53 protein-coding genes, 1 pseudogene and 1 riboswitch (2 of these 55 running past the window's edge) are annotated in these 57,049 nt (G+C 72.1%); of the genes and pseudogenes, 48 read left to right on the top strand and 6 right to left on the bottom strand.

Annotated features, from left to right (window positions below):
• Positions 1-778: the 3' portion of a bifunctional hydroxymethylpyrimidine kinase/phosphomethylpyrimidine kinase gene (gene thiD / locus ABZX67_RS08650; RefSeq protein WP_355356304.1), read on the top strand. It extends 35 nt beyond the left edge of the window; only the last 778 of its 813 coding nucleotides appear in the window; the start codon falls outside the window, past its left edge; the stop codon is at positions 776-778.
• 95 nt (positions 779-873) lie between these two features.
• On the opposite strand, the gene rpmB is transcribed toward thiD, so the two are convergent.
• Positions 874-1,059: a 50S ribosomal protein L28 gene (gene rpmB / locus ABZX67_RS08645; protein ID WP_064070327.1), complete on the bottom strand. Its 186-nt coding sequence runs from the start codon at positions 1,057-1,059 to the stop codon at positions 874-876.
• A gap of 246 nt (positions 1,060-1,305) precedes the next feature.
• Between rpmB and ABZX67_RS08640 the strand changes: the two genes are divergently transcribed.
• The 9 genes from ABZX67_RS08640 to mutM all read left to right on the top strand — a co-directional run bounded on the left by ABZX67_RS08640 (position 1,306) and on the right by mutM (position 10,466).
• Positions 1,306-2,958, top strand: a complete 1,653-nt coding sequence (locus ABZX67_RS08640) for a DAK2 domain-containing protein (protein WP_355356301.1) — start codon at positions 1,306-1,308, stop codon at positions 2,956-2,958.
• 46 nt (positions 2,959-3,004) lie between these two features.
• Positions 3,005-5,248 (top strand): ATP-dependent DNA helicase RecG, encoded by a 2,244-nt coding sequence (recG, locus tag ABZX67_RS08635; protein ID WP_355356299.1) that lies wholly within the window; start codon positions 3,005-3,007, stop codon positions 5,246-5,248.
• Between the two features lie 69 nt (positions 5,249-5,317).
• Positions 5,318-5,902 (top strand): 16S rRNA (guanine(966)-N(2))-methyltransferase RsmD, encoded by a 585-nt coding sequence (gene rsmD, locus ABZX67_RS08630; RefSeq protein ID WP_355356297.1) that lies wholly within the window; start codon positions 5,318-5,320, stop codon positions 5,900-5,902.
• Between the two features lie 26 nt (positions 5,903-5,928).
• A complete protein-coding gene (gene coaD / locus ABZX67_RS08625; RefSeq protein WP_355356295.1) occupies positions 5,929-6,408 on the top strand; it encodes a pantetheine-phosphate adenylyltransferase in 480 nt (159 codons plus the stop codon).
• 99 nt (positions 6,409-6,507) lie between these two features.
• A complete protein-coding gene (locus ABZX67_RS08620) occupies positions 6,508-7,599 on the top strand; it encodes a cell division initiation protein (RefSeq protein ID WP_355356293.1) in 1,092 nt (363 codons plus the stop codon).
• Positions 7,600-7,796: 197 nt separating this feature from the next.
• Complete coding sequence (locus ABZX67_RS08615) at positions 7,797-8,402, top strand: DUF177 domain-containing protein (RefSeq protein ID WP_355356291.1); 606 nt, start codon at positions 7,797-7,799, stop codon at positions 8,400-8,402.
• Between the two features lie 2 nt (positions 8,403-8,404).
• On the top strand, positions 8,405-8,578 hold the full coding sequence (gene rpmF, locus ABZX67_RS08610; RefSeq protein ID WP_030496967.1) for a 50S ribosomal protein L32: 174 nt from the start codon (positions 8,405-8,407) through the stop codon (positions 8,576-8,578).
• 8 nt (positions 8,579-8,586) lie between these two features.
• Positions 8,587-9,504, top strand: a complete 918-nt coding sequence (gene rnc, locus ABZX67_RS08605) for a ribonuclease III (protein WP_355356289.1) — start codon at positions 8,587-8,589, stop codon at positions 9,502-9,504.
• Positions 9,505-9,605: 101 nt separating this feature from the next.
• The gene (gene mutM / locus ABZX67_RS08600; RefSeq protein WP_355356287.1) at positions 9,606-10,466 is read left to right on the top strand and encodes a bifunctional DNA-formamidopyrimidine glycosylase/DNA-(apurinic or apyrimidinic site) lyase; all 861 of its coding nucleotides are present in this window, start codon (positions 9,606-9,608) and stop codon (positions 10,464-10,466) included.
• Between the two features lie 30 nt (positions 10,467-10,496).
• Here mutM and ABZX67_RS08595 read toward each other — a convergent pair whose 3' ends face one another.
• Positions 10,497-11,351, bottom strand: a complete 855-nt coding sequence (locus tag ABZX67_RS08595; protein ID WP_355356285.1) for a CAP domain-containing protein — start codon at positions 11,349-11,351, stop codon at positions 10,497-10,499.
• A 121-nt stretch (positions 11,352-11,472) separates the two neighbouring features.
• On the opposite strand from ABZX67_RS08595, the gene ABZX67_RS08590 reads away from it, so the two are divergent.
• The 4 genes from ABZX67_RS08590 (at position 11,473) to ABZX67_RS08575 (ending at position 17,814) form a co-directional block, all read left to right on the top strand.
• On the top strand, positions 11,473-11,754 hold the full coding sequence (locus ABZX67_RS08590) for an acylphosphatase (RefSeq protein WP_355356283.1): 282 nt from the start codon (positions 11,473-11,475) through the stop codon (positions 11,752-11,754).
• A 405-nt stretch (positions 11,755-12,159) separates the two neighbouring features.
• Entirely contained in the window at positions 12,160-12,375 is a 216-nt protein-coding gene (locus ABZX67_RS08585) for a hypothetical protein (RefSeq protein ID WP_355356281.1), read from the top strand.
• A gap of 240 nt (positions 12,376-12,615) precedes the next feature.
• On the top strand, positions 12,616-16,182 hold the full coding sequence (smc, locus tag ABZX67_RS08580) for a chromosome segregation protein SMC (protein WP_355356279.1): 3,567 nt from the start codon (positions 12,616-12,618) through the stop codon (positions 16,180-16,182).
• A 198-nt stretch (positions 16,183-16,380) separates the two neighbouring features.
• Complete coding sequence (locus ABZX67_RS08575) at positions 16,381-17,814, top strand: sugar porter family MFS transporter (protein WP_355356277.1); 1,434 nt, start codon at positions 16,381-16,383, stop codon at positions 17,812-17,814.
• A 94-nt stretch (positions 17,815-17,908) separates the two neighbouring features.
• On the opposite strand, the gene ABZX67_RS08570 is transcribed toward ABZX67_RS08575, so the two are convergent.
• Complete coding sequence (locus tag ABZX67_RS08570; protein ID WP_355356275.1) at positions 17,909-19,360, bottom strand: cytosine permease; 1,452 nt, start codon at positions 19,358-19,360, stop codon at positions 17,909-17,911.
• Positions 19,361-19,460: 100 nt separating this feature from the next.
• Here ABZX67_RS08570 and ftsY point away from each other — a divergent pair, with 100 nt between their 5' ends.
• On the top strand, positions 19,461-20,687 hold the full coding sequence (gene ftsY, locus ABZX67_RS08565; protein ID WP_355356273.1) for a signal recognition particle-docking protein FtsY: 1,227 nt from the start codon (positions 19,461-19,463) through the stop codon (positions 20,685-20,687).
• Between the two features lie 71 nt (positions 20,688-20,758).
• Here the strand turns inward: ftsY and ABZX67_RS08560 are convergent, their stop codons facing one another.
• Positions 20,759-21,418, bottom strand: a complete 660-nt coding sequence (locus tag ABZX67_RS08560; RefSeq protein WP_355356271.1) for a bifunctional DNA primase/polymerase — start codon at positions 21,416-21,418, stop codon at positions 20,759-20,761.
• A gap of 417 nt (positions 21,419-21,835) precedes the next feature.
• Here ABZX67_RS08560 and ABZX67_RS08555 point away from each other — a divergent pair, with 417 nt between their 5' ends.
• From ABZX67_RS08555 to ftsH, 6 genes are all read left to right on the top strand, one after another.
• Positions 21,836-23,314 (top strand): hypothetical protein, encoded by a 1,479-nt coding sequence (locus ABZX67_RS08555; protein ID WP_355356269.1) that lies wholly within the window; start codon positions 21,836-21,838, stop codon positions 23,312-23,314.
• A 329-nt stretch (positions 23,315-23,643) separates the two neighbouring features.
• Positions 23,644-24,996, top strand: coding sequence for an ammonium transporter (locus tag ABZX67_RS08550; protein WP_355356267.1), 1,353 nt, complete (start codon positions 23,644-23,646; stop codon positions 24,994-24,996).
• Positions 24,993-25,331 carry a P-II family nitrogen regulator gene (locus tag ABZX67_RS08545; RefSeq protein ID WP_355356265.1) on the top strand — a complete coding sequence of 113 codons (339 nt, stop codon included), beginning with the start codon at positions 24,993-24,995 and terminating at the stop codon, positions 25,329-25,331. Before ABZX67_RS08550 ends, ABZX67_RS08545 begins: the two co-directional genes overlap by 4 nt.
• Before the next feature lie 40 nt (positions 25,332-25,371).
• Positions 25,372-27,798: a [protein-PII] uridylyltransferase gene (locus ABZX67_RS08540; protein WP_355356263.1), complete on the top strand. Its 2,427-nt coding sequence runs from the start codon at positions 25,372-25,374 to the stop codon at positions 27,796-27,798.
• Positions 27,799-27,883: 85 nt separating this feature from the next.
• On the top strand, positions 27,884-29,437 hold the full coding sequence (ffh, locus tag ABZX67_RS08535) for a signal recognition particle protein (protein WP_355356260.1): 1,554 nt from the start codon (positions 27,884-27,886) through the stop codon (positions 29,435-29,437).
• A 121-nt stretch (positions 29,438-29,558) separates the two neighbouring features.
• Entirely contained in the window at positions 29,559-31,457 is a 1,899-nt protein-coding gene (gene ftsH, locus ABZX67_RS08530) for an ATP-dependent zinc metalloprotease FtsH (protein ID WP_355356258.1), read from the top strand.
• A 4-nt stretch (positions 31,458-31,461) separates the two neighbouring features.
• Here the strand turns inward: ftsH and ABZX67_RS08525 are convergent, their stop codons facing one another.
• Positions 31,462-32,325, bottom strand: coding sequence for a methyltransferase domain-containing protein (locus tag ABZX67_RS08525; protein ID WP_355356256.1), 864 nt, complete (start codon positions 32,323-32,325; stop codon positions 31,462-31,464).
• Positions 32,326-32,766: 441 nt separating this feature from the next.
• On the opposite strand from ABZX67_RS08525, the gene ABZX67_RS08520 reads away from it, so the two are divergent.
• From ABZX67_RS08520 to ABZX67_RS08440, 17 genes and pseudogenes are all read left to right on the top strand, one after another.
• Positions 32,767-33,396, top strand: a complete 630-nt coding sequence (locus ABZX67_RS08520) for a hypothetical protein (RefSeq protein WP_355356254.1) — start codon at positions 32,767-32,769, stop codon at positions 33,394-33,396.
• Positions 33,397-33,551: 155 nt separating this feature from the next.
• Positions 33,552-33,995 (top strand): 30S ribosomal protein S16, encoded by a 444-nt coding sequence (gene rpsP / locus ABZX67_RS08515; RefSeq protein ID WP_031074686.1) that lies wholly within the window; start codon positions 33,552-33,554, stop codon positions 33,993-33,995.
• A 2-nt stretch (positions 33,996-33,997) separates the two neighbouring features.
• On the top strand, positions 33,998-34,237 hold the full coding sequence (locus ABZX67_RS08510; protein WP_052859899.1) for an RNA-binding protein: 240 nt from the start codon (positions 33,998-34,000) through the stop codon (positions 34,235-34,237).
• Positions 34,238-34,350: 113 nt separating this feature from the next.
• On the top strand, positions 34,351-34,920 hold the full coding sequence (rimM, locus tag ABZX67_RS08505) for a ribosome maturation factor RimM (RefSeq protein WP_355356251.1): 570 nt from the start codon (positions 34,351-34,353) through the stop codon (positions 34,918-34,920).
• Complete coding sequence (trmD, locus tag ABZX67_RS08500) at positions 34,920-35,741, top strand: tRNA (guanosine(37)-N1)-methyltransferase TrmD (RefSeq protein ID WP_355356249.1); 822 nt, start codon at positions 34,920-34,922, stop codon at positions 35,739-35,741. Before rimM ends, trmD begins: the two co-directional genes overlap by 1 nt.
• Before the next feature lie 129 nt (positions 35,742-35,870).
• Entirely contained in the window at positions 35,871-36,221 is a 351-nt protein-coding gene (gene rplS / locus ABZX67_RS08495; protein ID WP_355356247.1) for a 50S ribosomal protein L19, read from the top strand.
• A gap of 60 nt (positions 36,222-36,281) precedes the next feature.
• The gene (gene lepB, locus ABZX67_RS08490) at positions 36,282-37,046 is read left to right on the top strand and encodes a signal peptidase I (protein WP_355356245.1); all 765 of its coding nucleotides are present in this window, start codon (positions 36,282-36,284) and stop codon (positions 37,044-37,046) included.
• Positions 37,039-38,095 (top strand): annotated as a pseudogene (lepB, locus tag ABZX67_RS08485) (signal peptidase I); the annotation flags it as partial. The gene lepB (ABZX67_RS08490) and the pseudogene lepB (ABZX67_RS08485), both read left to right, overlap by 8 nt.
• On the top strand, positions 38,067-39,002 hold the full coding sequence (gene lepB, locus ABZX67_RS08480; protein WP_355356350.1) for a signal peptidase I: 936 nt from the start codon (positions 38,067-38,069) through the stop codon (positions 39,000-39,002). The pseudogene lepB (ABZX67_RS08485) and the gene lepB (ABZX67_RS08480), both read left to right, overlap by 29 nt.
• A 59-nt stretch (positions 39,003-39,061) precedes the next feature.
• A complete protein-coding gene (lepB, locus tag ABZX67_RS08475) occupies positions 39,062-39,799 on the top strand; it encodes a signal peptidase I (protein WP_355356243.1) in 738 nt (245 codons plus the stop codon).
• Entirely contained in the window at positions 39,792-40,286 is a 495-nt protein-coding gene (locus ABZX67_RS08470) for an NUDIX hydrolase (RefSeq protein ID WP_355356241.1), read from the top strand. The genes lepB (ABZX67_RS08475) and ABZX67_RS08470 overlap by 8 nt, the downstream gene beginning before the upstream one ends.
• A gap of 55 nt (positions 40,287-40,341) precedes the next feature.
• Entirely contained in the window at positions 40,342-40,650 is a 309-nt protein-coding gene (locus ABZX67_RS08465) for a DUF2469 domain-containing protein (protein ID WP_005311352.1), read from the top strand.
• A gap of 151 nt (positions 40,651-40,801) precedes the next feature.
• Positions 40,802-41,164, top strand: a complete 363-nt coding sequence (locus ABZX67_RS08460) for a YraN family protein (protein ID WP_355356239.1) — start codon at positions 40,802-40,804, stop codon at positions 41,162-41,164.
• Position 41,165: 1 nt separating this feature from the next.
• Entirely contained in the window at positions 41,166-42,779 is a 1,614-nt protein-coding gene (locus tag ABZX67_RS08455) for an ATP-binding protein (protein ID WP_355356237.1), read from the top strand.
• Positions 42,776-43,945, top strand: coding sequence for a DNA-processing protein DprA (gene dprA, locus ABZX67_RS08450; protein WP_355356235.1), 1,170 nt, complete (start codon positions 42,776-42,778; stop codon positions 43,943-43,945). The genes ABZX67_RS08455 and dprA overlap by 4 nt, the downstream gene beginning before the upstream one ends.
• Before the next feature lie 299 nt (positions 43,946-44,244).
• The gene (gene whiG, locus ABZX67_RS08445) at positions 44,245-45,081 is read left to right on the top strand and encodes an RNA polymerase sigma factor WhiG (RefSeq protein WP_355356233.1); all 837 of its coding nucleotides are present in this window, start codon (positions 44,245-44,247) and stop codon (positions 45,079-45,081) included.
• 81 nt (positions 45,082-45,162) lie between these two features.
• Positions 45,163-45,732, top strand: a complete 570-nt coding sequence (locus ABZX67_RS08440) for a helix-turn-helix domain-containing protein (protein ID WP_355356348.1) — start codon at positions 45,163-45,165, stop codon at positions 45,730-45,732.
• A 34-nt stretch (positions 45,733-45,766) separates the two neighbouring features.
• Here ABZX67_RS08440 and ABZX67_RS08435 read toward each other — a convergent pair whose 3' ends face one another.
• Positions 45,767-46,231 carry a M23 family metallopeptidase gene (locus tag ABZX67_RS08435; protein WP_355356231.1) on the bottom strand — a complete coding sequence of 155 codons (465 nt, stop codon included), beginning with the start codon at positions 46,229-46,231 and terminating at the stop codon, positions 45,767-45,769.
• Between the two features lie 242 nt (positions 46,232-46,473).
• Between ABZX67_RS08435 and rpsB the strand changes: the two genes are divergently transcribed.
• From rpsB to ABZX67_RS08385, 10 genes are all read left to right on the top strand, one after another.
• Positions 46,474-47,379: a 30S ribosomal protein S2 gene (gene rpsB, locus ABZX67_RS08430; RefSeq protein WP_355356229.1), complete on the top strand. Its 906-nt coding sequence runs from the start codon at positions 46,474-46,476 to the stop codon at positions 47,377-47,379.
• Between the two features lie 99 nt (positions 47,380-47,478).
• Positions 47,479-48,315 carry a translation elongation factor Ts gene (gene tsf / locus ABZX67_RS08425; RefSeq protein WP_355356227.1) on the top strand — a complete coding sequence of 279 codons (837 nt, stop codon included), beginning with the start codon at positions 47,479-47,481 and terminating at the stop codon, positions 48,313-48,315.
• 160 nt (positions 48,316-48,475) lie between these two features.
• Complete coding sequence (gene pyrH, locus ABZX67_RS08420; RefSeq protein WP_355356225.1) at positions 48,476-49,240, top strand: UMP kinase; 765 nt, start codon at positions 48,476-48,478, stop codon at positions 49,238-49,240.
• A 105-nt stretch (positions 49,241-49,345) separates the two neighbouring features.
• A complete protein-coding gene (gene frr, locus ABZX67_RS08415) occupies positions 49,346-49,903 on the top strand; it encodes a ribosome recycling factor (protein WP_355356223.1) in 558 nt (185 codons plus the stop codon).
• Positions 49,903-51,072 carry a phosphatidate cytidylyltransferase gene (locus tag ABZX67_RS08410; protein WP_355356221.1) on the top strand — a complete coding sequence of 390 codons (1,170 nt, stop codon included), beginning with the start codon at positions 49,903-49,905 and terminating at the stop codon, positions 51,070-51,072. The genes frr and ABZX67_RS08410 overlap by 1 nt, the downstream gene beginning before the upstream one ends.
• A 155-nt stretch (positions 51,073-51,227) precedes the next feature.
• Complete coding sequence (rlmN, locus tag ABZX67_RS08405) at positions 51,228-52,340, top strand: 23S rRNA (adenine(2503)-C(2))-methyltransferase RlmN (RefSeq protein WP_355356219.1); 1,113 nt, start codon at positions 51,228-51,230, stop codon at positions 52,338-52,340.
• Positions 52,341-52,369: 29 nt separating this feature from the next.
• Positions 52,370-52,479, top strand: a riboswitch (TPP riboswitch).
• 76 nt (positions 52,480-52,555) lie between these two features.
• A complete protein-coding gene (locus ABZX67_RS08400; RefSeq protein WP_355356217.1) occupies positions 52,556-53,653 on the top strand; it encodes a thiamine ABC transporter substrate-binding protein in 1,098 nt (365 codons plus the stop codon).
• 47 nt (positions 53,654-53,700) lie between these two features.
• Positions 53,701-55,305 (top strand): iron ABC transporter permease, encoded by a 1,605-nt coding sequence (locus ABZX67_RS08395; protein WP_355356346.1) that lies wholly within the window; start codon positions 53,701-53,703, stop codon positions 55,303-55,305.
• A gap of 2 nt (positions 55,306-55,307) precedes the next feature.
• On the top strand, positions 55,308-56,324 hold the full coding sequence (locus tag ABZX67_RS08390) for an ABC transporter ATP-binding protein (protein ID WP_355356215.1): 1,017 nt from the start codon (positions 55,308-55,310) through the stop codon (positions 56,322-56,324).
• 86 nt (positions 56,325-56,410) lie between these two features.
• Positions 56,411-57,049: the 5' portion of a glutamate--cysteine ligase gene (locus ABZX67_RS08385; RefSeq protein WP_355356213.1), read on the top strand. Its footprint extends 501 nt past the window's final position; the window shows 639 of its 1,140 coding nt (coding positions 1-639); the start codon lies at positions 56,411-56,413; its stop codon lies off the right edge, out of view.

Raw genomic sequence — 57,049 nt, 5'->3', positions numbered from 1 at the left:
CCTGACCGTCGCCGGATCCGACTCCGGCGGCGGCGCCGGCATCCAGGCCGACCTGAAGACCATGCTGGCGCTGGGCGTGCACGGCATGAGCGTGATCACCGCCGTCACCGCGCAGAACTCCCTGGGCGTGCAGGGCGCCTGGGAGCTGCCCGTGGAGGCGGTACGCGCCCAGTACCGCAGCGTCGTGGACGACATCGGCGTCCAGGCCGTGAAGACCGGCATGCTGGCGTCCGCGCCCCTGGTGGAGGCGGTGGCGGAGCTGCTGGCCGGGACGGACGCGCCCGTGGTCGTCGACCCTGTGGGGGTCTCCAAGCACGGGGACTCCCTGCTGGCGGCCTCCGCGCTCGATTCCGTACGCACCAAGCTGCTGCCCGTCGCGACGGTGGCGACACCGAACCTGGACGAGGTCGCCCAGCTCACCGGCGTGACCGTCAAGGGCGAGGACGATCTGCGGCGGGCCGCCGCGGCGGTGCTGAAGTACGGGCCGCGCTGGGCGCTGATCAAGGGCGGGCATCTGCCCGGAGCCGACGCCGACGCCGTGGACCTGCTCACCGACGGCTCCGAGGAGCACTGGCTGCGCGCGCCCCGGTACGACAACCGGCACACCCACGGGACGGGCTGCACGCTCGCCTCGGCGGTGGCGGCGGGCCTGGGCAAGGGCCTCGCGGTGCCCGAGGCCGTACGGGCCGCGAAGGAGTACGTGACCGGGGCCATCGCCGCCGGTTTCGCGCTGGGCGGTGGGATCGGCCCGGTCGACCACGGGTGGCGCTCGCGCTGACTACCGCGCGGGTACGGCAAAAAGCCGGTCCACCGAGGTGGACCGGCTTTTCAAGGCAACCGCAGAGGCTGCGCTACGACGACACGTCGCCGGTATTAGCGCGAGACCTTGCCGGCCTTGATGCACGAGGTGCAGGCGTTGAGCCGCTTCGGCGTCCCACTGACCACGGCACGCACGCGCTGGATGTTCGGGTTCCAGCGACGGGACGTACGGCGGTGCGAGTGCGAGATGTTGTTGCCGAAGCCCGGCCCCTTGCCGCAGACGTCGCAGTTGGCAGCCACGGGTCACTCCAAAGACTTCAGATGCACTTACAGTGAAATCCGGCGAGCCGGAATCAGATCGAGTGACTGAAGTGGCGTTGCCGGGGGAACGGCCCGATTTTCATCGGGCAACCGGAGCAGCATACAACGGCTGCTTCGGTACAACGAAACTACCACGGCCCGCCCGGCCCCCGCGTGGGGCCCCGGGGCCGGACGGGGTCTACCCTGCGGTGCAGCCCCAGGCCGCAGCCAAGGAGGACCGCCCCGGTGCCGCAGACCCTCGACTCCACCGTGGTCCGTACCTGGTGCTCACTGGCGCTTCAGGCGCTCGGCCGGGAGCGCGAGGAGATCGACGCGATCAACGTCTATCCCGTGGCGGACGGGGACACCGGCACGAATCTCTACCTCACCGTCGAATCCGCCTCCCAGGCCGTGGACGCCGTCTTCACCGCGATCGCCGCGCCCGACTTCGGCGACGCCGTACGGGCCATGGCACACGGCGCGCTCATCGGGGCGCGCGGCAACTCCGGAACGATCCTGGCGCAGCTGCTGCGCGGCATGAGCGAGGTGCTGGCCGAGGGTCGTGACGGAGATCACCTGGCGCGGGCGCTGCGCCGGGCGGCCGCCTCCGCGCGGCAGGCCGTGGCCCACCCGGTCGAGGGCACCATCCTGAGCGTGGCCTCCGCGGCGGCGGACTCCACCCTTCCGGACGGCGCGGACGGCCAGGACGGCGCGGACGCCCCGGATGGCTTGGACGCCCCGGATGGCGCCGACGTGGTGGCGGTGGCGCGCGCCGCGTACGAAGGGGCGCGCACGGCGCTGGAGCGCACGCCCGCGCAGCTCGCCGTCCTGGAGCGCGCCGGCGTCGTCGACGCGGGCGGGCGCGGGCTGGTCGCGGTGCTCGGAGCGCTGGTCGAGGCGGTGTCGGGGCAGCCGGTGCCGGGGCGGACGCCCACGCGGTCCGCACGCGGCCCCCGGGCGGCCGTGGTGCCGGACCCGGAGCCCTGCGCGGCGGGCGGCCCCGCCTTCGAGGTCATCTATCTCCTGGAAGCGGACGACGCGGCCGTGGCGCGGCTGCGCGACCGGCTGGACGCGCTCGGCGACTCCCTCGTCGTGGTCGGCGGCGACGGCCTGTGGAACGTCCACGTCCACGTCGACGACGCGGGCGCGGCCGTGGAGGCCGGCGTCGAGGCGGGACGCCCGTACCGGATCCGGATCACCCACTTCGGTGCGCAGGCCACGCAGGCACCCGAGCGCGCGGGACGCGCCGTCGTCGCCGTCCTGCCCGGCGAGGGCCTCGCGGCGCTCTGCGCCGAGGCGGGCGCGACGACCGTACTGGCCCGGCCCGGGGAGCCGCCCGCCAGCGGGGAGCTCCTCGACGCCATCCGCCGGGCCCACGCGCGCGAGGTGGTCCTCCTGCCCAACGACGCGGAGCTCCGGCACACCGCCGCGGCCGCCGCCGAACAGGCCCGCGCGCAGGGCATCCGGGTCGCGCTCGTCCCCACCCGCGCCGCCGTCCAGGGCATCGCCGCCCTCGCCGTCCACGAACCGGACCGCCGCTTCGACGAGGACGTCGTCGCGATGACCGCCGCCGCGGGCGCCACGCGCTACGGCGAACTGGCCGTCGCCGAGCACCAGTCGTTCACCTCGGCGGGCGTCTGCCAGGCCGGGGACGTCCTGGGCCTCATCGACGGCGACGTGGCCGTCATCGGCCACGACCTGGCCGCCACGGCCGAGACGGTCCTGGACCGCATGCTCTCGGGCGGCGGCGAACTGGTCACGCTGGTCGTCGCCGAGGACGCCCCGGACTCCCTCGCCGGCCGCCTGGAAGCCCACGTGCGCGAAACGCACCTGGCGGTCGACACGGTCACCTACTCCGGCGGTCCGCAGGCGCCGCTGCTGCTGATCGGCGTCGAATAGCGCGTCCGTCCACAGGTGTGCCCGCCTGTCAGTGGTGTGGTGTGCAATGGGAGACGTGTCAGCCCTCGACGAACCCCTGAAGAAGCAGCTCGGCGCCGCCACCGCCAAGGTGATGGCCGAGCACCTCGACCTGCACACCGTCGGCGACCTGCTGCACCACTACCCGCGGCGGTACGCCGAGCGCGGCGAGCTCACCACACTCGCCGACCTGCCGCTGGACGAGCACGTCACCGTGGTGGCCCGCGTGGCCGACGCGCGCCTGCTGACCTTCAACAGCGCCAAGGGGCGCGGCCAGCGGCTCGAAGTGACCATCACCGACGGCAGCGGCCGCCTCCAGCTGGTCTTCTTCGGCAAAGGCGTCCACAAACCCCACAAGGACCTGCTGCCCGGCACCCGCGCGATGTTCGCCGGCAAGGTCTCCGTCTTCAACCGCAAGACGCAGCTCGCCCACCCCGCGTACGAACTGCTGCGCGGCGAGGACGGCGAGACGGCCGTGGACAGCTGGGCCGGGGCCCTCATCCCGATCTACCCGGCCACCACGAAGCTGGAGTCCTGGAAGATCGCCAAGGCGGTCGACGCGGTGCTCCCCAGCGCGGCGGACGCCGTCGACCCGCTGCCGCCCCGGCTGCGCGAGGGCCGCGGGCTCACCGCCCTGCCGGACGCCCTGCGCAAGATCCACCGGCCGCGCACCAAGGCGGACGTCGCCGAGGCCCGCGACCGGCTCAAGTGGGACGAGGCGTTCGTCCTCCAGGTCGCCCTCGCCCGCCGCCGGTACGCCGACACCCAACTGCCCGCCGTGGCCCGCAAGGCGGCGCCCGGCGGCCTCCTGGACGCCTTCGACGCCCGGCTGCCGTTCACCCTCACCGAGGGCCAGGAGAAGGTCTCCCGCGAGATCTTCGACGACCTGGCCACCGAGCACCCCATGCACCGCCTCCTCCAGGGAGAGGTCGGCTCGGGCAAGACGATGGTCGCCCTGCGCGCCATGCTCGCCGTTGTCGACGCGGGCGGCCAGGCGGCCATGCTGGCCCCCACCGAGGTCCTCGCCCAGCAGCACCACCGGTCGATCACGGAGATGATGGGCGACCTCGCCGAAAATTGGGGGCTGTGGCGCGAAGCGCCTCCGCAGAAGGGTGGTGGCGGGCGACGGGCGGGCATGCTGGGCGGCTCGGACCAGGGCACCAAGGTCGTGCTGCTCACCGGCTCCATGGGCGCCGCGGCCCGCCGCCAGGCGCTGCTGGACCTGGTCACCGGCGAGGCGGGCATCGTCATCGGCACCCACGCGCTGATCGAGGACAAGGTCCAGTTCCACGACCTGGGCCTGGTCGTCGTCGACGAGCAGCACCGCTTCGGCGTCGAACAGCGCGACGCCCTGCGGGGGAAGGGCAAGCAGCCCCCGCACCTGCTGGTCATGACCGCCACGCCCATCCCGCGCACGGTCGCGATGACCGTCTTCGGCGACCTGGAGACCTCCGTCCTCGACCAGCTCCCGGCCGGCCGCTCGCCGATCGCCAGCCACGTCGTCCCGGCCGCCGACAAGCCGCACTTCCTCGCCCGCGCCTGGGAGCGGGTGCGCGAGGAGGTGGAGAACGGCCACCAGGCGTACGTCGTCTGCCCCCGGATCGGCGACGATGAGGATCAGCCGAAGAAGAAGTCCCCGGAGGACGACGCGGAGAAGCGCCCCCCGCTCGCCGTCCTGGAGGTCGCCGACCAGCTCGCCAAGGGCCCGCTCGCCGGACTGCGCGTCGAGGTCCTGCACGGCAGGATGGCGCCCGACGACAAGGACGCCGTCATGCGCCGCTTCGCCGCCGGCGAGGCCGACGTCCTGGTCGCCACCACCGTCATCGAGGTCGGCGTCAACGTCCCGAACGCCACCGCCATGGTCATCATGGACGCCGACCGCTTCGGCGTCTCCCAGCTCCACCAGCTGCGCGGCCGCGTCGGCCGAGGCTCCGCCCCCGGCCTGTGCCTCCTGGTCACCGACATGCCCGAGGCCAGCCCGGCCCGGCAGCGCCTCGCCGCCGTCGCCTCCACCCTCGACGGCTTCGAGCTCTCCCGCATCGACCTCGAACAGCGCCGCGAGGGCGACGTCCTCGGGCAGGCCCAGTCCGGCGCGCGCTCCAGCCTGCGCATGCTCGCCGTCATCGAGGACGAGGAGATCATCGCCGCCGCCCGCGAGGAGGCCGCCGCGGTCGTCGCCGCCGACCCGGACCTGGAGCATCTGCCGGAGCTGCGCACGGCGCTCGACGCGCTGGTCGACAAGGAGCGGGAGGAGTTCCTCGAGAAGGGCTGACCCGTGCGGATGCGGGCCGAGCCCATATCGTGGAGACACAGACCACCAGGGACGACGACAAGGACCGAGATGACCCGCGTGATCGCCGGCGTGGCCGGCGGACGCCGCCTGGCGGTGCCCCCGGGCCAGGGCACCCGCCCCACCTCCGACCGGGCGCGCGAGGGCCTCTTCTCCACGTGGGAGGCGCTCCTCGGCACGCTGGAGGGCATCCGGGTCGCCGACCTGTACGCCGGCTCCGGCGCCGTCGGCCTGGAGGCCCTCTCGCGCGGCGCGGCCCACGCCCTGCTCGTGGAGGCCGACGCCCGGGCCGCCCGCACCCTGCGGGAGAACGTCCGCGGCCTCGGCCTGCCCGGCGCCGAGACCCGCCACGGAAAAGCCGAACAGATCGTGACGGGACCGGCGCCGACACTGCCGTACGACGTGGTCTTCCTCGACCCGCCCTACGCCGTCGCCGACGACGATCTTGGGGAGATACTCCTCACACTCCGCGCGCAGGGCTGGCTCGCGGCCGATGCGCTCGTCACCGTGGAGCGCAGCACCAGAGGCGGGGAATTCCCCTGGCCGGACGGTTTCGAGCCGCTGCGGTCCCGTCGCTACGGCGAGGGAACGTTTTGGTACGGTCGCGCCGCCTCTCCGTGCGAAGACGCACGATGACCGGACCTGGGAGCGAGGGACTTCAGTTGCGCCGCGCAGTCTGTCCGGGGTCGTTCGACCCCATCACCAACGGACACCTCGACATCATCGCCCGCGCCTCCAAGCTGTACGACGTCGTGCACGTCGCGGTGATGATCAATCAGTCCAAGAAGGGGCTGTTCACCGTCGAGGAGCGGATGGACCTCATCCGCCAGGTGACGACCGAATACGGAAACGTCCAGGTCGAGTCCCACCACGGCCTCCTCGTCGACTTCTGCAAGGAACGCGACATCCCCGCGATCGTCAAGGGCCTGCGCGCGGTCAGCGACTTCGACTACGAGCTCCAGATGGCCCAGATGAACAACGGCCTCTCGGGCGTCGAGACCCTCTTCGTGCCGACCAACCCGACGTACAGCTTCCTCTCCTCCTCCCTGGTCAAGGAGGTCGCCGCCTGGGGCGGTGACGTCTCTCACCTCCTCCCCCCGGTGGTCCACGAGGCCCTCGTGCGGCGCCTGCGCGGGCAGTGAGCGACTGACGGCCCGTCACCCGCTGTCGGGTCGGCGCCGACTGGCCGTACAGTCGACCCGTCCGTCTCCAACCCGGCTGTAGAGAGTGGCGAGCACACGGTGGACGTGCAGAAGAAGCTCGACGAGATCGTCGAGACGGTCAGGAACGCCCGTTCCATGCCCATGTCGGCCTCCTGCGTGGTCAACCGCGCCGAGCTGCTCGCGATGCTCGAAGAGGTCCGCCAGGCCCTGCCTGGCTCCCTGGCCCAGGCCGAGGAGCTGATCGGCGGCCGCGAGCAGCTCGTCGAGCAGGCCCGCGCCGAGGCCGAGCGGATCATCGAGGCCGCCCACGCCGAGCGCGGCTCGCTGATCTCCGACACCCAGATCGCCCGGCAGTCCCAGGAGGAGGCCGACCGCATCCTCGCCGAGGCCCGCCGCGAGGCGGAGGAGATCCGCGCCGAGGCCGACGACTACGTCGACTCCAAGCTCGCCAACTTCGAGGTCGTCCTCACCAAAACCATCGGCTCCGTCGACCGCGGCCGCGAGAAGCTCCTCGGCCGCGGAGCCGCGACCGGCCCCGACGGCGAGGCGTACGGCGACGACGACGCCCCCGAGTACAGCGCCGACCCGCAGACCCTGATCCACCGCGCCGACGCGTACGTCGACGCCAAGCTCGGCGCCTTCGAGGTGGTCCTCTCCAAGACCCTGGAGGCCGTCGGGCGCGGCCGCCAGAAGCTGCACGGCCGGATCGCCACCGACGAGCTGGGCGCCCACATGGCGGCGCAGGACGCGGCCGGCTTCCCCCAGCAGCGGCACACCAGCGACGCGGACTACCTGGCCGGCCTGGCCGAGCTCGCCGACCCCGAGCCCGCCCGGCAGCAGCCCGTGGCGGCCTCCGCGCCGCACGTCCCGGCGGCCCCGGCCCTGACACCCGACCCGTACACGTACGTGCCCCAGAGCGCGCCCCAGGAGGCGTACGGTGGGGGTACCTCCCATGCCGGAGGCTATGGGGGACAGCAGCAGGACCCGTACGCCGGCTACCCGCAGCAGGTTGGCTACGATCAGGCGTACGCCGACCCGTACGCGTACGGCCAGCAGCCGCAGCCGGTGCCGGACGGCGGCCAGCAGGCGGCCGCGCTCGACGAGACCAGCTTCTTCGACACGAGCATGATCGATCTGGAGCAGCTGCGCCGGTACGAGCAAGGCCGCTGAGCGGCCCGCGGACCCGGAGCGGACTGCCCCGGATTGGGCTGTGAGCGAAGCGTCAAGTATCCTGGCTCTTCGGTCGCGAGTACATCCGCGATTCGGCGTGCCCGCACCGGCCTCGGCCGTGATGCCGGGCCGCCCCCAGACGATTTCCGAAAGCAGGAAGAGCCCTGAGTACGCGCCTCGACCACCGCAACCCCCTCGTGTTCGACACGCACGAGCTGGGGCGGCGTCCTGGTGCCCTCCAGCGGCTCTCCCGTTCGGTCCAGGCCCCCGCCGACCTCGGTATCGCCGACGTCATCGGCGTGCCCGAAGGCTCGCAGGTCGAGCTGGAGCTCCGCCTCGAGTCCGTCATGGAAGGTGTGCTCGTGACAGGCACCGCCCGTGCACGCGCCGAGGGGGAGTGCGTAAGGTGTCTGGAGCCGCTGCACCAGGATGTTGTGGCGGACTTCCAGGAGATGTTCTCGTACCCCGACACCGATGACCGGGGCCACCGCAAGGGGGCCGCGGACGACGATGCCGAGGACGACGAGGACATGACCCCCCTCGAGGACGGCATGTTCGACCTCGAGCCCGTGCTGCGTGACGCGGTGGTGCTCGCACTGCCGCTGCAGCCGGTGTGCCGGGAGGACTGTGCCGGTCTGTGCCCCGAATGCGGGGCCGGCCTGAACGACGACCCGGACCACCACCATGACGCCGTCGACATCCGTTGGGCGGCACTGCAGGGACTCGCCGATTCACTCGGGACCGGCGAGAAGGACAACATGAGCGGCGCCGAACCGGGCGTCGACGAGAAGCAGGAGAAGTAGCCGTGGCTGTTCCGAAGCGGAAGATGTCGCGCAGCAACACGCGCCACCGCCGGTCGCAGTGGAAGGCTGCGGTCCCCACCCTGGTTTCGTGTGAGCGTTGCCAGGAGCCGAAGCAGCAGCACATCGCGTGCCCCAGCTGCGGCACGTACAACAAGCGCCAGGTCCTCTCGGTCTGAGCGGGCTGGTGAGAGGCACCGTGTCTAGCCACAAAACGGCGGATGACGCCAAGAAGCAGGCGGAGAACACGGCCTCGTCCCACACGCTTCTGGAAGGGCGGCTCGGGTATCAGCTCGAGTCCGCCCTTCTGGTGCGTGCGCTGACCCACCGTTCGTACGCGTACGAGAACGGCGGTCTGCCCACCAACGAGCGCCTGGAGTTCCTCGGGGACTCCGTGCTCGGCCTGGTGGTCACGGACACGCTGTACCGCACCCACCCCGACCTGCCCGAGGGCCAACTGGCCAAGCTGCGGGCCGCGGTGGTCAACTCGCGTGCGCTGGCGGAGGTCGGCCGCGGCCTCGACCTGGGCTCCTTCATCCGGCTGGGCCGGGGCGAAGAGGGCACCGGGGGCCGGGACAAGGCTTCCATCCTCGCCGACACCCTCGAAGCGGTGATCGGTGCGGTCTATCTCGACCAGGGCCTCGAAGCGGCGTCCGAGCTGGTGCACCGGCTCTTCGACCCGCTGATCGAGAAGTCCTCGAACCTCGGCGCCGGCCTGGACTGGAAGACCAGCCTCCAGGAGCTGACCGCGGCCGAGGGCCTCGGCGTTCCGGAGTACCTGGTCACCGAGACCGGACCGGACCACGAGAAGACCTTCACTGCTGCTGCCCGCGTCGGTGGTGTCTCGTACGGCACCGGCACCGGCCGCAGCAAGAAGGAAGCGGAGCAGCAGGCCGCGGAGTCCGCCTGGCGGGCCATCCGGGCCGCCGCGGACGAGCGGGAGGCGGCGGCGAAGGCCGCGGCCGAATCCGGCGGCGACTCCGCTTCCGGCTCCGGTTCCGGCAGCGACTCCGCTTCCGGCTCCGGTTCCGACTCCGAAGAGGCCGCCGACACCTCTTTGGTCCCCGAAGCCGCGCACACCACGGCGAACTCGGCCACGGCCTGAGCCGCTGCACCCGCTGCACGCTTCTGCCCCCGTCGCACCGTCCCCACGGTGCGGCGGGGTTTCCCCATATCCCCCTCCACACCCCCCACCGGAGGTGCCCCGTGCCCGAGCTGCCCGAGGTCGAGGTCGTACGCCGCGGCCTGGAGCGCTGGATCAGCGGGCGGGCCGTCCGCGAGGTGGAGGTGCTGCACCCCCGTGCCGTACGGCGGCACCTGGCGGGCGGCGAGGACTTCGCGGCCCGGCTGAAGGGACACCGCTTCGGCATCGCCCGGCGGCGCGGGAAGTACCTGTGGCTGCCGCTGGAGGAGACCGGCGCGTCCGTGCTCGGGCACCTGGGCATGAGCGGGCAACTGCTCGTCCAGCCCGAGGACGCCCCGGACGAGAAGCACCTGCGGATACGGATCCGCTTCGACGATGCCCTCGGCACCGAGCTGCGCTTCGTCGACCAGCGCACCTTCGGCGGGCTCTCGCTCCACGAGAACACCCCCGAGGGGCTGCCCCAGGCCATCGCGCACATCGCCCGCGACCCGCTGGACCCGGAGTTCGACGAGGCCGCCTTCCACACCGCGCTGCGCCTGCGCCGTACGACGGTGAAGCGGGCCCTGCTCGACCAGTCGCTGATCAGCGGCGTCGGAAACATCTACGCGGACGAGGCGCTGTGGCGCTCCCGCCTCCACTACGACCGCCCCACCGCCACGCTCACCCGCCACCGCTCAGCCGAGCTCCTCGGCCACGTACGGGAGGTGATGACGGCCGCGCTCGCCGTCGGCGGCACCAGCTTCGACAGCCTGTACGTCAACGTCAACGGCGAGTCCGGCTACTTCGACCGCTCCCTGGACGCGTACGGCCGCGAGGGCGAGCCGTGCCGGCGCTGCGGCACCCTGATGCGCCGCCGCCCCTGGATGAACCGGTCCAGCTACTACTGCCCGCGCTGCCAGCGGCCCCCGCGCACCGTCTCCTGAAGCGCGCGGGCCTGAGCGGACTGAGGAGCCTCAGAAGCCGAAGTCCTGCGTCCACCACGGGCCGCCCTCGGCGAAGTGCACGCCGACGCCGAGCGTCGTGTAGTCGCAGTTGAGGATGTTGGCGCGGTGGCCGTCGCTGTTCATCCAGGAGTCCATGACCGCCTGGGCGTCGGACTGGCCGCGGGCGATGTTCTCGGCGGCGAGCCCCGGCACACCGGCCTGCGCGGCGCGGTCCCACGGGGAGTCGCCGTCCGGGTCGGTGTGCGAGAAGAAGTTCCGCTCCGCCATGTCCAGGCTGAACGCCCCCGCCAGCGATGCCAGCTCGGCGTTGGGGCGGACCGGGCTGCAGCCGACCTTGGCGCGCTCGGCGTTGACGAGGCTCAGCACGGCCGCCTCGGCGGCCCGCTCCTTGCTCGCCAGGCGGGAGGCCGTGGACCCCTCGACGGTCCGCTGGGGCGTCGCCGTGGCCTCACGGGTGGGGCTCGCGCTCTTCGGCCGCGCCCGCTCCGTGGACTTCGACGGCTCGGGGGCCTTCGTCGGCTTCGACGGCGTGGACGACGGCTTGGTGGGGGTGGGCGTCGGCTTCGCCGTGGGCTTCTTCGACGGCGCCTGCGGCCGCTCGGCGCTCCGGCTCGTGCTGGGGCTCGTGCTCGGGGAGGCCGACGCGCGGCCGGTGGGCGTGGCGCTCGCCCCGCCCTGGGTCAGGAGCTCCGGGCCCCCCGTGCGTATGTGCTCGGCGGACGGGCCGCCGCCCACCTTGTACGTGTCGCCGCCCGGCAGCAGCCCGGAGGCGACGGCGACGGCGCCCACCGCCATCGCGGCGGAGGCGCCGAGCAGACCGGTGCGTACGGGGACCACGGCCCGCTTCTTCCGGTGGCGTCCCATCTGCTCTGCCTTCCTGATGACTAACTCACCCGAATGGGTGAGGCTCATTGCGTCGGGACTGTACGCCATGACGCGTGGGGAAGAAGTGCTCGCTGAGCAATTCGCCGGTTAGCGTGCAGCCATGAATGATCACGTAAGGCTCACCGCCTGGGTGCGCGGCCATGTACAGGGAGTGGGCTTCCGCTGGTTCACCAGGGAAAACGCATTGCGCATCGGTGACCTCACCGGATTCGCCTCGAACCTCGACGACGGGAGGGTCCAGGTGGTGGCCGAAGGGCCGAGTGAGAATTGCCACCAATTGCTGGAGTGGCTCTCCGCCGGCGACACACCCGGCCGTGTTGACGGAGTCACTGAGATCTGGGCCACGCCGCGCGGCGGTTACGACGGCTTCGAGATCCGCTGAAGAGCGTCCGACGATCTTGGTCCGGGGGTGCCGGGTGCCCCGCCACGGCCCCCGGCACAGAGTGCCGCGCGTCCCCTCGTGCGGGGGAAAAGCGCCTGGTGGTTGCCAAGAACGGCGCCGCGTGCCAGGCTGCGCGGACGACGAAGATCGACACGCCCCCGAGGGCACCGCGCGCGAGGCGCCGCCGCAGCATCCGCGGCCGCAGACCCCCCGGTTGGCCCTTGGTGCGGGGCGTGATCGTGTTGACCGTCAAACTTTTTGGTGAGACTCTGGAAGCCCCGCGCACCTTAGCTGTTTGGCAGTGGGAACCGCAGCGGCACCACGCACTGCTGCCGGAACCGCGGGTGCGAACCCTCACGACCCACACCGCTTCGGTCGGTCACTCAGTGTGGAGGACCATCCATCATGGCAAAGGCGCTTCTCGGTTATGTCGGCGGTTCCGACCCGCGACTTCTCGCCGAGATGCGGCGGCTTCAGCAGCGCGTCCAGGACCTGGAATCCGAGCTCGTACGGATCCAGTCCGAGAACGACGCGCTGAACGCAGCCGCCGCGAACAGCGGCGAGTCGTTGCTCGACGGCATCGACATCGACGTATCCAAGGCGGAGCCTGCGCTCACCTGACCACAGCCCCCACGGGCAGGTGAGAAACACTCTCCCGAGATATGCAAGGGACGCTTCTACGGCGTCCCTTCTTTCTTTTCTGCCCCATGAACCCCTGGCACCCCGTGTCCCCCACGCTCCCCGGGCACCCCGTGCCTCCCGGGTGCCCCGTGTTCATCTGCCGTATCCCCTCTCCTTACGCTCTGGTCTGCCCTTCGTGTTCATGGGTCAAACGAAGGACGCCCGGTAGAGTCCGGGGGCGTGCACCTCAAGGCCCTGACCCTGCGTGGTTTCAAGTCATTCGCCTCCGCCACCACCCTGCGGTTCGAACCGGGCATCACGTGTGTCGTGGGGCCGAACGGTTCGGGCAAGTCCAATGTGGTGGACGCCCTTTCCTGGGTGATGGGCGAGCAGGGCGCCAAGTCGCTGCGCGGCGGAAAGATGGAGGACGTCATCTTCGCCGGCACCACCGGGCGACCCCCGCTGGGCCGCGCCGAGGTGTCCCTCACGATCGACAATTCCGATGGCGCGCTTCCCATCGACTATGCCGAAGTCACCATTACGCGGATCATGTTCCGCGGCGGCAGCAGCGAATACCAGATCAACGGCGACACCTGCCGGCTGCTGGACATCCAGGAACTCCTCAGCGACTCCGGTATCGGCCGGGAAATGCACGTGATCGTCGGGCAGGGCCAGCTCGACTCCGTGCTGCACGCCGACCCCATGGGACGGCGGGCCTTCATCGAGGAGGCCGCGGGCGTCCTCAAGCACCGCAGGCGCAAGGAGAAGGCGCTGCGGAAGCTCGACGCGATGCAGGCCAACCTCGCCCGCGTCCAGGACCTCACCGACGAGCTGCGGCGCCAGCTCAAGCCCCTCGGCCGGCAGGCCGCCGTGGCGCGGCGGGCCGCCGTCATCCAGGCCGACCTGCGTGACGCGCGGCTGCGGCTCCTCGCCGACGACCTCGTACGCCTGCGGGAGGCGCTGCGCACCGAGCTCGCCGACGAGGCCGCGCTCAAGGAGCGCAAGGAGCGGGCCGAGGCCGAGCTCAAGACCGCCCTGAGCCGGGAGGCCGAGCTGGAGGACGAGGTGCGCAGACTCGCCCCGCGGCTCCAGCGAGCCCAGCAGACCTGGTACGAGCTGTCGCAGTTCGCCGAGCGGGTGCGCGGCACCGTCTCGCTGGCCGACGCCCGGGTGAAGAGCGCCACCGCGCCCCCCGTGGAGGAGCGGCGCGGCCGCGACCCCGAGGACCTGGAGCGCGAGGCCGCCCGCGTGCGCGAGCAGGAGGCGGAGCTGGAGGCCGCGCTGGAGGCGGCCCAGCGGGCCCTGGAGGACACCGTCGCGCACCGCGCCGAGCTGGAGCGGGAGCTCGCCGCCGAGGAGCGGCGCCTGAAGGACGCGGCACGGGCCATCGCCGACCGGCGCGAGGGGCTGGCCCGGCTGTCCGGCCAGGTGAGCGCCGCCCGGTCGCGCGCCGCCGCCGCGCAGGCCGAGATCGACCGGCTGGCCGCCGCCCGCGACGAGGCCCGCGAGCGTGCGGCCGCCGCCCAGGAGGAGTACGAGGCGCTCCAGGCCGAGGTCGACGGCCTCGACGCGGGCGACGCCGAACTCGCCGAGCGCCACGAGGCCGCCCAGCGGGAGCTCGCCGACGCGGAGGCCGCGCTCACCGCCGCCCGGGAGGCCGCCACCGCGGCGGAACGCAAGCGCGCCGCCACCCAGGCCCGCCACGACGCCCTCGCCCTCGGGCTGCGCCGCAAGGACGGCACCGGCGCGCTGCTCGCCGCCACCGACCGCCTGGCCGGGCTGCTGGGCCCGGCGGCCGAGCTCCTGACCGTGACGCCCGGCCACGAAGTCGCGGTCGCCGCCGCCCTGGGTGCCGCCGCGGACGCGCTCGCGGTCCGTGACCCGGCGACGGCCGCCGACGCCATCCGGCTGCTGCGCAAGCAGGACGCGGGGCGGGCCGCCCTCCTCGTCAACGGCACGGGAGCGTACGCGCCGGAGCCCCCGGTCCCCGGCGGGACGCGGGTCGCCGACCTCGTCCAAGGGCCCGAAGGGCTCGTCGCCGCCGTGCGCAGGCTCGTGCGCGGGATGGTGGTGGTCGGCACCCTGGAGGACGCCGAGGACCTGGTCGCGGCGCACCCCGACGCGGTCGCCGTCACCGCCGAGGGCGACGTCCTCGCGGCGCACTTCGCGCACGGCGGCTCCGCCGGGGCGCCCAGCCTCCTGGAGGTCCAGGCCTCCGTCGACGAGGCCGCCGCCGAACTGGCCGAGCTGGCCGTACGGTGCGAGGAGCTCGCCGCCGCGCAGACCGAGGCGGCCGAGCGGCGCCGCGCCGCGGCCGCCCGCGTGGAGGAGCTCGGCGAGCGGCGCCGGGCCGCCGACCGGGAGAAGTCCCAGGTCGCGCAGGCGCTCGGGCGGCTCGCCGGGCAGGCCCGGGGCGCCGCGGGCGAGGCCGAGCGCACCGCCGCGGCCGCCGCCCGCGCCCAGGAGGCCCTGGAGAAGGCGACCGAGGAGGCCGAGGAGCTCGCGGAGCGGCTCGCCGTCGCCGAGGAGGCGTCCCTCTTCGGGGAGAGAGGGGAGGAGGAGCCGGACACCTCCGTACGCGACCGGCTCGCCGCCGACGGCGCCAACGCCCGCCAGACCGAGATGGAGGCCCGCCTCCAGGTCCGTACGCACGAGGAGCGGGTCAAGGGCCTCGCCGGCCGCGCCGACTCCCTCGACCGAGCCGCCCGCGCCGAACGCGAGGCCCGCGCCCGCGCCGAGCAGCGCCGCGCCCGGCTGCGCCACGAGGCCGAGGTCGCCACGGCCGTCGCCTCCGGCGCCCGGCAGCTCCTCGCGCACGTCGAGGTGTCCCTCGTACGGGCCGAGCGGGAACGGGCCGCCGCCGAGTCCGCCAAGGCGGCGCGCGAGCAGGACCTGGCGGCCGCCCGGGCCCGGGGCCGCGAGCTGAAGGGCGAGCTCGACAAGCTCACCGACTCGGTGCACCGCGGCGAGGTGCTCGGCGCCGAGAAGCGGCTGCGGATCGAGCAGCTGGAGACCCGGGCGCTGGAGGAGCTGGGCGTGGAGCCGGCTGTCCTCGTCGCCGAGTACGGGCCCGACCAGCCGGTGCCGCCCTCCCCGCCCGCCGAGGGGGAGGAGCTGCCCGACGATCCGGAGCATCCGCGCAACCAGCCCCGGCGTTTCGTCCGGGCCGAACAGGAAAAGCGCCTGAAGACGGCCGAACGGGCGTACCAGCAGCTCGGGAAGGTGAATCCGCTCGCCCTTGAGGAGTTCGCGGCGCTGGAGGAGCGCCACCAGTTCCTCTCCGAGCAGCTTGAGGATCTGAAGAAGACGCGTGCCGATCTTCTTCAGGTGGTGAAGGAGGTGGACGCACGCGTCGAGCAGGTCTTCACGGAGGCGTACCGGGACACGGCCCGCGAGTTCGAGGGAGTCTTCTCCCGTCTCTTCCCCGGCGGCGAGGGGCGGCTGGTCCTCACCGACCCCGACCACATGCTCACCACGGGCGTGGACGTCGAGGCCCGCCCGCCCGGCAAGAAGGTCAAGCGGCTGTCGCTGCTGTCCGGCGGGGAGCGGTCGCTGACCGCGGTCGCCCTCCTCGTGTCGATCTTCAAGGCCCGGCCCAGCCCGTTCTACGTGATGGACGAGGTCGAGGCGGCGCTCGACGACACCAACCTCCAGCGGCTGATCCGGATCATGCAGGAGCTGCAGGAGAGCTCACAGCTGATCGTGATCACGCACCAGAAACGGACCATGGAGGTCGCGGACGCCCTCTACGGCGTTTCCATGCAGGGCGATGGCGTGTCCAAGGTGATCAGCCAGCGCCTCCGCTGAGTTGTCTTCAAGTCCTGAACGCAAGCCGACACGCCGTTCGGTCAAATTCACAGACCTTCAACCCTTGACTTCGAAACTTGAAGGCATAGTCTCTGCAACGTTGCTTTTACCTTCAAGTGGTGGGCGGCGTCATGTTGTGCGCCACTGGAAGGGCTCGCCCCCCATGCTCGGCGACGCTGCCGGGCCCAGGAGTTCACCGTGACCAGCACCGCCCAGCCACCCGCCGCCCAGCCACCGGCGTCGGGAGCCCGCGAGGCCCACCCCGACCACCTCGGCCATGTCATCTTCATCACGGCCGCCGCCGCGATGGGCGGCTTCCTCTTCGGCTACGACAGCTCCGTCATCAACGGCGCCGTCGAGGCCATCCGCCACCGGTACGAGATCGGCTCCGGCACCCTCGCGCAGGTCATCGCGATCGCCCTGATCGGCTGCGCCATCGGCGCCGCCACCGCCGGCCGGATCGCCGACCGCATCGGTCGCATCCGCTGCATGCAGATCGCCGCGGTCCTCTTCACCGTCAGCGCCGTCGGCTCGGCCCTGCCGTTCGCGCTCTGGGACCTCGCCATGTGGCGCGTCATCGGCGGCTTCGCCATCGGCATGGCCTCGGTGATCGGCCCCGCCTACATCGCGGAGGTCGCGCCGGCCGCGTACCGGGGACGGCTCGGCTCCTTCCAGCAGGCCGCCATCGTCATCGGCATCGCCGTCTCCCAGCTGGTCAACTGGGCCATCCTCAACATGGCCGACGGCGACCAGCGCGGCGAGATCGCCGGCATCGAGGCCTGGCAGTGGATGCTCGGCGTCATGGTCGTCCCGGCCGTGCTGTACGGCCTGCTGTCCTTCGCGATCCCCGAGTCGCCGCGCTTCCTGATCTCCGTCGGCCGCCACGACCGCGCCAAGGAGGTCCTCGCCGAGGTCGAGGGCAAGGGCGTCGACCTGGACGCCCGCGTCGCCGAGATCGAGACGGCCATGCACCGCGAGCACAAGTCCAGCTTCCGGGACCTGCTCGGCAGCCGCTTCGGCTTCCTGCCCATCGTCTGGGTCGGCATCGGCCTCTCGGTCTTCCAGCAGCTCGTCGGCATCAACGTCGCCTTCTACTACTCGTCCACGCTGTGGCAGTCGGTCGGCGTCAACCCGGAGAGCTCGTTCTTCTACTCCTTCACCACGTCGATCATCAACATCATCGGCACCGTGATCGCGATGGTCCTGGTCGACCGGGTGGGCCGCAAGCCGCTCGCCCTCGTCGGCTCCGCCGGTATGGCGATCGCCCTCGCCTTCGAGGCCTGGGCCTTCTCCGCGGACCTCGTCGGCGGCAAGCTGCCGGAGACCCAGGGCATCGTCGCCCTGATCGCCGCCCACCTCTTCGTGCTCTTCTTCGCCCTCTCCTGGGGCGTGGTGGTCTGGGTCTTCCTCGGCGAGATGTTCCCCAACCGCATCCGCGCCGCGGCCCTCGGCGTCGCCGCCTCCGCGCAGTGGATCGCCAACTGGGCCATCACCGCGAGCTTCCCGTCCCTGGCGGACTGGAACCTCTCCGGCACGTACATCATCTACACGATCTTCGCCGTGCTCTCCATCCCCTTCGTACTCCGGTACGTGCGGGAGACCAAGGGCAAGGCGTTGGAGGAGATGGGCTAATCCCCGCTGCCCCTCTCCTCAGCAACGAGACTGCCCCGGCTCGTCCTCCGAAGGACCGAGCCGGGGCAGTACGTTTTCAGCCCCCCGGGAGGGCTCAGACAGAGGCCGCGGCCCGCTCGGGCTCCTGCTCCTCCGCCGCCCCGGCGGGAGCCACCGCGGCGGCGCGCGGCAGCACGGCGTACAGCACCGCCGCCACCACGATCGTCACGAGCCAGCCCAGCCCGTTGCGGCCGATCCACGAACCGGCGAGCGGCCCGGCGAACCAGTCGACCTTCGTGAAGGCCAGCCCCACCAGCAGCGCCACACCCCACGCCGCCATGGCCTGCGGGGCGAAGCCGCCCCGGTACCAGTAGGCGCTGGTGCGGGTGGTGTCCATCAGCGCCTCTCCGTCGTACGTACGGCGGCGCAGCATGTCGACGCCGAAGACGCCGATCCACGCCGAGAACGCCACCGCCAGCAGCGTCAGGAAGGAGATGAACGAGCCGATGAAGCTGGTCGCCACCACCATCAGCAGGAAGCCGAAGACCAGCGAGATCACGGCGTTCACGCTGACCGCCCAGGTGCGCGGCACCGTGATGCCGAGCGTCTGTGCGGTGAAGCCGGCCGAGTACATCGACATCGAGTTGATCAGCAGCATGCCGATGAGAGCGATGATCAGGTACGGCACCGAGATCCAGGCCGGCAGCAGCTCGCCGATGAACGACACCGGGTCCTGCGCGGACGCCAGGTCCGGCGTGGACACCGCCATCACCGCGCCCATCAGCACCATCGGCAGCACCACGATCCCGGCGCCGCCGACCGTGGAGCCGACGACGGCCCGGTTCGACGCCGTACGCGGCAGGTAGCGGGTGAAGTCCGGCCCGGAGGGCACCCAGCTGATGCCGCCCGCCGCGATCGTGCCGATGCCCGCGATCAGCATCGCCGTCGACCCGGCCGGCTTGTCGAAGACCGCGGCCCAGTCGGTGTTGGCGACCAGATAGACCAGCACCAGCACGGAGAAGGCGCCGAAGAGGTACGTGGACCACGTGCTGCACACGCGCAGCGCGGTGATGCCGAGCCCCGACACCACGAAGGTGGCGGCGACGAAGAACAGCAGGGTGACGACGATCAGCGGAGTGCTGCTCTTCACGCCGAACAGCAGGTCCAGCACGGTCAGCACGGCGTACGCGCCGGTGACCGCGTTGATCGTCTCCCAGCCCCAGCGGGCCACCCAGATGAGGGAGCCGGGGAAGAGGTTGCCGCGCTGGCCGAAAACCGCCCGCGACAGCGCCATGCCGGGCGATCCGCCCCGCTTGCCCGCGATCGAGATCAGACCGACGATCCCGTACGACAGGAGGGGCGCGGCGAGCGCGACGACCAGGACCTGCCAGATGTTCAGGCCGTTGAAGACGATCAGGCCGGCGCCCATGGTGAGCAGCAGCACACTGATGTTCGCGGCGACCCAGGTGGGGAACAGCTCCCGGACATGGCCGGTGCGCTCCCCGTCGGGGACGGGCTCGAGGCCGCGGGTCTCTATCGCGCCTTCGGATGCGGAGGCGTGGGGCATGGGTCAGCTCCGGGCGAGAGGTGGGGGATTCACGACATCGTACATTCACCCCAAAAGCTCCAGATAGGGGCCTACGGCCCTGGGGGATACTGGTCGCGTTATGGAAATCCTCATCCTTGCTGTAGTCATCGCTCTGGTCGCGGTCGGCGCGATCAGCGGCCTCGTGGTCAGCAGCCGCAAGAAGAAGCAGCTGCCGCCGCCGCAGGCGCCGTCGTCCACGCCGACCATCACCGCTCCGCCCGCCGAGCCGCACGTCGGCGAGGAGGCGGAGACACCGCGGGAGGAACCGCGCCGCACCATCGAGGAGGTGGACCTCCCGACGGCAGAGGAGGCGCTCGAAGCGCCCGCGGCCGTCGAGGACCCGCTCGTCGCGGCGCCGCCCGCGCCCGAGATCGAGGTCCCGGAGCCGACCGCGGGCCGGCTGGTCCGGCTGCGCGCCCGGCTCGCCCGCTCGCAGACCTCCCTCGGCAAGGGGCTGCTCACCCTGCTGTCCCGGGAGCACCTCGACGAGGACACCTGGGAGGAGATCGAGGACACCCTCCTCACGGCGGACGTCGGCGTCGCGCCGACCCAGGAGCTCGTGGAGCGGCTGCGCGAGCGCGTGAGGGTGCTCGGGACGCGGACGCCGGAGGAGCTGCGCACGCTCCTGCGCGAGGAGCTGCTCACCCTGGTCGGCACCGACCTCGACCGCTCGCTGAAGACGGAGAGCGACCTCGACACCCCGGCCGTCGTGATGGTCGTGGGCGTTAACGGCACCGGCAAGACCACGACCACCGGCAAGCTCGCGCGCGTGCTGGTCGCGGACGGACGCTCGGTCGTCCTCGGCGCGGCGGACACCTTCCGCGCGGCCGCCACCGACCAGCTCCAGACCTGGGGCGACCGCGTCGGCGCCCGGACCATCCGCGGTCCGGAGAACGGCGACCCGGCCTCGGTCGCGTTCGACGCGGTCAAGGAGGGCATCGCGGAGGGCGCGGACGTCGTCCTGATCGACACCGCGGGCCGCCTGCACACCAAGACGGGCCTGATGGACGAGCTCGGCAAGGTCAAGCGCGTCGTCGAGAAGCACGGCCCGGTGAACGAGGTCCTGCTGGTCCTCGACGCCACGACCGGCCAGAACGGCCTGGTGCAGGCGCGGGTCTTCCGCGAGGTCGTCGACATCACCGGCATCGTCCTGACGAAGCTGGACGGCACGGCCAAGGGCGGCATCGTCGTCGCGGTCCAGCGCGAGCTGGGCGTCCCGGTGAAGCTCATCGGCCTCGGCGAGGGCCCGGACGACCTGGCCCCCTTCGAGCCGGAGGCGTTCGTCGACGCGCTGATCGGCGACTGACCCGCCCCAGTGGAGGGTCCGGGGCGCGGGGGTTCACCCCCGGGCCCCCCTTTTTTGAGCGGGGGGCGGCGTCAGCCCGCCGAGCGGTGGCAGATGTACGCCAGCGTCCCCAGCAGCAGCCGCGCCTGCGGCGGCGCGCCCGCGTCGAGGGACGGCGGCCGCAGCCACCGGGCGGGACCCAGCCCCGCGTGGTCGGAGGGCGGGGCCGTGATGTAGGCGCCGGGGCCCAGGCAGTGCAGGTCGAGGTCCGCGTCGTCCCAGCCCATCCGGTACAGCAGCTCCGGCAGCTCCGCCGCCGCGCCGGGCGCCACGAAGAACTGCGCGCGCCCCGTCGGGGTGGCGCACACCGGGCCCAGCGGCAGGCCCATCCGCTCCAGGCGGACCAGCGCCCGCCGGCCCGCCGGCTCGGCGACCTCCAGGACGTCGAAGGTCCGCCCCACCGGCAGCATCAGCGCGGCGCCCGGGAATCGGGACCACGCCTCGGAGACGGTGTCGAGCGTCGCGCCGGCCGGCACCTCGGGCGCGAAGTCGAAGGGATGCGCCCCCGGAGCCGTACAGGCCGGGTCGCCGCAGGAGCAGCGGCCGGAGGCGGCACGCGCGCCCGGGACCACGTCCCAGCCCCACAGGCCGGTGTACTCCGCCACCACGGTGCACTCCGCGGTGCGCATGCCGCGGCGCCGGATGTCGCGGATGCGGGTGCGGGTCCGGGTCGAGCCGATCGTGAAGCCCATGCCCCCTCCAACGGGTGTAGCTCGCCGGTGGTTACGACCCGGAGTCTTGTCGTGACGCTGCGTCGCTGCCATGCCTCAACGGGTGGCGCGCGGAGGCATCGAGGGTGGTGCGTGTCGTCACGCGCGCCCCGCGGTGCGACGATCCACCGGCTCCTGGTCGTCCTGCGTCAAGTGAATCGCGCCTGGGGCAGGGCGAGTTCATTCGAAGGGGTGGCGAATGGTGGCGTTTATGGAAACGACCTCGCCTGATCGGTGATCGTAGGATTACTTTCGGTACATGAAACCGGGGTGGTGGCCGTTCCTCGTGGGTATGCCGGGGGCAAGCCGGTTCCGCGTTTCGTACGCGGACGGTCGCGATCGACGGCATTCTGACAAGGGTTCGCGCAACAGGCGACGACAGCGGATGGGGGCGTTCCAGTGGGCGGCAGCGGCGCAGACGGTACGAATGCCGGCAAGCGCCCGAACGAGCAACTGAGCTCGTGGTTCGTGCGCAGCGGCTGGTCCAAGGGCGAGCTCGCGCGCCAAGTGAACCGCCGGGCGCGCCAGATGGGCGCACACCACATCAGCACCGACACCTCACGCGTACGGCGCTGGCTCGACGGCGAGCAGCCCCGCGAGCCCATCCCGCGCATCCTCTCCGAGCTGTTCTCCGAGCGCTTCGGCACGGTCGTCGCCATCGAGGACCTCGGCCTGCGCACCGCCCACCAGTCACCCTCGGTGTCCGGCGTCGACCTGCCCTGGGCCGGCCCCCAGACCGTCGCCCTGCTCAGCGACTTCTCCCGCAGCGACCTCATGCTCGCCCGGCGCGGCTTCCTCGGCACCTCGCTGGCCCTGGCCGCCGGCCCCGCCCTCATCGAGCCCATGCAGCGCTGGCTCGTCCCGACCCCCACCGGCGACACCGGCGGCCGCTCCGACCAGTCCGGCGCACCGCGCCGCGCCACCCGGCTGTCCAAACCGGAACTGGACCTGCTGGAATCCACCACCGCCATGTTCCGCCAGTGGGACGCCCAGTGCGGCGGCGGACTGCGCCGCAAGGCGGTCGTCGGCCAACTCCACGAGGTCACCGACCTCCTGCAGGAGCCGCACCCCGCCGCCACCACCCGCCGGCTCTTCACCTGCGCCGCCGAACTGGCCGAGCTCGCCGGGTGGATGAGCTACGACGTCGGCCTCCAGCCCACCGCCCAGAAGTACTTCGTGCTCGCCCTGCACGCCGCCAAGGAAGCCGGAGACAAGCCTCTCGGCTCGTACATCCTCTCCTCCATGAGCCGCCAGATGATCCACCTCGGGCGGCCCGACGACGCGCTGGAACTCATCCACCTCGCCCAGTACGGCAGCCGCGACTGCGCCACCCCGCGCACCCAGGCCATGCTGTATGCGATGGAGGCCCGGGCGTACGCCAACATGGGCCAGCCCAGCAAGTGCAAGCGCGCGGTACGGATGGCCGAGGACACCTTCGCCGACGCGGGCCTCGACGGCGAGCCCGAGCCCGACTGGATCCGCTTCTTCTCCGAAGCCGAGCTCAACGGCGAGAACGCCCACTCCTACCGCGACCTCGCCTATGTGGCCGGCCGCAGCCCCACGTACGCCTCCCTCGCCGAGCCCGTGATGCGGCGCGCCGTCGAGCTGTTCCGCAAGGACGAGGAGCACCAGCGCTCCTACGCGCTGAACCTCATCGGCATGGCCACCGTGCACCTGCTCAAGCGCGAGCCCGAGCAGTCCACCGCCCTCGCCGAGCAGGCGCTGCACGTCGCCAGGCGGGTGCGCTCGGAGCGGGTCAACACCCGGCTGCGCAAGACCGTCGACACGGCCGCCCGCGACTTCGGCGACGTACCGGAAGTCGCCCGGCTCACCGAGAAGCTCACCGCTCAGCTCCCCGAGACCGCCGAAGCGGTCTGACCGCGCGAGCCACCCGAACCCCGGCCGCGACCGTCACCCCTGTACAGCCCGACTCGGCTCCCTCACGCCAGGTCAACAGGGTGACCGTCGCGGCCGGTCCCGTGCCCGTCCCGTGCGCTCGGGAGGGTACTCCCGTTACATCGCCGTGACCCCGCGGTTCATAGCCGCGTAACACGCGAGGGCTCTTCGTCACTGCGGCGAAACATCGAGCGGCATCGACCGAAACCGCGCTGCGCCAACCTCGGTGCTCATAACCGGCCACCCCTCATAGCCGTGTAGCTACCACCGGCTCCGCCCCGCACAGGCCGACCGACGACGAGGAGACGCCGATGCCCCCAGGCATCACGACCCTTGCCGCAGACGCACCCACGCTGTCTGCCGCGAACACCGGGTTCATGCTCATCTGTTCCGCCCTGGTGATGCTGATGACACCGGCCCTCGCCTTCTTCTACGGAGGCATGGTCCGGGTGAAGTCGACCCTCAACATGCTGATGATGAGCTTCATCAGCCTCGGGATCGTCACGATCCTGTGGGTGCTGTACGGCTTCAGCATCGCCTTCGGCACCGACTCCGGCTCCCTCATCGGGTGGTCGTCCGACTACGTAGGCCTCAGCAACATCGGCCTCACCGAGCTGTGGGACGGCTACACCATCCCGGTGTACGTCTTCGCCGTCTTCCAGCTGATGTTCGCCATCCTGACCCCCGCGCTCATCAGCGGCGCCCTCGCCGACCGCGTGAAGTTCACCGCCTGGGCGCTGTTCGTCGCCCTCTGGGTCACCGTCGTCTACTTCCCCGTCGCCCACTGGGTCTGGGGCGCCGGCGGCTGGCTCTTCGAGATGGGCGTCATCGACTTCGCGGGCGGCACCGCCGTCCACATCAACGCCGGAGCCGCCGCCCTCGGCGTGATCCTGGTCATCGGCAAGCGCGTCGGCTTCAAGAAGGACCCGATGCGCCCGCACAGCCTCCCGCTGGTCATGCTCGGCGCCGGGCTGCTGTGGTTCGGCTGGTTCGGCTTCAACGCCGGCTCCTGGCTCGGCAACGACGACGGCGTCGGCGCGGTGATGTTCCTCAACACCCAGGTCGCCACCGCCGCCGCCATGTGCGCCTGGCTGGCGTACGAGAAGATCCGCCACGGCGCCTTCACCACCCTCGGCGCCGCCTCCGGCGCGGTCGCCGGACTCGTCGCCATCACCCCGGCCGGCGGCTCCTGCTCGCCGCTCGGCGCGATCGCCATCGGCGCGATCGCCGGTCTGCTCTGCGCCATGGCCGTCGGCCTGAAGTACAAGTTCGGCTACGACGACTCCCTGGACGTCATCGGCGTCCACCTCGTCGGCGGTGTGGTCGGCTCCCTGCTCGTCGGCTTCTTCGCCACCGGCGGCGTCCAGTCCGACGCCAAGGGCCTCTTCTACGGCGGCGGCCTGGAGCAGCTCGGCAAGCAGGCCATCGGCGTCTTCGCCGTCCTCGCCTACTCCCTGGTCGTCTCCGCGCTCCTCGCCTTCGTCATCGACAAGGTGATGGGCATGCGGGTCAGCGAGGATGACGAGGTCTCCGGCATCGACCGCGTCGAGCACGCCGAGACGGCGTACGACTTCAGCGGCGCCGGCGGCGGAACCGGCTCGCGCAAGGCCGCCCCGGCGACGGAGGCACTGCCCGTAGTGGAGAACAAGAAGGTGGACGCATGAAGCTGATCACGGCGGTCGTCAAGCCGCACCGGCTCGACGAGATCAAGGAGGCCCTCCAGGCCTTCGGGGTCCACGGACTGACCGTCACGGAGGCCAGCGGCTACGGCCGCCAGCGCGGCCACACCGAGGTCTACCGGGGCGCCGAGTACACCGTCGACCTCGTCCCCAAGATCCGCATCGAGGTCCTCGTCGAGGACGACGACGCCGAACAGCTCATCGACGTCATCGTCAAGGCCGCCCGCACCGGCAAGATCGGTGACGGGAAGGTCTGGAGCGTCCCCGTCGACACCGCCGTCCGGGTCCGCACCGGCGAACGCGGCCCCGACGCCCTGTAAACACGCGACACGGTCCCGACGCACGGCAAGGAGCCCCTGGGTGACGAGCACCGATGTGAAAGCCGACGACTCGGGACCCGGCGGCTACGCGGCGGCCCGGCTGCACCTCCTGACGCAGGAGGAGCGGTCCGGGCCGCCGCGCCGTGCCGACCTGTCCCGCCTCACCGACGAGTGGCTGTCGGGCCTGTTCGCGCGGGCGGCCCCCGCGCGGGGGGTGGCCCTGGTCGCCGTCGGCGGGTACGGGCGCGGCGAGCTGTCCCCCCGCAGCGACCTCGACCTGCTCCTCCTCCACGACGGCAGCGCCGACCCCGCCGCGATCGCCGCGCTCGCCGACCGCGTCTGGTACCCCGTCTGGGACCTCGGCCTCGCCCTCGACCACTCCGTACGCACCCTGGCCGAGGCCCGCAGAACCGCCGCCGAGGACCTCAAGGTCCAGCTCGGCCTCCTCGACGCCCGCCACCTCGCCGGCGACCTCGGCCTCGTCACCGCCCTGCGCACCGCCGTCCTCGCCGACTGGCGCAACCAGGCCCCCAAGCGCCTCCCCGAACTCGACGAGCTCTGCCGCGAGCGCGCCGAACGCCAGGGCGAGCTCCAGTTCCTCCTCGAACCCGACCTCAAGGAGGCCCGCGGGGGCCTGCGCGACGCCACCGCCCTGCGCGCCGTCGCCGCCTCCTGGCTCGCCGACGCCCCCCGCGAAGGGCTCGCCGAAGCCCGCCGCACCCTCCTCGACACCCGCGACGCCCTCCACCTCGTCACCGGGCGCGCCACCGACCGGCTCGCCCTCCAGGAGCAGACCCAGGTCGCCGGCGCCCTCGGCCTGCCCGACGCCGACGCCCTGCTGCGCAGCGTCTACGAAGCCGCGCGCACCCTCTCGTACGCGGGCGACGTCACCTGGCGCGAGGTCAACCGCGTGCTGCGCGCCCGGGCCGTACGCCCCCGGCTGCGTGCCCTCCTCGGGCGGCAGCCCGCCGTGCGCTCCCCGCTCGCCGAGGGCGTCGTCGAGATGGACGGCGAGGCCGTGCTCGCCCGCACCGCCCGCCCCGAACGCGACCCGGCCCTGCCGCTGCGCGCCGCCGCCGCGGCCGCCCAGGCGGGCCTGCCCCTCTCCCCGTACGCCGTACGCCGCCTGGCCGCCGCGGGCAAGCCGCTGCCGGTGCCGTGGCCCGCCGAGGCCCGCGAGGCGCTCGTCACGCTGCTCGGCGCGGGGGAGTCCACCGTGCCCGTCTGGGAGGCCCTGGAGGCCGAGGGCGTCATCAGCCGCCTGCTGCCCGAATGGGAGCACGTGCGCTGCCGCCCGCAGCGCAACCCCGTCCACACCTGGACCGTCGACCGGCACCTCGTCGAGACCGCCGTACGCGCCTCCGCGATGGCCCGCCGCGTCGGGCGCCCCGACCTCCTCCTGGTCGCCGCCCTCCTCCACGACATCGGCAAGGGCCGCCCCGGCGACCACGCGGTCGTGGGGGAGCCCCTCGCCCGTGACATCGCCGCCCGCATCGGCTTCGACCGGCACGACACCGCCGTCGTCGCCACCCTCGTACGCCACCACCTCCTGCTCGTCGAGACCGCCACCCGCCGCGACCTCGACGACCCCGCGACCGTCGACTCCGTCGCCGCGGCCGTCGGCTCCGCGTCGACGCTGGAGCTCCTGCACGCCCTCACCGAGGCCGACGCCCTCGCCACCGGCCCCGCCGCCTGGTCCTCCTGGCGCGCCTCCCTCGTCGCGGACCTGGTCAAGCGGGTCGCCGGCGCCCTCGCGGGCGATCCACCCCCCGCGCCCGAGCCCGCCGCGCCCAGCGCCGAACAGGAACGCCTCGCCATCGAGGCCCTGCGCACCGGCGAACCCGTCCTCGCCCTGCACGCCGACGGCCCGCCGGACGGCGACGCCCCCGAACCCGTCGGCGTCGAGCTGCTCATCGCCCTCCCCGACCGGCCGGGCGTCCTGCCCGCCGTGGCCGGCGTCCTCGCCCTGCACCGCCTCACCGTCCGCTCGGCCGACCTCCGCGCGATCGAACTGCCGCCGGAGCTCGGCGGCGGCGGAGCCGTCCTCGTCCTGAACTGGCGCGTCGCCGCCGAGTACGGCTCCCTGCCGCAGGCCACCCGGCTGCGCGCCGACCTCGTCCGCGTCCTGGACGGCTCCCTCGACATCCGCTCCCGCCTCGCCGAACGCGAGGCCGCCTACCCCCGCCGCCACGGCGCCACGGCGCCGCCACCGCGCGTCACGGTCGCCCCGGCCGGCTCGACGCTGGCGACGGTCATCGAGGTCCGCGCCCACGACGCCCCGGGCCTGCTGCACCGCATCGGGCGGGCCCTGGAGACGGCGGCGGTACGGGTGCGCAGCGCGCACGTGTCGACGCTGGGGGCGAACGCGGTGGACGCCTTCTACGTCACGGACGCCGCCGGCGCCCCGCTGGCCCCCGAGGAGGCGGCGGAAGTGGCACGCACCCTGGAAGCAGCACTGCGGGCATGACGGGGCTGCTACGGATCGGCTCAAGCCCGATACCCTTGGGTTCGACTGTCCGCCCGCCCCCTACACCCGAGGATCCGCGACCGCCGTGTTCGATACCCTCTCCGACCGCCTTGCAGCGACTTTCAAGAACCTCCGAGGCAAGGGCCGCCTCAGCGAGGCGGACATCGACGCCACGGCACGTGAGATCCGTATCGCGCTGCTCGAGGCCGACGTGGCCCTGCCCGTCGTGCGGGCCTTCATCAAGCAGATCAAGGAGCGGGCCCTCGGCGCCGAGGTCTCGCAGGCGCTGAATCCCGCGCAGCAGGTCATCAAGATCGTCAACGAGGAGCTCGTCGGCATCCTCGGCGGCGAGACCCGGCGCCTCCGGTTCGCCAAGAACCCGCCCACCGTGATCATGCTCGCCGGTCTCCAGGGTGCCGGTAAGACCACCCTCGCCGGAAAGCTTGGCCTCTGGCTCAAGGGCCAGGGCCACTCGCCGCTGCTCGTCGCCTGTGACCTCCAGCGCCCCAACGCCGTCAACCAGCTCGCCGTCGTCGCCGAGCGCGCGGGCGTCGCCGTGTACGCGCCCGAGCCGGGCAACGGCGTCGGCGACCCGGTGCAGGTCGCCAAGGACTCGATCGACTACGCGAAGACCAAGCTGCACGACATCGTCATCGTCGACACCGCGGGCCGCCTCGGTATCGACCAGGAGCTGATGCAGCAGGCCGCGGACATCCGCGACGCCGTCAGCCCGGACGAGGTCCTCTTCGTCGTCGACGCCATGATCGGTCAGGACGCGGTCAACACCGCCGAGGCCTTCCGCGACGGCGTCGGCTTCGACGGCGTCGTGCTCTCCAAGCTCGACGGCGACGCCCGCGGTGGTGCCGCCCTGTCGATCGCGCACGTCACCGGCCGCCAGATCATGTTCGCCTCCAACGGCGAGAAGCTGGACGACTTCGACGCGTTCCACCCGGACCGCATGGCGTCCCGCATCCTCGGCATGGGTGACGTCCTCTCCCTGATCGAGAAGGCCGAGCAGACCTTCAGCCAGGAAGAGGCCGCCAAGATGGCCTCCAAGCTGGCGTCGTCCAAGGGCAAGGACTTCACCCTCGACGACTTCCTGGCCCAGATGGAGCAGGTCCGGAAGATGGGCTCCATCTCCAAGCTGCTCGGCATGCTGCCGGGCATGGCGCAGATGCGGGACCAGATCAACAACATCGACGAGCGCGACGTCGACCGCACGGCCGCGATCATCAAGTCGATGACCCCCGGCGAGCGCCAGGACCCGACGATCATCAACGGCTCGCGGCGCGCCCGTATCGCCAAGGGCTCCGGTGTCGACGTCAGCGCGGTGAAGAACCTGGTGGAGCGGTTCTTCGAGGCCCGCAAGATGATGTCCCGGATGGCGCAGGGCGGCGGGATGCCGGGCATGCCGGGGATCCCGGGCATGGGCGGCGGCCCCGGCCGCCAGAAGAAGCAGCAGAAGCAGGCCAAGGGCAAGCGCAAGAGCGGCAACCCGATGAAGCGGAAGGCCGAGGAGCAGGCCGCGGCGGCCCGCCGCGAGCAGGCGGCCCAGCAGGGCGGTGCCTTCGGCCTGCCGGCCGGCGAGCCGGGCAAGGACTTCGAGCTCCCGGACGAGTTCAAGAAGTTCATGGGCTGACGGCCGCCCACAACGGCTCGGAGGGGCGTCCACCACGCGGTGGGCGCCCCTCCGCCGTACGCCCGCCACGGCGCGCGGCGCCCGTAATGCCGCTTTCGCGGCGGTCTCGCATGATGGCAGCGTGGCCAATTCCGTACCCCCACGCGACCGCACCGACCAGCCCTGGCGCTCGGAGGGCGCGCCTCCGCCACCGCCGCCGCGCAAGAAGATGCCCGGCGGGTGGATCGCGCTCATCCTCGCGGCGGTGGCGGTGTTCGTCCTGACCAACCTGGCCCTGTCGTACTTCGGCAACGGCGACGAGCGGACCATCTCGTACACCGAGTTCAGCCGGCAGGTCACCGACGGCAAGGTCGCCAAGATCTACTCCAAGGGCGACGCCATCGAGGGCGAACTGGACAACGGCCAGCGGTTCACCACCCAGCGCCCGGCCTTCGCCGACGACAACCTCTGGTCCGAACTGACCAAGCAGAAGGTCACCGTGACCGCCGAGCCGGTGGTCGAGAGGCCCAGCTTCGTCGCCAATCTGCTGCTCTCGCTCGCGCCGATCCTCCTCCTCGTCCTGTTGTGGGTGTTCATCTCGCGGCGGATGAGCGCCGGGCTCGGCGCCGGGGGCATGCTGGGCCGCAAGGCGCCGCCCAAGCCGGTCGAGGTCACGGCCGGACAGCGCACGACCTTCGCCGACGTCGCCGGGATCGACGAGGTGGAGGGCGAGCTGAACGACGTGGTGGACTTCCTGAAGAACCCCGACGCGTACTGGCGCATGGGCGCCAAGATGCCGCGCGGTGTGCTGCTGGCGGGGCCGCCGGGCACCGGCAAGACGCTCCTGGCGCGGGCGGTGGCCGGCGAGGCGGGGGTGCCGTTCTTCTCGGCGTCGGCCTCCGAGTTCATCGAGATGATCGTCGGCGTCGGCGCCTCGCGCGTACGGGAGCTGTTCAACGAGGCCCGCAAGGTGGCCCCCGCGATCATCTTCATCGACGAGATCGACACCATCGGGCGCGTCCGCGGCGGCTCCGCCGCCATGGGCGGGCACGACGAGCGCGAGCAGACGCTGAACCAGATCCTGACCGAGATGGACGGCTTCTCCGGCTCCGAGGGCGTCATCGTCATCGCGGCCACCAACCGCGCCGACGTCCTCGACCCGGCCCTCACCCGGCCCGGCCGCTTCGACCGGATCGTCCACGTCAGCCCGCCCGACCGGGGCGGCCGCGAGGCGATCCTCAGGATCCACACCCGGGACATCCCGCTCGCCGAGGACGTCGACCTGGCCCGGGTCGCCCGTACGACCCCGGGCATGACGGGCGCCGAGCTGGCCAACCTCGCCAACGAGGCCGCCCTGCTCGCGGTCAAGCGCCGCCGCCCGCGCGTCACGCAGGCGGACCTCTCCGAGGCCCTGGAGAAGGTGCAGCTCGGTGCCGAGCGCGCGCTGGTCATGCCGCTGGAGGAGCGCCGCCGCACCGCGTACCACGAGAGCGGTCACGCGCTGCTGGGCATGCTCCAGCCCGGCGCGGACCCGGTCCGCAAGGTCACCATCGTGCCGCGCGGACGCGCGCTCGGCGTGACCCTGTCGACGCCCGACGCCGACAAGTACGCGTACACGGAGGACTACCTGCGCGGCCGGATCATCGGCGCGCTGGGCGGGATGGCGGCCGAACACATCGTGTTCGGAGTGGTCACGACCGGCTCGGAGAGCGACCTGGAGCAGGTCACCAACATCGCGCGCGGGATGGCGGGCCGCTGGGGCATGAGCGACCGGGTCGGCCGGCTCAGCGCCATCCCGGGCGACGCGCAGCAGGCGTACGGGCTCTCCGCCGCGCCCGCGACGCTGGACGCCGTGGCCCACGAGATGCGCCGCATCGTCGACGAGTGCTACGAACGCGCTTGCCGGCTCCTCCAGGAGCACCGCCCCAAGCTGGACGCGCTGGCGGCGGCGCTCCTGGAGAACGAGACGCTGGAGGAGGCCGAGGCGTACCGTGCGGCCGGCATCCCCCGCCTCGCCAAGGCGCACGCGGGGGAGGAGTGAGACGTCAGGGGGTCCTGGCCACCAGGTAGCGGAAGACGTTCGGCATCCACACCGTGCCGTCGGGCCGTACGTACGGGTGGAGGGCCTCGGTGACCTCCTTCTCGACGGTCGCCTGGTCGGACGCCTCCACCGCCGCGTCGAACAGCCCGGTCGAGAACAGGCCGCGTACGGCGCTCTCGATGTCGGCGTACCCGAAGGGGCACGCCACCCGTCCCGAGCCGTCCGGGTTCAGCCCGGCCCGCGCGGCCACGTCCTCCAGGTCGTCGCGGTTCGCCGGGCGCCAGCCGGCTCGCGTGCGCAGCCGCTCGGTGAGCCGGCCCGCCACCCGCAGCACGGTCGAGGTGGCGCACCGCTCCGGCGGGCCCCAGCCCGCCAGCACCACGGCGCTGCCCCGCTCCGCCAGCCGCGCGCCGCTCACCAGGGCGGGCACCAGACCCTCGGAGTCCCCGGCGGTGCAGCCGATCGGCTGGAACGCGGTGATGAGGTTGTACGCCGGACGGGTGGGGTCCGCGGTCTCGGCGGGCCCGCCGTACAGGAGTCTCGTCTCGCCGCACCGCGGGGCGGCGTCGTGCGCGCCCGCGTCGGGCATCAGCCGCTCCTTGGCCAGGTCCACGCGTGCGTGGTCGGTGTCGCAGCCGGTGACTTGCGCGCCGCGGGAGGCGGCCATCAGCAAGGCGAGTCCCGAGCCGCAACCGAGACCCAGCAGCCGCGTCCCGGTGCCGACCTCCAAGTGCTGGTACACCGCTTCGTAGAGCGGGACGAGCATTCGCTCCTGGATCTCCGCCCAGTCGCGGGCTCGGCCGGGCCCGTCCGTCGCCGGAGGGGCCGAGGCCGGGTGGGGGTGGTGCTGGACGAGCATAGGTGTCATCGAAAGCGCCCCAATCCGCCGAGAGGTCCATCTGTGCGTCTGTGCCCTGATTGACAGCCCCCGTGTGCGTGCGCGCGCACTCCCCGACGCCCAGGGAACTCCGCATCCGCCCCCGGTGTCCAGGGGTCGGGACGCAATGCTTGCGTGCCCCGGGCGTGCGCCCCCGAGTCGGCACGAACTTCTCTCATAGTGGGGGCGGCGAGCGAATCCCGCCATGGCAACGGGCCGGTGCCGCGCGCTCCCGTGCGCCGGAGTACTGTCACACCGCGGCCGCCCTCCGCGAGCGCTCCGCGCCGGGGTGTGGGCGCCGGGGCATGCGCGGCGCTACGTACCACCTTGGTGCGAGCTGCGAGCCTTCTCCGTACATCGGCGCACTGGCCCTCGTCAGGACGCATCAACGGCAACTGACGGGTACGTGCAAATTATTTGGGATGCCCCGGAATGGAACCCACAGGCAGTCCGGCTCGTTGTCACGACGTGAGCACGACACCACCTGTTCTCGCCGCAGAGCTGGCACAGGCGTGGGCCGACATTCAGCGGCACCACCCCGAGCTGCCGGATCTCGCCGCGCCCGAATCCCTGATCGGAGAGTCGTCGTCCGCCTGTGGCGCCGAGCTCTCGTTCGAACGACTGCTCCATGAGGCAGTCCACGGCATCGCCGCCGCCCGAGGAGTCCGCGACACCTCGCGCGCCGGCCGCTACCACAACCGCAGATTCCTGGCGATCGCCGAGGAGATGGGCCTCGACCACCCGGACGAGCCGCACCCGAGCAGCGGCTTTTCGCTGGTCACGCTCAGCCCCGAGGCCAAGCGCCGCTACCGGCCGACGATCGAGCGGCTCCAGCGCGCCCTGAAGGCGCACACGGCCGCCACGGCCGCCGATACCAAGCGCTCCTTCCGTGGGCCGGCCGCCCGGCACGGCTCCTCCGGTGGCGGCGTGCGGGTCAAGGCGGTCTGCGACTGCGGGCGCAACGTCCGGGTCGTCCCGTCGGTCCTCGCGCAGGCGCCGATCGTCTGCGGCGGCTGCGGGAAGCCGTTCCGCATTCCGGAAGCGGTGGGCGCGGCGAGCTGACCCCGCGTGGTGTGGCACAATGGCTAGCTGTACTCGACAGTCGAACAGGACCCCTCTCTCCTCCGGCTGACGCGTCCATCGGGCACCCGAGTACCGCAACCCCACGTGGCATTTCGTCGTGCCCAACCACGTCAAGACCAGGAGACACCACACCCGTGGCAGTCAAGATCAAGCTGAAGCGTCTGGGCAAGATCCGTTCGCCTCACTACCGCATCGTCGTCGCCGACTCCCGTACCCGCCGTGACGGCCGGGCCATCGAGGAGATCGGCCTGTACCACCCGGTGCAGAACCCGTCGCGCATCGAGGTCGACTCGGAGCGTGCGCAGTACTGGCTGTCCGTCGGCGCCCAGCCGACCGAGCCGGTCCTCGCGATCCTGAAGCTCACCGGCGACTGGCAGAAGGTCAAGGGCCTGCCGGCCCCCGAGAAGCCGCTGCTCGCCCCGGCGACCAAGGAAGACAAGCGCGCCTCCTTCGACGCCTTCGCGAAGGCGCTCGAGGGTGACGAGGCTAAGGGTGAGGCCATCACCCCGAAGGCGAAGAAGGCCGACAAGAAGGCGGACGAGGCCGAGGCCGCGTCCACCGAGTCGACCGAGGCCTGAGCATGCTCGAGGAGGCTCTCGAGCACCTCGTGAAGGGCATTGTCGACAATCCCGACGACGTGCAGGTCGCCTCGCGCACCCTGCGCCGCGGGCGCGTACTGGAGGTCCGGGTCCACCCCGACGACCTCGGCAAGGTGATCGGCCGCAACGGCCGCACCGCGCGCGCTCTGCGTACCGTCGTGGGGGCCCTCGGCGGTCGTGGCATCCGGGTCGACCTCGTCGACGTGGACCAGGTCCGCTGAACAAGTTGGCTGTTTTGCAGTAGATGCACCGGCACGGGCCGGGGAGGGCTACGGCCCACCCCGGCCCGTGTTCGTGTGGTACGTCGTGTGTACGTCGTTTGGAGAGGTGAGCAGTGCAGCTGGTAGTCGCACGGATCGGCCGCGCCCACGGGATCAAGGGCGAGGTCACCGTCGAGGTGCGGACGGACGAGCCGGAGCTGCGGCTCGCGCCCGGCGCCGTACTGGCCACGGATCCGGCCTCCGCCGGGCCGCTGACCATCGAGACCGGCCGGGTGCACAGCGGCCGGCTGCTGCTCCGCTTCGAGGGCGTACGGGACCGCAACGCCGCCGAGGCGCTGCGCAACACCCTGCTGATCGCCGAGGTGGACCCGGACGAGCGGCCGGAGGAGCCCGACGAGTACTACGACCACCAGCTCATCGACCTGGACGTCGTCCTCGCCGACGGGACCGAGGTCGGCCGGATCACCGAGATCTCGCACCTGCCGTCCCAGGACCTGTTCGTCGTGGAGCGGCCCGACGGCACCGAGGTCATGATCCCGTTCGTCGAGGAGATCGTCACCGACATCGACCTCGACGAGCAGAAGGCGGTCATCACCCCCCCGCCCGGCCTCATCGACGACCGCGCCGAGATCGCGTCCTCGCGCGACGCGGCCGAGCCCTCCGGCAAGGAGGACGGGGCCTGATGCGGCTCGACGTCGTCACGATCTTCCCCGAGTACCTGGACCCGCTGAACGTCTCGCTCGTCGGCAAGGCACGCGCGCGCGGCGTGCTCGACGTCCACGTACACGACCTGCGCCGGTGGACGTACGACCGGCACCACACGGTCGACGACACCCCGTACGGCGGCGGCCCCGGGGTGGTCATGAAGACCGACCCCTGGGGCGAGGCCCTGGACGACACGCTCGCCGCCGGGTACGAAGCGGGCGCACACGGTCCCGCGCTCGTCGTGCCCACGCCCAGCGGGCGGCCCTTCACCCAGGAGCTCGCCGTCGAGCTGTCCGAGCGGCCCTGGCTGATCTTCACCCCCGCCCGGTACGAGGGCATCGACCGCCGCGTCATCGACGAGTACGCCACCCGGATACCGGTGTACGAGGTGTCCATCGGCGACTACGTGCTGGCGGGCGGCGAGGCCGCCGTCCTGGTGGTCACCGAGGCCGTGGCCCGGCTGCTGCCCGGCGTCCTGGGCAACGCCGAGTCCCACCGCGACGATTCCTTCGCCCCCGGCGCCATGGCCAACCTCCTGGAGGGCCCCGTCTACACCAAGCCGCCGGAGTGGCGCGGGCGCGGCATCCCCGACGTCCTGCTCAGCGGCCACCACGGGAAGATCGCCCGCTGGCGGCGGGACGAGGCGCTGCGGCGGACCGCCGCGAACCGGCCCGAGCTGATCGAGCGGACCGACCCGGCCGCGTTCGACAAGAAGGACCGCGAGACGCTCTCCATGCTGGGCTGGGCACCGGAACCCGGTGGCCGATTTTGGCGCAGGCCCGGCGGCGTGGAAGAATAGGCGGCTGCTGTACGTCCGAGCGGCGCCCCTGCCACAGGGGGACACGCGCCGGCCCCGACGGCACAGCCCTTCAACCCCATTTCTAGTTGCCGTTGATGACCTGTGGCATCAGCGAGGAAGCAGACGACCATGTCTCACGTGCTTGACGCCGTCAACTCCGCGTCCCTGCGGACCGACGTCCCGTCGTTCCGTCCCGGTGACACCGTGAACGTCCACGTTCGCGTCATCGAGGGCAACCGCTCCCGTATCCAGCAGTTCAAGGGTGTCGTCATCCGCCGCCAGGGCTCGGGCGTCTCCGAGACCTTCACGGTCCGCAAGGTCTCCTTCTCCGTCGGCGTCGAGCGCACCTTCCCGGTGCACAGCCCGATCTTCGAGAAGATCGAGCTCGTGACCCGCGGTGACGTCCGTCGCGCCAAGCTGTACTACCTGCGTGAGCTGCGCGGCAAGGCTGCGAAGATCAAGGAGAAGCGCGAGAACTGAGCCCCGGCTCAGCTCCGTCGCGCGGGGGTCCACAGGGCGGCCGGATAGCATCTGGCTCCGATGGACACCGAAGCACAGCACACCGAGCGCGACTCCTCCTCCGATACGGGGGAGGGGTCGCGCTCCGTGCATTCCGGCGGGCGCGGCGGCTTCTCCTGGCGCGGGCCGGGGCTGATCGGCGTCGCGTGCGCCGTGTTCCTGCTGTTGTTCAGCCACTTCGTGGTGCAGCCCTTCCAGATCCCGAGCAGCTCCATGGAGCCCACTCTCCAGGTCGGGGACCGGGTGCTCGTGAACAAGTTGGCGTACCGTTTCGGTTCCGAGCCCCAGCGCGGGGACGTGGTCGTCTTCGACGGCACCGGGTCCTTCGTACGCGAGGCACCGGAGCAGAACCCGCTCACGGCGCTGCTGCACGCGGCGGGCGCGGCGCTCGGCCTGACCGAGCCAGCCGAGACCGACTACGTGAAGCGGGTGGTCGGCGTGGGGGGCGACCGCGTGACGTGCTGCGACAAGGGGGGAAGGGTCGAGGTGAACGGCGTACCGGTGAGCGAGGGGTATCTGCACCCCGGCGACGCGCCGTCCCAGGTGCCCTTCGACATCGTCGTGCCGCAGGGCACGCTGTGGGTCATGGGCGACCACCGCAGCCAGTCGCGCGACTCCCGCGACCACCTCGGCGAACCGGGCGGCGGTGTGGTGCCGGTGGAGAAGGTGATCGGCCGGGCGGACTGGATCGGCTGGCCCTTCGGCCGCTGGTCGTCGGTGGAACCGACGCCGGCCTTCCGTGACGTACCCGGCGCGGCGCATCCGGCAGGCGGGGGCCATGGGTAACCGGGCCAGGCGCGGCGGCCACCGGGCCGACACGCGGCTGCCCACCGGGTCCCGGCCCACGGACGGCGCCCGCGCCCTGCCCGGGCGTGCGGAGCGGCGCAAGCTCGCCCGGCGCGTGAAGCGGCGCAGGCGCAGGTCGGCGGTGAAGGAGATACCGCTCCTCATCACCGTGGCGCTGGTCATCGCCCTCGTACTGAAGACGTTCCTGGTGCAGGCCTTCGTGATCCCCTCGGGATCGATGGAGCAGACGATCCGGATCGACGACCGGGTGCTGGTCGACAAGCTCACGCCCTGGTTCGGGTCCAAGCCGCAGCGCGGGGACGTCGTGGTCTTCAAGGACCCGGGTGGCTGGCTCCAGGAGGAGAACGCTCCGAAGAAGGACGACCCGGTCGTCGTCAAGCAGGTCAAGCAGGCCCTCACCTTCATCGGGCTGCTGCCGTCCGACGACGAGCAGGACCTGATCAAGCGGGTCGTCGCGGTCGGCGGGGACACGGTCAAGTGCTGTGACGCGGACGGTCGCGTCACCGTCAACGGCGTACCGCTGAGCGAGCCGTACCTGCACCCCGGCAACGTTCCCTCGACCATCACGTTCGACGTGAAGGTGCCGGAGGGGAGGCTGTTCGTGATGGGGGACCATCGCGCCAACTCGGCGGACTCGCGCTTCCACCTGGACGAGGCGTTCCAGGGCACGGTGTCGGAGGAGGAGGTGGTGGGGACGGCGTTCGTCATCGCCTGGCCGTTCGACCACTGGCGCCGGCTGGAGGAGCCGGACGCGTTCGCGTCCGTCCCGGACTCGCGGACGTCAGGGTAGTGCGGTGGTCGGGGGATCGGGTGACTCGCGGGGCAGGACTGCGATCTCGCTCGGCGCTTCGCATAGTGTGTCCTCTCGGATTCTGAACGGAACGAACGGAACCATCCGGCTCCCGAGCCCTGCGGAACTCCCGCTCGTTATGGGAGTGGTGGGCCCTCCCCTGCTGTGGGGCGGGCGGTTGCACGGAGTGAGGAGTGGATGTGGGGGATTTGGCGGTCGGCGCACGATCCGGACACGACGGGCCGGAGGAGAGGCCGGAGCAGCCCTCCGCGTCCTCTGCCGCCGGGCCTTCCGGGTCGGGCGGGGAGCCCTCCCCCGGAACCGGGCACGCTGAGGGCCCCCCGGCGGATGCGGCGCACGCGGACGGCGGGACGGGGGACGACGGGCCGAAGAAGCCCCGTTCCTTCTGGAAGGAACTGCCCCTGCTGATCGGCATCGCGCTGCTGCTGGCGCTGCTGATCAAGACCTTCCTGGTGCAGGCCTTCTCGATTCCGTCCGACTCGATGATGAACACGCTGCAGCGCGGTGACCGGGTCCTGGTCGACAAGCTCACCCCGTGGTTCGGCTCGGAGCCCGAGCGCGGCGAGGTCGTGGTCTTCCACGACCCGGGCGGCTGGCTGGAGGGCGAGCCGACGCCGGAGCCGAACATCCTCCAGGAGTTCCTCAGCTTCATCGGGCTGATGCCGTCCTCGGAGGAGAAGGACCTGATCAAGAGGGTCATCGCGGTCGGCGGTGACACGGTGGAGTGCAAGAAGGGCGGCAAGGTCGTCCTCAACGGCAAGCCGCTCGACGAGACGGCGTACATCGCGCCCGGCTCCACGCCGTGCGACGACGAGCCGTTCGGGCCGATCAAGGTGCCCCAGGACCGCATCTGGGTGATGGGCGACAACCGGCAGAACTCGCTGGACTCCCGCTACCACCAGGAGCTGCCCGGCAACGGCACGGTCGCCACCGAGCGGGTCGTCGGGCGGGCGGTCGTGGTGGCGTGGCCGCTCGACCGCTGGTCCACGCTGCCGGTGCCGGACACCTTCGACCAGCCGGGCCTGAGCGCGGCCGCCGCGGCGGCCGTCGGGCCGGGCGCCCTCGGGCTCGCGGGCGCGCTGCCGATCGTGCTGTGGCGCAGGAAGAGGCGTACCGCCGGGTAGGGCACCGCGGGTAGGGTTCCCTCCCAGATCGTCGATCTCCGAACGTGGGGAGCGCTGGGATGAGCCGAACGCAACGAACGGACGACGGCCGCGGCCGTCTCGGCAGCGTGCTGTCGGGGCTGGCCGTGGCCGTCGGCTGTGTGCTCTTCCTCGGCGGGTTCGCCTGGGGCGCGGTCCAGTACCAGCCGTACACCGTGCCCTCGGACTCCATGTCGCCGACCGTCACGGCCGGGGACCGGGTGCTGGCGCAGCGGATCGACGGCGCGGAGGTGCGCCGCGGTGACGTCGTGGTCTTCACCGACTCGACGTGGGGCGATCTGCCGATGGTCAAGCGGGTGGTCGGCGTCGGCGGCGACAAGGTCGCCTGCTGCGACGCGGAAGGCCGGCTGACCGTGAACGGCACCCCGATTGAAGAACCGTATCTGCGGTCGCAGGCCGCCGCCTCGACGCCGTTCTCCGTGACCGTGCCCGAGGGGCGGCTCTTCCTGCTCGGCGACGAGCGCATGGGCTCGCAGGACTCCCGCGTACACCTCCAGGACGCGGCCCGGGGATCGGTGCCGCGCAGCGCGGTCAGCGCCCGGGTGGACGCCGTGGCGTGGCCGGTCGGCGGCATGGTGGAGCGGCCGCGGGCGTTCGCCGCGCTCCCCGGGGGCGTGTCACGGCCGGGGCCGGTGGTGCCGGTGGTGGGCGCGGTGGTGGCCGGCGCGGTACTGATCCTCGGCGGCGCGGCGTACGGGCCGGTCGCCGGGCTGCTGTCGCGGCGCCGGACGCGGTCGGAGGCGGTCGCCCGTGGGTGAGGCGGCGCGCAGGGTCGCGCGGGTGCTGCTGCTCGACCCGGACGACCGGATCCTGCTGCTGCACGGGTACGAGCCGGACGACCCCGACGTCACCTGGTGGTTCACGCCGGGTGGCGGGGTGGAGGGCGACGAGACCCGTGAGGAGGCCGCGCTGCGGGAGCTGGCCGAGGAGACCGGCCTCACGGACGTGGAGCTGGGGCCGGTGGTGTGGCAGCGGTTCTGCTCCTTCCCGTTCGCCGGGCGGCGCTGGGACCAGGACGAGTGGTACTACCTCGCCCGTACGCGGCGGCCGGCGGCAGCGGTGGCCCTGGCGGACCCCACGGAGCTGGAGGCGCGCAGTGTCACGGGGCTGAGGTGGTGGACCTCCGCCGAACTGTCGGCGGCCCGTGAGACGGTGTACCCGACACGACTCGCCGAGCTGCTGCGCACGCTGCTCGTCGAGGGGCCCCCGAGTACGCCGGTGGTCCTCGCTCCGGAAATCGTCTAGGAGCGCAGGTGACAGGCGCACAATGGGGAGACGCACGGCTGAAGGGGAACATGCCATGAGCGCCGAGGACCTCGAGAAGTACGAGACCGAGATGGAGCTGAAGCTCTACCGGGAGTACCGCGATGTCGTCGGTCTGTTCAAATACGTGATCGAGACCGAGCGTCGCTTCTACCTCACCAACGACTACGAGATGCAGGTGCACTCGGTGCAGGGAGAGGTGTTCTTCGAAGTGTCGATGGCGGACGCGTGGGTCTGGGACATGTACCGGCCGGCGCGGTTCGTCAAGCAGGTGCGGGTGTTGACGTTCAAGGACGTGAACATCGAGGAGCTCAACAAGAGCGATCTGGAGCTGCCCGGCAGCTGAGTTTCCGCCTCGCGGCTGAGGTCCGCGCCCCCGGTGGCGGGTTTCCGTTCACCGGTGCGGGTGAGCAGGTTGTCCACAAGCGTTCGGTTGTCCACCAAGATCCAATAGTCCGGCGCGGAGCCGTCACAGTCGGTGCCGGAGGTGGTGCCGAATGAACGCGACGGGGGCACTGGGCGCCTACGGCGAAGAGCTGGCGGTGCGCCGGCTGAGCGAGTGCGGGATGGCGGTGCTCGCACGGAACTGGCGGTGCGGGCGGACCGGGGAGATCGACATCGTCGCCCGGGACGGCGACACGGTGGTCGTCTGCGAGGTCAAGACGCGCAGGGCGGGCGACTTCCAGCACCCCATGGCGGCGCTCACGCCCGCCAAGGCGGACCGGCTCAGACGGCTCGCCGCCTGCTGGCTGGACCGGCACGGCGGCCCGCCGCCCGGCGGGCTGCGCATCGACCTGATCGGCGTGCTGCTGCCCCGGCGCGGCGCCCCCGTGGTCGAGCACGCGCGGGGGGTGGCCTGACATGGGCTTCGCGCGTACGTGCTCGGTGGCGCTGGTCGGCGTCGAAGGAGTGGTGGTCGAGGTCCAGGCGGACCTGGAGCCGGGCGTCGCGGCGTTCACCCTGGTGGGACTGCCCGACAAGAGCCTGTCGGAGAGCCGGGACAGGGTGCGGGCCGCCATCGTCAACTCTGAGGCCGAGTGGCCCCAAAAGAAGCTCACGGTCGGGCTCAGCCCGGCCTCCGTGCCCAAGAGTGGCTCCGGCTTCGATCTCGCCGTCGCCGCGGCGGTGCTCGGCGCCGCCGAGCGCATCGACCCCAGGACCATCGCCGATCTCGTCCTCATCGGCGAGCTGGGCCTGGACGGCCGGGTCAGACCGGTGCGCGGCGTGCTGCCGGCGGTGCTCGCCGCCGCCGAGGCCGGCTACCGGCAGGTCGTCGTACCGGAACGGACCGCCGGGGAGGCCGCGCTGGTGCCGGGCGTCTCGGTCCTCGGCGTGCGCACCCTGCGGCAGCTCATCGCCGTGCTCGCGGACGAGCCGGTGCCCGAGGAGGACCCCGGCGACGAGGGGCGGCCCGACGCCATGCTCGCCGGGCTGCTGGTGCCCGGAGCCGGAGTCGGCACGGGCCTCGCGCCCGACCCGGCCGACGCGCCCGACCTCGCGGATGTCGCCGGCCAGCGGGCGGCGCGCCTGGCCCTGGAGGCCGCGGCGGCCGGCGGCCATCACCTGCTGCTCTCCGGGCCGCCCGGCGCGGGCAAGACCATGCTCGCCGAACGGCTGACCGGCGTGCTGCCGCCGCTGACCCGGCAGGAGTCCCTGGAGGTCACCGCCGTCCACTCGGTGGCCGGCATCCTCCCGCCCGGCGAGCCGCTGGTGCGCAGGGCGCCGTACTGCGCCCCGCACCACTCGGCGACGATGCAGTCGCTGGTGGGCGGCGGCAACGGGCTGCCGCGACCGGGCGCCGTCTCCCTCGCCCATCGCGGAGTGCTCTTCCTGGACGAGGCGCCGGAGTTCTCCGGCAAGGCGCTCGACGCGCTGCGCCAGCCGCTGGAGTCGGGGCACGTGGTCGTGGCGCGCAGCGCGGGCGTGGTGCGGCTGCCCGCGCGGTTCCTGATGGTGCTAGCGGCCAACCCCTGCCCGTGCGGGCGGCACACCCTGCAAGGGGCCGGGTGCGAGTGCCCGCCCTCGGTGATCCGCCGCTACCAGGCACGGCTGTCCGGGCCGCTGCTCGACCGCGTCGACCTGCGCGTGCAGGTCGCGCCGGTCAGCCGCGCCGACCTGATGGGCCGGGGCGGGCGCGGGGAGCCCACCGCGGCGGTCGCCGCGCGGGTGCGCGAGGCCCGGGCGCGCGCCGCGGCCCGCCTGGACGCCACCCCGTGGACCGTCAACTCCGAGGTGCCCGGCCACGAACTCCGCACCCGCTGGCGCGTCGCCCCCGGAGCCCTCGACGCGGCGGAGCGGGACGTCGAGCGCGGCCTGCTCACCGCGCGGGGCCTGGACCGCGTGCTCCGGGTCGCCTGGACCCTCGCCGACCTGGCGGGCCGCGACCGGCCGGAGGCGGGGGACGTCGCCCTGGCGCTGGAGCTGCGCACCGGAATCGCCAGGGGCGTGCCGGTGCAGACGGGGGCGGCGCCGTGAGCGGGGCCGCGGGGGAGGAGGAGCGACTGGCACGGGCCGCGTTGACGCGGGTCCTCGAACCGGGCGACGAGCACGGCGGGCGCTGGCTGCGGGAGCTCGGGCCCCTGGAGCTGCTCGCCAGGCTGACCTCGGAGCCGTACCGGCACGGAGCCCTCGGCGGCGTGACCGAGCGGCGGCTCCAGGGCCTGCGGATACGGGCCGCGGGCGCCGAGCCCGGGCGGGACCTGGCGGCGGTGGACGCCGTCGGCGGACGGTTCGTCGTGCCCGGCGACGCGGAGTGGCCCCGTCAGCTCGACGACCTCGGGGACGCCCGGCCCGTGGGGCTCTGGGTGCGCGGGCGGGCGGGCCTGCGCCCCTGGGCGCTGCGCTCCGTCGCGGTGGTCGGCGCGCGGGCGTGCACGCCGTACGGGGCGCACATGGCCGCGAGCCTCGCTTCCGGGCTCGCCGAGCGCGGCTGGGTGGTCGTCTCGGGCGCCGCCTTCGGCGTCGACGGGGCCGCCCACCGCGGCGCGCTCGCCGTGGACGGCGCCACCGTCGCCGTCCTCGCCTGCGGCGTCGACGTCGCCTACCCGCGCGGCCACGCCGGCCTGATCGGGCGCATCGCCGAACAGGGGCTCGTCATCGGCGAGTTGCCACCGGGCGCGCATCCGACGCGCAGCCGCTTCATCCTCCGCAACCGCGTCATCGCCGCGCTGACCCGCGGCACGGTCGTCGTCGAGGCCGAGTACCGCAGCGGGTCACTCGTCACGGCACGCAGCGCCCAGCGGCTCGGCCGGTACACGATGGGCGTGCCCGGGCCCGCCACCAGCGGGCTGTCGGCGGGCGTGCACGAACTGCTGCGTGGCGAGGCCGTCCTCGTCACCGACGCCGCCGAAGTCGCCGAGCTGGTCGGCGACATCGGCGATCTCGCGCCCGCCCGCCGCGGGCCCGTCCTGCCCCGGGACCTGCTCGGTCCGGTCAGCGCACGCGTGCTCGAAGCCCTCCCGCCGCGCGGCACGCCCGTCACCGCGCGGGACGTCGCGCGCGGCGCCGGCACCGGCGTTGACGAAACACTCGGCAGCCTGTACGAACTGCACTCCCTCGGATTCGTCGAACGCACCGGCCAGGGCTGGCAGTTGACCGCGGACGCCCTGCGGCGCCCGAACACCCGGCGAGGCGGTGCTTGACCTGGGGCATTCGGGTGAAAAGGTGATGCCGATGACGTCCGTAGCGCTCCCGGGACCGCCCGAGGGGCCGGTGTGCGCGCCGTCCGCCCCCGGCCCCTTCGCGGATGCCGACGTTTCCGCAGCATGCGGACTATTCGAAGATGCGGCCGACGGCACGCCCCCGAGGAGGCATGATGCGCATCCCCTAGCGCACCGCGACCGGTCAGTCACGCTACGCTCACCAGAATTACCCCTTCCGCTACTCGGCCCTCCCTCGTTCCCCCGTCCCCCCTCACACCCAGAACGGCTCAAGGCGACGCATGCCCCAGCACACCTCCGGGTCCGACCGCGCAGCGGTGCCCCCCGCTGCACGGGGCGCCGTCCGCCCGCCCGCTCCCTCGTCTCTCGAGGAGCTGTGGCGGTCGTACAAGGACACGGGCGACGAGCGGCTGCGGGAACAGCTGATCCTGCACTACTCGCCGCTGGTGAAGTACGTGGCCGGGCGGGTCAGCGTGGGCCTGCCGTCCAACGTGGAGCAGGCGGACTTCGTCTCCTCCGGGGTGTTCGGGCTGATCGACGCGATCGAGAAGTTCGACATCGGGCGGTCGATCAAGTTCGAGACGTACGCGATCACCCGGATCCGGGGCGCGATGATCGACGAGCTGCGGGCGCTGGACTGGATCCCCCGGTCGGTGCGGCAGAAGGCGCGGGCCGTGGAGCGCGCCTACGCCACGCTGGAGGCGCAGCTGCGGCGCACCCCCTCCGAGAGCGAGGTGGCGGCCGAGATGGGCATCGCGCTGGAGGAACTGCACGCGGTGTTCAGCCAGTTGTCGCTGGCGAACGTCGTCGCCCTGGAGGAGCTGCTGCACGTCGGCGGCGAGGGCGGGGACCGGCTCAGCCTCATGGACACGCTGGAGGACACCGCGGCGGACGACCCGGTCGAGGTCGCCGAGGACCGCGAGCTGCGGCGGCTGCTCGCCCGGGCGATCAACACGCTGCCCGAGCGGGAGAAGACCGTGGTGACGCTGTACTACTACGAGGGCTTGACCCTCGCCGAGATCGGCAACGTGCTCGGCGTCACCGAGAGCCGGGTCAGCCAGATCCACACCAAGTCCGTGCTCCAGCTGCGGGCCAAGCTGGCGGATGTCGGCCGCTGAGCAGTCGATCTTCCGCGCCGAGGTCGAACGGGCGGCCGTAAACCGTAAAGTGGAGCCGTGCCCAGGATTCGAGCGGCCTCCGTGGCCGAGCACCGGACCATGCAGCGCGGCGCCCTGCTGGACGCCGCGCGTTCCCTGCTGTCCGAGGGTGGTACGGAGGCGCTGACCTTCCCCGCTCTCGCCGAGCGCACCGGCCTGGCCAGGTCCTCGGTGTACGAGTACTTCCGCTCGCGCGCGGCCGTGGTGGAGGAGCTGTGCGCCGTGGACTTCCCCGTGTGGGCGGCGGAGGTCGAGGCGGCGATGGAGCGGGCGGACACGCCCGAGGGCAAGGTCGAGGCGTACGTCCGCAAGCAGTTGGAGCTGGTCGGGGACCGGCGCCACCGGGCGGTCGTCGCGATCTCGGCCGGCGAGCTGGACGACGGCGCGCGCGAGAAGATCCGCGCCGCGCACGGCGGGCTCATCGCCATGATCGTCGAGGCGCTCGCGGAGCTGGGGCAGGAGCAGCCCCGGCTGACGGCGATGCTGCTGCAGGGCATGGTCGACGCGGCGGTCCGCCGCATCGAGCTCGGTGCGGCGGAGGAGCCCGCCTCCATCGCGGAGGCGGCGGTGGCGCTGGCGCTGCGGGGTGTGCGGGGCGCCGCCACGGGCTGACCGCTCCGACCGCTCCGGGTGAGTGGTGCGGCCCTCACGGGCCGCTCAGCGGCAGCAACCGGGACGGCCGGCGCGGCAGCAGCGCCAGGGGGTTGAGGTAGGTGTCGCCCCGGCGCAGGCTCCAGTGGAGGCAGGTCGGGGCGCAGTGGGGGCGCGCGCCGGTCAGGACCGCCACCACCTCGCCCTCCGCGACCTCGGCGCCCGCGCGCACCAGGGGCCGGACCGGTTCGTAGGACGTCCGCAGGGGCGGACCCGGGCTCGGGTGCGTGATCGTCAAGACGCCCCGGCCCGCCACCGGGCCCGCGAACGTGACCCGGCCCGCGGCCGCCGCGCGGACCGGGGTGCCCGGCGCGGCCGCCAGGTCCACGCCCCGGTGCCCCGGGCCGTACGGGGAGGCGGGCGGCTCCCAGCCGCGGACGACCGGGGGCCGCGGCGGCCCCACCGGCCAGGTGCCGGTCAGGGCGGTCGCGAGTGTGAGCAGCAGGGTGATCAGGCGCATGGGGCCAATGTGGGGCATCGGGGCCGCGCGCGTCGGGGGCTGTGGATGGACGAGGTCTTGTGGACAGCGCCGTCACCCGGCGGCGCCCGGGTCCCGTACACTTCTTCTGGCGACCCGGGCCACCGGGTCGACTTCGCACGCCCCGCCACCGCCCTCAAAAGTCGTGGTAGCGCTCTTCGGTCCCTTGTGGCAGCAGCGCGTCGGGGCGTCAGGACACAACCGAGATCCAAGGAGATACGGCCATGGCCGTCGTCACGATGCGGGAGCTGCTGGAGAGCGGCGTCCACTTCGGTCACCAGACCCGTCGCTGGAACCCGAAGATGAAGCGCTTCATCTTCACCGAGCGCAACGGCATCTACATCATCGACCTGCTCCAGTCGCTGTCGTACATCGACCGCGCCTACGAGTTCGTCAAGGAGACCGTCGCGCACGGCGGCTCCATCATGTTCGTGGGTACCAAGAAGCAGGCCCAGGAGGCCATCGCCGAGCAGGCGACCCGCGTCGGCATGCCGTACGTCAACCAGCGTTGGCTCGGTGGCATGCTCACCAACTTCTCCACCGTCTACAAGCGCCTTCAGCGTCTGAAGGAGCTCGAGGCGATTGACTTCGAGGACGTCGCCGCGTCCGGTCTGACCAAGAAGGAGCTTCTCGTGCTGTCGCGCGAGAAGGCCAAGCTGGAGAAGACCCTCGGCGGTATCCGCGAGATGCAGAAGGTGCCGAGCGCCGTCTGGATCGTCGACACCAAGAAGGAGCACATCGCCGTCGGTGAGGCGCGCAAGCTCCACATCCCGGTCGTCGCGATCCTCGACACCAACTGCGACCCCGACGAGGTCGACTACAAGATCCCGGGCAACGACGACGCGATCCGCTCCGTCACCCTGCTCACCCGCGTGATCGCCGACGCCGTCGCCGAGGGCCTCATCGCCCGCTCCGGCGCCGCCACCGGCGACCAGAAGCCGGGCGACAAGGCCGCCGGTGAGCCGCTGGCCGAGTGGGAGCGCGACCTGCTCGAGGGCGAGAAGAAGGAAGCCTCCGACGAGGCTCCCGAGGCCGCCGAGAAGCCGGCCGAGGCTGCCGCCGAGGCTCCGGCCGCCGAGGCCCCCGAGGCCGCTGCCGAGGCTCCGGCCGCGGACGCCGAGCAGGCCTGACCTTTCAAGGTTCGGATGACGGCGGGGGCCCACAAAGCCCCCGCCGTCCACCCGTAGATCTTCGTAGATCTTCCAGACTTCGAGAGAGATTCACAGATCATGGCGAACTACACCGCCGCTGACGTCAAGAAGCTCCGCGAGCTCACCGGCGCCGGCATGATGGACTGCAAGAAGGCCCTGGACGAGTCCGACGGCAACGTCGACAAGGCCGTCGAGGCCCTGCGCATCAAGGGCCAGAAGGGCGTCGCCAAGCGCGAGGGCCGCTCCGCCGAGAACGGCGCCGTCGTCTCCCTCATCGCCGACGACAACACCTCCGGTGTCCTCGTCGAGCTGAAGTGCGAGACGGACTTCGTCGCCAAGGGTGACAAGTTCCAGGCCGTCGCCCACGCCATCGCCGAGCACATCGCCAAGACCTCCCCGGCCGACATCGAGGCGCTCCTCGCGTCCGAGATCGAGTCCGGCAAGACCGTCCAGGCGTACGTCGACGAGGCCAACGCCAACCTCGGCGAGAAGATCGTCCTGGACCGCTTCGCGCAGTTCAGCGACGGCTTCGTCACCGCGTACATGCACCGCACCATGCCCGACCTGCCCCCGCAGATCGGCGTCCTCGTCGAGCTCGACAAGGAGAACGCCGCGGTCGCGAAGGGTGTCGCGCAGCACATCGCCGCGTTCGCCCCGAAGTACCTCTCCAAGGACGACGTCCCGGCCGAGGTCGTCGAGGCCGAGCGCCGCGTCGCCGAGGAGACCACCCGCGCCGAGGGCAAGCCGGAGGCCGCGCTCCCGAAGATCGTCGAGGGTCGCCTCAACGGCTTCTTCAAGGACGCCACCCTCCTGGGCCAGCCGTACGCGCTGGACAACAAGAAGTCCGTCCAGCAGATCCTGGACGAGGCCGGTGTCACCCTGAAGCGCTTCACCCGCATCAAGGTCGGCATCTGAGCCGGTACGCGATCGACCGGGCAGCCCAGTAGGGTGGCCCACGTGGACGTCGGCGCGTAAGCGCACCGGACGCCCGCAGATCTGACGAGGAGGCCATTGCCGCTAGGGAGAGCAGTTACCCCGGCAATGGCCTTCTTCGTATGTGCACGAGGAGATCTCCATGAATCAGGGCGCCGCACAAGGCGACGACAACCACGGCAAAAAGGCCGGCCGCTTCATGCTGAAGCTGTCCGGTGAGGCGTTCGCCGGCGGGGGCGGCCTCGGCGTCGACCCCGACGTCGTACACGCCATCGCACGCGAGATCGCCGCGGTCGTACGCGACGGCGCGGAGATCGCCGTAGTGATCGGCGGCGGCAACTTCTTCCGCGGCGCCGAGCTCCAGCAGCGCGGCATGGACCGGGCCCGCTCCGACTACATGGGCATGCTCGGTACGGTCATGAACTGCCTCGCCCTCCAGGACTTCCTGGAGAAGGAGGGCATCGACTCCCGCGTCCAGACCGCCATCACCATGGGCCAGGTCGCGGAGCCGTACATCCCGCTCCGCGCCGTCCGCCACCTGGAGAAGGGCCGCGTCGTCATCTTCGGCGCCGGTATGGGCATGCCCTACTTCTCCACCGACACCACCGCCGCGCAGCGCGCCCTGGAGATCGACGCCGAGGCGCTCCTCATGGGCAAGAACGGCGTGGACGGCGTCTACGACTCCGACCCGAAGACCAACCCGGACGCGGTGAAGTTCGACGCGCTGGAGTACGGCGAGGTGCTCTCCCGCGACCTCAAGGTCGCCGACGCCACCGCCATCACCCTCTGCCGCGACAACAACCTCCCGATCCTGGTCTTCGAACTGCTCGCGGCGGGCAATATCGCCCGTGCGGTGAAGGGTGAGAAGATCGGCACTCTCGTGAGCGACCAGGGCACCAGGAACTGACCCACCCTCCCCGGTGCCCTGATCCCGGGGATGGACAAAGCCCTGCCGGTCGGACACCGTGCAGAGCGTAAAGACGCGCCTACTCAAGACACGCAGGAGCAAGTGGTGATCGAAGAGACCCTCCTCGAGGCAGAGGAGAAGATGGAGAAGGCCGTCCTGGTCGCCAAGGATGACTTCGCCGCGATCCGTACCGGCCGCGCGCACCCCGCCATGTTCAACAAGATCGTGGCCGACTACTACGGTGCCCTCACGCCGATCAACCAGCTGGCGTCGTTCTCCGTGCCGGAGGCGCGCATGGCCGTGGTGACGCCGTTCGACAAGAGCGCGCTGCGCAACATCGAGCAGGCCATCCGCGACTCGGACCTCGGCGTCAACCCGAGCAACGACGGCAACATCATCCGGGTGGTGTTCCCCGAGCTCACCGAGGACCGCCGCCGCGAGTACATCAAGGTCGCCAAGACCAAGGCCGAGGACTCGAAGGTGTCGATCCGCTCGGTGCGCCGCAAGGCCAAGGACGCCTTCGACAAGGCGGTCAAGGACGGCGACATCGGCGAGGACGAGGGCCGTCGCGCCGAGAAGGACCTCGAGGACCTCACCCACAAGTACGTCGCGCAGGTGGACGAGCTGCTCAAGCACAAGGAAGCCGAGCTGCTCGAGGTCTGATGAACGACTCTTCCTGGGGGACCCCGCCGAAAGGCGGCCACTGGGGTCCGCCCGACCAGGGGTACGCTCCGGGGGCACACGCCCCGGAGGCCCCGGCGGGCCCCGCATATGAGGGGCATGGAGCGGGCCGGACGCGCCCCATGCCCGTCGTACCCGCCGATGTTCCCCCTGGCGGACACGCCGGAGGACACGTCGGCGGAGACCAGGACGACGACCACCGTGACCGGGGGACCGCTCGGCTGAGCGGTCCCCTGTTCCGTGACGAGATGCCGCAGGAGCCCATGCCCACGCCGCCGTCGGGAGCGACGCAGCCTCCGGAGCAGCCGGGTCCGCCCCACCAGCCCCAGCAGAAGAAGCGGGCCGGGCGCGACCTGAGGGCCGCCATAGGGGTCGGCGTCGGCCTCGGCGCGGTCATCATCGCGTCGCTCTTCATCCTCAAGGACGTGTTCGTCGGCGTCATCGCGGTCGCCGTCGTGGTGGGGCTGTGGGAGCTGACCTCGCGCCTTCAGGAGCGCAAGTCCATCAAGGCCCCGCTCGTGCCGCTCGCCCTGGGCGGTGTGGCGATGGTCGTCGCCGGATACGTACGCGGCGCCGAGGGCGCGTGGGTGGCGATGGCGCTCACCGCGCTCGCCGTGCTCGTGTGGCGGATGACGGAACCGCCCGAGGGCTACCTCAAGGACGTCACGGCCGGCCTCTTCGCCGCCTTCTACGTGCCGTTCCTGGCGACCTTCGTGGCGCTGATGCTCACCGCCGACGACGGTTCGTGGCGGGTGCTCACCTTCCTGCTGCTCACCGTGGTCAGCGACACCGGCGCGTACGCGGTCGGCTGGCGCTTCGGCAAGCGGAAGCTCGCGCCGCGCATCAGCCCCGGCAAGACGCGCGAGGGCCTGGTCGGCGCGGTGGCGTTCGCCATGGCGGCGGGCGCCCTGTGCATGGAGTTCGCCATCGATGGCGGCACCTGGTGGCAGGGCCTGCTGCTGGGCCTCGCGGTCGCGGTGAGCGCCACGCTCGGCGACCTCGGCGAGTCGATGATCAAGCGGGACCTGGGCATCAAGGACATGGGCACCCTGCTCCCGGGTCACGGCGGAATCATGGACCGGCTGGACTCGCTGCTGCCGACGGCGCCGGTGGTGTGGCTGCTGCTGGTGCTGTTCGTCGGCGCCGGCTGACAGGAACAGGCCGAACCGCCGTCCGGTTACCCTGGAAGGGCTCGTCGCATCGAGGCGGCGGGCCCTTTCGGCCCCGCGGCGTCACGCGGGGATCATCCGGTGAGGTCCCCCGGCTCAGCTCCCGCGGCCTCGTCTTTACTGAGGAGTACCAGGTCATGCCACGCCCCGCCCCGGGAGAGCTCACCTTCGTCGCGCCCCGCGGAGCCGTGAAGCCGCCGCGGCACCTCGCCGACCTCACGCCCGCCGAGCGCAAGGAAGCGGTGGCCGCGATCGGCGAGAAGCCGTTCCGCGCCAAGCAGCTCTCCCAGCACTACTTCGCGCGGTACGCGCACGACCCCGCCGAGTGGACCGACATCCCGGCCGCCTCGCGCGAGAAGCTCGCCGCCGAGCTGCTGCCGGACCTCATGAGCGTCGTACGGCACATCTCGTGCGACGACGACACCACCCGCAAGACCCTGTGGCGGCTGCACGACGGCACGCTCGTCGAATCGGTCCTCATGCGCTACCCGGACCGCGTGACGATGTGCATCTCGTCGCAGGCGGGCTGCGGCATGAACTGCCCCTTCTGCGCCACCGGCCAGGCCGGCCTCGACCGGAACCTGTCGACCGCCGAGATCGTGCACCAGATCGTCGACGGCATGCGGGCGCTCAGGGACGGTGAGGTGCCGGGAGGCCCCGCCCGCCTCTCCAACATCGTCTTCATGGGCATGGGCGAGCCGCTCGCCAACTACAAGCGGGTCGTGGGCGCCATCCGGCGGCTGACCGACCCCGAGCCCGACGGCCTCGGCCTGTCGCAGCGCGGCATCACCGTCTCGACCGTCGGCCTCGTGCCCGCGATGCTGCGCTTCGCCGACGAGGGCTTCAAGTGCCGCCTCGCCGTCTCGCTGCACGCCCCCGACGACGAGCTGCGCGACACGCTGGTCCCCGTCAACACCCGCTGGAAGGTCCGGGAGGTGCTGGACGCCGCCTGGGAGTACGCCGAGAAGTCCGGCCGCCGCGTGTCCATCGAGTACGCCCTCATCCGCGACATCAACGACCAGGCCTGGCGCGGCGACCTGCTGGGTCGCCTCCTCAAGGGCAAGCGCGTCCACGTCAACCTCATCCCGCTGAACCCGACCCCCGGCTCGAAGTGGACCGCCTCGCGCCCCGAGGACGAGAAGGCGTTCGTCGAGGCGATCGCCGCCCACGGCGTACCGGTCACCGTCCGTGACACCCGCGGGCAGGAGATCGACGGCGCCTGTGGACAGCTCGCGGCCGCCGAACGCTGAGCTTGTACTCTGAGCTCGAACACATCTGCATATTCCGACAGGGGAGCGCCACAGCGCTGAGAGTGCAGCACCGTCAGGCTGCAGACCCTCTGAACCTCGCCCAGGTCATTCTGGGTAGGAAGTTCGGTCGTTACTCGAGCTGTTGCGCCCTGCCCATCCCTTCGAGGGGTGGGCGGGGCCGCGTCTCTTCCTGGACACCCCCAGGAGGAATCTCAGTGAGCACCACCAAGAAGATCACGGTCGGCGCCCTCGCCGCCGCGCTGGGCGTCACGACGCTCACCGCCTGCGGCGACGGCGGCTCGGACAAGGCGTCCGACGGCGGCGGTACGAAGTCGAAGACCGTGACGCTCGTCAGCCACGACTCCTTCAACGCCTCCAAGGAGGTCCTGAAGGAGTTCACCAAGGAGACCGGCTACACCGTCAAGGTGCTGAAGAGCGGCGACGCCGGCGAGGCCGTCAACAAGGCGATCCTCACCAAGGGCGCCCCGCAGGGGGACGTCTTCTTCGGCGTCGACAACACCCTGCTCTCGCGCGCCCTCGACAACGGCCTCTTCGAGCCGTACGAGGCCAAGGGCCTGGACCGGGTCCCCGCCGACGTACAGCTCGACAAGGACAAGCACCGCGTCACGCCCGTCGACACCGGCGACATCTGCGTCAACTACGACAAGAAGTACTTCGCGGACAAGAAGCTCGCGCCGCCGCAGACCTTCGACGACCTCGCCAAGCCGCAGTACAAGGACCTCCTCGTGGTCGAGAACCCGGAGCGCTCCTCGCCCGGCCTCGGCTTCCTGCTCGGCACGGCCGCCCAGTACGGCGATGAGGGCTGGCAGGACTACTGGAAGAAGCTGAAGGCCAACGGCGTCAAGGTCGTCGACAGCTGGGAGCTCGCCTACAACCAGGAGTTCTCCGGCTCGGCCGGCGGCAAGCAGGCCAAGGGCGACCGGCCGCTCGTCGTCTCGTACGCCTCCAGCCCGCCGGTCGAGGTGCTCTACGCCGACCCGCAGCCGGCCGAGGCGCCGACCGGGGTCTCCACCGGCACCTGCTTCCGCCAGATCGAGTTCGCCGGCCTGCTGACGGGGGCGAAGAACCCGGAGGGCGGCAAGGCCCTGATCGACTTCATGATCGGCAAGAAGTTCCAGGACGACATGCCGCTCCAGATGTTCGTGAACCCGGTCGCCAAGGACGCGGCGCTGCCGGAGCTCTTCTCCCAGCACGGCGTGACGGTGGACAAGCCGCACACCGTCGCCCCCGAGAAGATCGCCGAGAAGCGTGACGGGTGGATCCGGTCGTGGTCCTCGCTCGTCCTGAAGTAGGCGCCTCCCGCGACCCCCTCAAGCGCGGCGCGCTGCGGGCGGGGCTCATGGTCCTGCCTGTGGCGTTCTTCGCCCTCTTCTTCGCCTACCCCGTCGCCGCGATCGTCGGCCGGGGCCTGCGGGCGGAGGACGGCGCCTGGCGGTTCGGGCGGCTCGGCGAGGTGCTGGGCCGCCCGGACATCCTGGACGTGCTCTGGTTCACCACCTGGCAGGCGCTCGCCTCCACCGCGCTGACGTTGCTGGTCGCGCTGCCCGGCGCGTACGTCTTCGCCCGCTTCGACTTCCGCGGCAAGGGGGTGCTGCGGGCGGTCGTCACCGTGCCGTTCGTGCTGCCGACCGTCGTCGTCGGCACGGCGTTCCTCGCGCTCGTCGGGCGGGGAGGGCTCCTGGACGAGCTGTGGGGCGTGCGGCTGGACACCACCGTGTGGGCGATCCTGCTGGCGCACGTCTTCTTCAACTACGCCGTCGTCGTCCGTACGGTCGGCGGCCTGTGGGCGCAGCTCGACCCGCGCCAGGAGGAGGCCGCGCGGGTGCTCGGCGCCTCCCGTTTCGGGGCGTGGCGGCGGGTGACCCTGCCCGCGCTCGCGCCCGCGGTGGCCGCCGCCGCCCTGATGGTCTTCCTCTTCACGTACACCTCCTTCGGCGTCGTACAGATCCTCGGCGGGCCCGCGTACGCCACGCTGGAGGCGGAGATCTACCGCCAGACCGCGCAGCTGCTCGACCTGGAGACGGCGGCCGTGCTCACGCTGGTGCAGTTCGCGGCCGTCGGCGCCGTCCTCGCCGTGCACGCCCGGACGGTACGCAGGCGGGAGACCGCGCTGAAGCTGGTGGACGCCGCCATGACCGCGCGGAGGCCGCGCGGTGCCGGGCAGTGGGCGCTGCTGGGCACCGTCCTCGTGACGATCGTGCTGCTGCTCGTACTGCCGCTCGCCGTGCTCGTGCAGCGTTCCTTCGACGGGGGGCTCGGTTACTACCGGACGCTCGGGGACGCCGACGCGGGCGGCGGGACCTTCCTCGTGCCGCCGGTCGAGGCGATCGGGAACTCGCTGGAGTACGCGCTCGCCGCCACCGCGATCGCGCTGACCGTCGGGGGGCTCGCGGCCGCGGCGCTCACCCGGCGGGCCGGCCGGCTGGTGCGCGGCTTCGACGCGCTGCTGATGCTGCCGCTCGGCGTGTCCGCCGTCACCGTCGGCTTCGGCTTCCTCATCACGCTGGACGAGCCGCCGCTCGACCTGCGCTCGTCGTGGATCCTGGTGCCGCTGGCCCAGGCCCTCGTCGGCGTGCCCTTCGTCGTACGGACCATGCTGCCGGTGCTGCGGGCCGTGGACGAGCGGCTGCGGGAGGCGGCGGCCGTGCTCGGGGCGTCGCCGTGGCGCGTGTGGCGCGAGGTGGACCTGCCGCTGGTGCGTCGGGCGCTGCTGGTGGCGGCCGGGTTCGCGTTCGCGGTGTCGCTGGGCGAGTTCGGCGCGACCGTCTTCATCGCGCGGCCCGACAACCCGACGCTGCCGGTGGCCGTCGCCCGGCTCCTCGGCCGGCCCGGGGAGCTCACCTACGGACAGGCCATGGCCCTGTCGACGATCCTGATGGTGGTGTGCGCCGTGGCGCTGCTGCTGCTCGAACGTATCCGTGTCAACCGCTCCGGGGAGTTCTGACCATGCTGCGCCTTGACGGCGTGACCGTACGCTTCGGGGCCCGCTCCGCCCTCGACGCGGTGGACCTGGCGGTCGCCGACCACGAGATCGTGTGCGTGCTCGGCCCGAGCGGCAGCGGCAAGTCGACCCTGCTGCGGGTCGTCGCCGGGCTCCAGCCCGTGGACGGCGGCCGGGTGCTGCTAAACGGCGCGGACCAGGCGGGCGTGCCGGTCCACCGGCGCGGCGTCGGGCTGATGTTCCAGGACCACCAGCTCTTCCCGCAGCGGGACGTCGCCGGAAACGTCGCCTTCGGGCTGCGCATGCGCGGCGCCGCCAAGCCGGAACAGGCCGCGCGCGTGACCGAGCTGCTGGAGCTGGTGGGCCTGCCGGGCGCCGAGCGCCGGGCGGTGGCCGCCCTCTCCGGCGGCGAGCAGCAGCGCGTGGCCCTCGCCCGGGCGCTGGCGCCCAGCCCGCGGCTGCTCATGCTCGACGAGCCGCTGGGGCAGCTGGACCGGGGGCTGCGGGAGCGGCTCGTGGTGGAGCTGCGGCACCTGTTCGGGCGGCTCGGGACGACGGTGCTCGCCGTCACGCACGACCAGGGCGAGGCGTTCGCGCTCGCCGACCGGGTCGTGGTGATGCGCGACGGGCGCGTCGAGCAGAGCGGTACGCCGCTGGAGGTGTGGCGCCGCCCGGCCTCCGAGTTCGTCGCCCGCTTCCTGGGCTTCGACAACGTGGTGGCGGCGACGGTCGCCGGCGAGGCGGCCGACACCGCCTGGGGCAAGGTCCCCGTGCCCGCCGGTGCCCCGCAGGGCGCCACCCGCCTGCTGGTCCGCCCCGCCGGCGTCCGGCTCGGCGACCCGGCGGACGGCCTGCGCTGCGAGGTCGACGCCCGCACCTTCCGCGGCCACCACGTCGCCGTCCGGCTCCGCCCGGAGTCCGGCCCGCCGCTGGAGGCGGAGTGCGCGCTGCGCGACGCGCCCGAGGAGGGCGCGGTGGTCGGGGTGACGTTCGCGGCGGACGAGGTCGTGGTGCTGGACTGAGGCGGCGGACGCGTCGTTGACGGTCCGTCAGACCCCTGTCATGGTGGGCAGGTTGCGCACCGCACCCGGCTCAGGCTGGAGGGTCCATGGACGGGTACGGCACTTTGGCGATGGGGGTCGAGGAGGAGCTCCTCCTCGTCGACGCCGCGACCCTGACCGCCGCGCCCGGCGCCCCGGACGTCCTGAAGCACTGCGCGAGCGACGCGGACGAAGCGGCCGGCCGGTTCTCCGCCGAGATCACCACGCTCCAGGTGGAGACCAAGAGCGCCCCGCACCTCGACGCCCGCGACCTGGGCGACGAGTTGCTCGCCCTGCGGCGCACGGTCGCGCGCGCCGCCGAGCGGGAGGGGCTGCGGGTCGTCGCGTCCGGGCTGCCCGTGCTCGGGGACGTCGTCCCGCCGCCCATGACCGAGGGGGAGCGGTTCGCCGAGGGCACGGCGACCTACCGCGCCCTCCACGACGAGATGTCGATGTGCGCCTTCCAGGTGCACATCGACATCCCCGACCTGCCCCGCGCCCTCGACGTCGGCAACCGCCTCCGCCCCTGGCTGCCGGTGCTGCTCGCGCTGGCGGCCAACTCCCCGTACTTCGCGGGCCGCGACACCGGCTACGCCGCGTGGCGCGCGCTCGCCTGGGCGCGCTGGCCGGTGGCCGGGCCACCGCCGTACTTCCACTCGCCCGCGCATTACGAGGACGTCCTCGGCGCCCTGGGGGAGGCGGGCGCA

It is taken from the genome of Streptomyces sp. NPDC003036 (assembly GCF_040611175.1).
GTDB lineage: Bacteria > Actinomycetota > Actinomycetes > Streptomycetales > Streptomycetaceae > Streptomyces.
This window is presented reverse-complemented; position numbering and strand designations above follow the sequence as displayed.

Excerpts from the sequence above, each read along its gene's own strand:
- recG (WP_355356299.1), top strand. The coding sequence starts at position 3,005 with ATGGGAGACGTGTCAGCCCTCGACGAACCCCTGAAGAAGCAGCTCGGC.
- rsmD (WP_355356297.1), top strand. The coding sequence starts at position 5,318 with ATGACCCGCGTGATCGCCGGCGTGGCCGGCGGACGCCGCCTGGCGGTG.
- ABZX67_RS08595 (WP_355356285.1), bottom strand. The coding sequence starts at position 11,351 with ATGGGACGCCACCGGAAGAAGCGGGCCGTGGTCCCCGTACGCACCGGT.
- ABZX67_RS08590 (WP_355356283.1), top strand. The coding sequence starts at position 11,473 with ATGAATGATCACGTAAGGCTCACCGCCTGGGTGCGCGGCCATGTACAG.
- ABZX67_RS08585 (WP_355356281.1), top strand. The coding sequence starts at position 12,160 with ATGGCAAAGGCGCTTCTCGGTTATGTCGGCGGTTCCGACCCGCGACTT.
- ABZX67_RS08570 (WP_355356275.1), bottom strand. The coding sequence starts at position 19,360 with ATGCCCCACGCCTCCGCATCCGAAGGCGCGATAGAGACCCGCGGCCTC.
- ftsY (WP_355356273.1), top strand. The coding sequence starts at position 19,461 with ATGGAAATCCTCATCCTTGCTGTAGTCATCGCTCTGGTCGCGGTCGGC.
- ABZX67_RS08560 (WP_355356271.1), bottom strand. The coding sequence starts at position 21,418 with ATGGGCTTCACGATCGGCTCGACCCGGACCCGCACCCGCATCCGCGAC.
- ABZX67_RS08550 (WP_355356267.1), top strand. The coding sequence starts at position 23,644 with ATGCCCCCAGGCATCACGACCCTTGCCGCAGACGCACCCACGCTGTCT.
- ABZX67_RS08545 (WP_355356265.1), top strand. The coding sequence starts at position 24,993 with ATGAAGCTGATCACGGCGGTCGTCAAGCCGCACCGGCTCGACGAGATC.
- ABZX67_RS08525 (WP_355356256.1), bottom strand. The coding sequence starts at position 32,325 with ATGACACCTATGCTCGTCCAGCACCACCCCCACCCGGCCTCGGCCCCT.
- ABZX67_RS08520 (WP_355356254.1), top strand. The coding sequence starts at position 32,767 with ATGGAACCCACAGGCAGTCCGGCTCGTTGTCACGACGTGAGCACGACA.
- ABZX67_RS08510 (WP_052859899.1), top strand. The coding sequence starts at position 33,998 with ATGCTCGAGGAGGCTCTCGAGCACCTCGTGAAGGGCATTGTCGACAAT.
- trmD (WP_355356249.1), top strand. The coding sequence starts at position 34,920 with ATGCGGCTCGACGTCGTCACGATCTTCCCCGAGTACCTGGACCCGCTG.
- rplS (WP_355356247.1), top strand. The coding sequence starts at position 35,871 with ATGTCTCACGTGCTTGACGCCGTCAACTCCGCGTCCCTGCGGACCGAC.
- lepB (WP_355356245.1), top strand. The coding sequence starts at position 36,282 with ATGGACACCGAAGCACAGCACACCGAGCGCGACTCCTCCTCCGATACG.
- lepB (WP_355356243.1), top strand. The coding sequence starts at position 39,062 with ATGAGCCGAACGCAACGAACGGACGACGGCCGCGGCCGTCTCGGCAGC.
- ABZX67_RS08465 (WP_005311352.1), top strand. The coding sequence starts at position 40,342 with ATGAGCGCCGAGGACCTCGAGAAGTACGAGACCGAGATGGAGCTGAAG.
- ABZX67_RS08460 (WP_355356239.1), top strand. The coding sequence starts at position 40,802 with ATGAACGCGACGGGGGCACTGGGCGCCTACGGCGAAGAGCTGGCGGTG.
- ABZX67_RS08455 (WP_355356237.1), top strand. The coding sequence starts at position 41,166 with ATGGGCTTCGCGCGTACGTGCTCGGTGGCGCTGGTCGGCGTCGAAGGA.
- whiG (WP_355356233.1), top strand. The coding sequence starts at position 44,245 with ATGCCCCAGCACACCTCCGGGTCCGACCGCGCAGCGGTGCCCCCCGCT.
- ABZX67_RS08435 (WP_355356231.1), bottom strand. The coding sequence starts at position 46,231 with ATGCGCCTGATCACCCTGCTGCTCACACTCGCGACCGCCCTGACCGGC.
- rpsB (WP_355356229.1), top strand. The coding sequence starts at position 46,474 with ATGGCCGTCGTCACGATGCGGGAGCTGCTGGAGAGCGGCGTCCACTTC.
- tsf (WP_355356227.1), top strand. The coding sequence starts at position 47,479 with ATGGCGAACTACACCGCCGCTGACGTCAAGAAGCTCCGCGAGCTCACC.
- pyrH (WP_355356225.1), top strand. The coding sequence starts at position 48,476 with ATGAATCAGGGCGCCGCACAAGGCGACGACAACCACGGCAAAAAGGCC.
- ABZX67_RS08410 (WP_355356221.1), top strand. The coding sequence starts at position 49,903 with ATGAACGACTCTTCCTGGGGGACCCCGCCGAAAGGCGGCCACTGGGGT.
- rlmN (WP_355356219.1), top strand. The coding sequence starts at position 51,228 with ATGCCACGCCCCGCCCCGGGAGAGCTCACCTTCGTCGCGCCCCGCGGA.
- ABZX67_RS08395 (WP_355356346.1), top strand. The coding sequence starts at position 53,701 with ATGGTCCTGCCTGTGGCGTTCTTCGCCCTCTTCTTCGCCTACCCCGTC.
- ABZX67_RS08390 (WP_355356215.1), top strand. The coding sequence starts at position 55,308 with ATGCTGCGCCTTGACGGCGTGACCGTACGCTTCGGGGCCCGCTCCGCC.